The following is a 57671-nucleotide window of genomic DNA, read 5'->3' as shown; positions in this document are numbered from 1 at the left end:
ATTAGCGCACGCACAAGCCCAGCTACAAGCCGCCGAAGCCGCGCTTTCCGCATCACACGGGCAACTTTCACGCAGCCGCGCTTTGATCGATGCCACCACCGTGGCCAGCCAGCCGCAGGTGCAAGCCGCTGCTGCGCAGCTACGTCAGGCCTATTTGAACCTGCAGCGCGCTGCCGTGGTGGCCCCTATCGACGGCTACGTAGCCAAACGCAGTGTGCAATTAGGCGAACGCATTCAACCGGGTGCTCCGTTGATGGCCGTGGTGCCGCTGCATAGCGTGTGGGTGGACGCTAATTTCAAAGAAACCCAGTTGCACAATATGCGCCTCGGCCAGCCTGTGACACTCACCGCTGACGTGTACGGCGATGACGTGGAATACACCGGCAAACTTGCAAGCTTGGGCCTTGGCACGGGCAGTGCGTTTGCGCTGCTGCCTGCACAAAACGCCAGCGGCAACTGGATCAAGATCGTGCAGCGCGTGCCGGTGCGCATCGAGCTAGACCGCAAGCAGCTGATTGAACACCCGCTACGGCTTGGCATGAGTATGGCGGTGGTGGTCAATGTGCGTGACCAAAGTGGCCGCGTGCTTCCAGAAGCCCCCAACAATAAGCCCGTACTCAGCACCGAGGCCTATGCCAAGCAGTTGCACGATGCCGACGTACTGATCGAATCCATCGTTGAAAAAAACCTCCCCGGCCTGAAGGCTTCCTAACGGCTTCGCCCGCATGACCACGATTGCACAAGAAGAAGGCGCGGCCGGGCTGCCGCCGGGGCCAGAGGCGGGGACACCTACACTGGCTGATTTCCGCCCGCCCAGTGTTGCGCTCACAACGCTTGGGTTGGCGCTGGCTAGCTTCATGCAGGTGCTCGATACCACCATCGCCAATGTGTCGCTTGCCACCATTTCCGGCAACTTAGGCGGCAGTGCCAATCAAGCCACCTGGGTGATTACCTCGTTCGCCGTGAGTACCGCCATTGCGCTACCACTCACCGGATGGCTGGCGCGCCGCTTCGGCGAACGCAAGCTGTTTATGTGGTCAACGCTGGGGTTCGTGTTTGCCTCGTTCCTATGCGGGCTTGCGCACAGCATGGGCTTATTGGTGATGGCGCGCGCCCTGCAGGGCTTGCTTGCTGGCCCTATGTACCCCGTTACGCAGGCGCTGCTGCTATCCATCTACCCACCTGCTAAACGCGGGCACGCACTCGCGCTGCTGGCGATGGTGACTGTGGTTGCACCCATTGCAGGCCCGATCTTGGGCGGCTGGATTACCGATAACTACAGCTGGGAATGGATTTTCTTCATCAATATTCCCATCGGTATTTTTGCCAGTACCGTGGTGGGCGCGCAGCTCAAAGGGCGTCCAGAAAAAACCGATACACCGAAGATGGACTATGTGGGCCTGCTCACCCTTGTACTGGGTGTGGGCGCACTGCAAATCTTGCTGGACCTTGGCAATGATGAAGACTGGTTTTCTTCCACCAAGATCGTGATCTTGGCCATCCTGGCGGTGATTGGCTTGGCTGTATTCATCATTTGGGAACTAACCGACGACGACCCAATTGTTGATTTGCGCCTATTTCGCCACCGCAATTTTGCCGCGGGTACGCTCGCCATGGTGCTGGCCTACGGCGCGTTTTTCAGCGTGGGTATTTTGGTGCCGCTATGGTTGCAGTACGACCTTGGCTACACCGCTATCTGGGCAGGCTTTGCTACGGCGCCCATTGGCATCTTGCCGATTTTACTCACGCCTTTTGTGGGCAAATACGCCAATCGTTTTGATTTGCGCATGCTCGCCAGCTTCGCGTTTATTGCGATGTCCTTCACCAGCTTTATGCGCGCGGGGTTCAACCTCGACGTAGATTTCACCCATGTCGCAATGGTGCAGTTGTTCCAAGGCTTGGGCGTTGCACTGTTCTTCATGCCGGTACTGCAGATTCTGCTTTCCGACCTTGCCCAGCACGAAATCGCTGCAGGTTCGGGGCTAATGACCTTTCTGCGTACGCTGGGCGGCAGCTTCTCGGCCTCGCTCACCACCTACGCGTGGAGCGCACGCGGTGCCACGCATCATGCCCAGCTCACCGAGCACGTTTCAACGCTTGATCCCAACACCATGCAGCAAGTGGCGCAATATGGCGGGGGCGATATACAGCGCGGCGCGGCTGTTGTAGAGCGCATGATTTCCAACCAAGCCTCGCAGATCAGCTTCAACGAAATTTTCTATTTGCTCGGCATCATCTTTATTTGTGTCATCGCGTTTATTTGGGTGGCCAAACCGCCATTTGGCGCGAAAGCCGGGCCACCGGGAGGCGGTGGGCACTAATTTCACGCCCCCTCTTGACATTTCCTTTGCTGCACCACAGCATCGACAGGATGAAGTCTCTTACCGCTCACACCCTCCTTATTCAGCTGGTACTTATTAGTCCCTGCCAGTGCGGAGCGGTGCGTCGAGCCAGATGAACTAAACATCCCGACCTCCGAAACCCCGCACCGGGCCTCCCGTGCGGGGTTTTCTTTTGCCCCTTCCTTAGCCACTTCAGACACTCACGGAGTACATGCCACGATGAAAAGCGATGCCATCAAATCCGGCCCCGTTCACGCCCCGGCCCGCGCCATGCTGCGCGCCACCGGCCTTGATGATGCCGCGATTGCCAAGCCCATGATCGCTATCGTGCATACATGGACGGATGTATCTCCGTGCAACCTTAACCTGCGCGAGCTAGCGCAGCATGTGCGCGCCGGGGTTCAGGCCAATGGCGGCACCGCTTTTGAATTCAATACCATCGCCGTAACCGACGGCATCGCGATGGGTAGCCCTGGCATGTGCGCCTCGCTGCCCTCGCGCGATTTGATCGCCGATTCGATCGAGCTTGCGGTGAAAGGCCATTGCCTCGACGGCGTGGTGGTGCTGTGCGGATGCGATAAAACCATCCCTGCCGCCGCCATGGCTCTGGCCCGCCTCGACCTACCGGGGCTGATGCTCTACGGCGGCAGCATCTTGCCGGGCCAGCACAAGGGCAAAGACATCACCATTCAAGACGTATTTGAAGCCGTGGGCGCACACGCGGCGGGCTTGATCGACGCCGAAGAACTTAAGCAGGTGGAAACCGAAGCCTGTAAGTGCGAAGGCGCTTGTGGCGGCCAATTCACCGCCAATACGATGGCGCTCGCCACCACGTTTTTAGGCCTCGCCCCGGTGGGCATGAACGATATTCCCGCGCCCGACCCGAAGAAGCGCGAAGCCGCCCATGCGTGCGGCGTGCGCGTGATGGAGTTAGTACGCGACAATATTTCCGCGCGCTCTTTCCTCACTTCTGACGCCATTCGCAACGCCGCTGTAGCCGCCACCTCCACCGCTGGCTCTACCAATACCGTGCTGCATTTAGTGGCGATTGCGCGTGAGGCGGGTGTTGAATTTTCGCTGGACGAGTTCGACGCGATCAGCCGCCGCACGCCGGTGATTGCCGACATGAAACCCGGCGGCCGCTTCATGGCTCCAGATATGTACACCGCCGGTGGCTCGCGCCTGCTCGGGCAGCGTTTGCAACAGGCGGGGTTGATTGTGGATCAGCCCACAGTAAGCGGCAAAACCCTGTTTGAAGAATTTGCTAAGGCTGAAGAAACCAACGGCCAGCAGGTTATTTTGAATGTTGATACTCCGGTAAAGGCACGTGGCGGCTACGGCATCATCTACGGCAACATTGCACCTGAAGGCTGCGTGGTGAAACTTGCTGGGCATAGCGCGCTGCAATTTTCTGGCACCGCGCGCGTGTTTGATGGCGAAGACGCGGCATTTGCCGCCGTGCAGCGCCGCGAAATCGTGGCGGGTGACGTGGTGGTGATCCGTGGTGAAGGGCCAGTGGGTGGGCCAGGGATGCGCGAAATGCTCGCGGTTACCGCTGCGCTTATTGGCCAAGGGCTGGGCGGCGACGTGGCGCTGATTACCGACGGCCGTTTCTCCGGCGCCACTTACGGCTTCATGATTGGCCATATCTGCCCGGAAGCCGCGCTGGATGGCCCCATTGGCCGCCTGCGCACAGGCGATGCGATCACCATCGACGTGGAAGCACGCACCATTTCCACCACGGCAGATCTCGCCAGCCGCAGCAACGAGTGGCGCCCGGTCAACCCACCGCCCACCTCAGGCGCACTGGCAAAGTTTGCCGCATCGGTGAGTTCGGCCTCTACCGGTGCGTGCACCGGCTTTCCACCACCGCCGGCCTACCTGCGCTAAGAAAGTGGCACCGCTAGGGCAGGCTCACGCCTGCTCTAGCGCATCGGCTAGGCGTTCTACCCCCACAACCTCCATGCCTTTGTAGCTGCCACTTTTCGGCGCATTGGCCTTTGCCACGATGGCACGCTTAAAACCGTGTGTTGCGGCCTCTTTCAGACGTTCTTCGCCATTGGGTACCGGGCGAATTTCGCCCGATAGCCCCACTTCACCAAAGGCGATGGTTTTCTCGGGCAGCGGCGTATCGCGCAGCGACGACAACACCGCCAACAACACCGGCAAATCAGCGGCGGTTTCCTGCACGCGAATACCACCCACCACATTCACGAACACATCTTGATCGCCCACCATCACCCCACCGTGACGGTGCAGCACCGCCAGCAGCATAGCCAAGCGATTACCTTCTAGCCCCACCACCACGCGTCGAGGGTTGGACAGCGGCGAGGCGTCCACCAAGGCTTGCACCTCCACCAGCAGAGGGCGCGTGCCTTCCCGCGTCACCATTACGCAGCTCCCCGGCTGCGGGCGGCCGCTACCGGAAAGAAAAATGGCCGAAGGGTTCGACACCTCGCGCAAGCCGCCATCGGACATCGCAAACACGCCCAGTTCATTAGCCGCACCGAAGCGATTTTTGAACGCGCGCAGCACGCGAAAACGGCTGCCCGAATCGCCTTCAAAATACAGCACAGCGTCCACCATATGCTCCAGCACGCGCGGCCCGGCAATGCCGCCCTCCTTGGTGACATGACCGATCAAAAACACCGCAGTGCCAGTTTCTTTGGCATAACGCACCAGCCTCGCGGCGCTCTCACGCACTTGCGACACCGAACCTGGCGCTGCGGTTAGGGTTTCTGTCCAAAGCGTTTGAATGGAGTCTGCAATCAGTAGCCTCGGCCGCGCAGAAATCGCATGCTCCAAAATGCGTTCTACACAGGTTTCGGCCAACGCCTGCAACCCCTCCAGCGGTAGCCCCAAGCGCTGTGCACGCCCTGCAACCTGCGCCAAAGATTCTTCACCCGTGACATACAGCCCCGGCAAGCTGTGCGCCATTTTCGCCAAAGCCTGCAGCAGTAATGTGGACTTGCCGATGCCCGGATCACCGCCCACCAGCACCACCGCGCCTTCCGCCAAGCCGCCGCCCAGCACGCGATCAAATTCGCCAATGCCGGTGCTGGCGCGCGCGCGCTCGTCCACCTGCACATCGGCCAAGGCAGTGATCTTCGGCGCGTCCACCTTACCCGCCCAGCCGCTGCGGCGTGCAGCGGGCGAAGCTGTGGCCGTGACGGGCTCTAACACGATCTGCGATAGCGTATTCCACGCCCCGCAGGCCTCGCACTGCCCCTGCCATTTGGCGTAATCCGCGCCACACTCGCTGCAGACAAAAGCCGTGCGTGGTTTATTCGTTGTTTTAGCCATGCGTCAAAAAGAGAAGCCTTTAGGGGAACCCCATCTTAGACAGTGCGCGTCGCAAAGACTGCGACAGGCCGCTAAAGTTTTCTGCAGCGCAGCCGCTAACGACTCTGAGGTCGTCTTTAGTGCGGTGCCCCCATGATTATTTCCGGCTCGAATCTCCAGCTTTCCAGCAGCCACGCCTATTTGGAATACCAGCGCCGTGAAGAGTCGCTGACCGCGTGGAAAGACACCAAGGATGGCCGTCAACAGCTAAAACTAACATCCTCCAGCGAGCAGCTGCGCATGGGGGCCAGCAGCGACTGGCTCACCCTCAGCCAAGAAGCCAGCGAATCATTACCAGAACTGTTTTCAGGCCTGACATCCACCTCCAATACCCCCTCCCCAGGGGTGGATGCCACGGCCGCCGCTAAACCCGCCGACGCCACTGTGGAAAACGTGGGCGAGCTTAGAATGACGATGCTGCGCCTGCTTGTTGAACAGTTTACCGGCCGCAGCATTCAAGTATTTAGCGCCGACGAGCTGACCTCCCCAGACACCACCACCCCCCCACCGGAACTGGCCACCGCAGCGGAAGAACAGCAGGCCAGCCGCAGCCAAGGCAATGGCCGCGTGGGCTGGGGCGTGCGCTATCACGCCGAAGAAGTACACCAAGAAAGCGAAACCACGCAATTTACCGCCAAAGGCATCGTGCGCACGGCAGATGGAAAAGAGATCGAGCTCAACCTCGAACTCAATATGAGCCGCGCATACGCAAGCCGCAGTAGTCTTACCGTAGAGGCGGGTGACGCCAAGCTGAGAGACCCCTTGGTGATCAACTTCAACGGCAATGCGGCGCAGCTCACCCAGACCACGTTCAAATTTGACCTCGACGCCGACGGCCAGAGCGACGACATGCGCTTTGTTGCCCCAGGCAGCGGCTTTTTGGCGCTGGATCACAATGGCGACGGCAAGATCAACAACGGCCGCGAACTGTTTGGCGCGCAAAGCGGCAACGGCTTTGCCGACCTAGCGCAGCATGATGAAGACGGTAACGGCTGGATTGACGAAAAAGACGCCATTTTTAGCCATCTACGCGTTTGGACGCGCGACGAATCGGGTAAAGAGCAGTTAATTGGGCTGCTCAAGCTTGGTGTGGGCGCCCTGTATCTGGGCAATACCGACACCCCATTTGCGCTAAAAGACAACCACAACGCGCTGCAAGGGGCGATCCGCAGCTCTGGCATCTACCTGCGCGAAGACGGCGGAATGGGCACCCTACAACAGATTGATATTGCGGTTTGACGCACAAAATTCGTTGAAATTGCATTTCAACCGGGCTACCCCCTTGCTGTAACGCCTGCATCCCTCTAAAATGCACGGCTCAGTCGGGGTGTAGCTCAGTCTGGTAGAGCGCTACGTTCGGGACGTAGAGGTCGCAGGTTCGAATCCTGTCTCCCCGACCAATCAAATCGTACGATTTGCGATTAAACCGCCAATAGGCGGTTTTTTTGTGCCTGCGCGCGGTATGTTGCAAGTTTCGCCCAAGTCATCGCAGAGTTGACGTATGCGGCCCAATCCAACACCCACCACCCAGCTTCAAAAAGACAGCCCCCTCTTCCGGCGCTGGCTGCTGAAGGTTGTTGCCCCTATCGCCAGCGCGGTTGTGCTCGCCTACGGGCTGCTCATTGCAGTGACGTGGTGGTTTGCCAATACCGAGCACTTAGATACCGCTTTATGGGGCGCAAGTCTTGTGATGCTGATTGCACTGGGCTTTGCCATTAAAAGCAGTTGGGAAATTGCAGTGCAAGTAGTACGGCCACTGGCCGATATCACCCGCGCCGTGGAACAGCTTGGCCAAGGGGCCGCGGTCGAACTTCAGGCAGGCCATGAAGACCGTGCCATCGACCGCCTGCAGCGTGGCATCAATCAGGCTTCAGAACAGCTCACCGCAACGCGCAACCGAATGCAAAGCGAACTGGGCCGCACCACCATCGAGCTGGCCGATAAAAACGCCAAGCTTGAGGCCGCAAACCTTGCGCGTTCGCGGTTATTGGCTGCCGCCAGCCACGACCTTCGCCAGCCGCTCTACGCACTCACACTGTTTTCTTCCACACTGCGCGCCGGTGAAACCGACCCCGACAAAGTGGCGCGCATTCTACACATTGAAGAGTGCGTGGCTTCGCTCGATCAACTTTTTTCCGAATTATTAGACCTCTCGCGCCTTGAATCCGGCAGCATGCACGCCACGCCCGCGCGCGTCGTGCTCGACCACGTATTTGAAGAAGTGAGCCGCAATTTCCGTATGCTGGCCGAAGCACGTGGGCTGCGCCTGATCTTGCGCAAAACGGATGTCTGCGTGCATTGCGACAGAACCATGCTGGCACGCATTCTCAATAATCTTGTCAGTAATGCCCTGCGCTATACCGACGAAGGCGGCGTTCTAATTGGCGCACGCTATCAAAAGGACGGGCGTGTACGGATTGACGTTTGGGATACAGGCTGCGGCATCGCGCCCGAACACCAACAGCGTGTTTTCGAAGAATTTTTCCAGGTCAAACCGCCCCAGCAGCGCGCGGGTGAACACAAACGCGGTCTAGGTCTTGGGCTTGCCACGGTGCACAAGCTTGCCGCGCTCACCGGCAGCAGTATTAGCCTGGCCTCACGCGTGGGGCGTGGCACACGAATTTCTGTCACCCTGCCGCGCTGTCAAAATACTGCAGCCGAAGCCAGCGAAAATAACGACACGCCGCTTGATATCAGCGGCTTGCGTGTACTTGCCATAGACGATGATCCGGTGATCCGCGAAGGCCTGCGCACCTTATTAAAAGAATGGGGCTGCGACGTGCAAACCGCATCTGATCAAGCTCAAGCCCTAGAGCGCCTGCCACGCTGGGCCTCGCCTCCCGACCTTGTGCTCAGTGATCTGCAGCTAGAAAACAATGTCCGTGGCCCGGACGTACTGCGCGCCATCGCGCAGCATTACGGCGAGCCGCCAGAAGCCCCTAGCTTTGCGCGTTTGCTTGTCACAGGAGAAACTCGCCAAGATCAAATCAACGAGCTGGCTCACCTGCATATTCCGATACTGTTCAAACCCGTCGCACCGCAGCGCTTGCGTGAAGCCATGCTGGCCGCTGTGCTCAACAGCCGCGCCAAACAGGGCGGTTAACCGGCAGGTTAGCGCACCATATAAGTCTGCGTATTGAGCTGTAGCACTGCGTCGAACTGCACTTTTTCGTTATCGTCACCAAGATCCATCAGTGCATCCACGCGAAAGCGCAGCGCACGGTCCAGCTCATTCTGCGGCTCTAGCGTGACCCGCACGCGTGTGAGCCGTGGCTCATGAAGCCCAATTGCCTGCTCTAGTGAGCGCCGAATGCGGTCGCGATCATGCGGGCTCAGTAGGCTATAGGCAGAAAAATCAAGAATGCCAAACGTCAACGACGACGCCCTGCATTCTTTATAGGTCTCTGGAATGGTGCGCGCCCCTTCTGAGCGCGTATTGAGCAGGTTCTCAAGGTCGCGTGACACACTGTTACGCAGATCAACGATCGACATCCGTCGCCCCGTATCCTCCGGTAGCGGCGTATTGACCAGTCGATCCATCAACCCACGCATATCAACCTCGCCTGCGGCTAATCACCAAGAAGCCATCAAAAACAGAAACGGCCCGCCGTAGCCAGTACGACGGGCCGCGCAGTGCGCACACAGATCAGGTGGCCTTGTTCAGCGCGCGGTCGTACTGGGCCACGATGGCGCCTTCCAGGCTGCCGTCGGCCTTCTGTGGCATGTATTCGTATTTCATCTTGGTGTAGTTCAAGCTGAAATTATCCACAGGAATAGATGAGCTACCCGCATTGCCACCCGTGGTGAACGAGCTCACCATCACATCTTCCAAGGTGATTTTGAAGTATTCCACCTGCCCAGCCTTACCTCCGGCCTTGCGTGCGGTGAGAACCGCTTTTTTGATGTGATCGCCCGTCGCGGCCGCCTTGACCAACAAAGCGCTGGACTTATCGGTTTGCTTCACGAATTGAATGTCGTGAAAGTCCGCCTTGCCCGTCCCGCCGCCACCGCCGCGCCCCATATTGCCGGCATTAGAGACACCCCACGAGAACGAATCAATTTCGATCTTGTCCTTGTGTTTTTCGTCCAGCGACTCGCCCTTGATACCGTCGAGTTCAAGCAAATAATCGGAAGCCATTTGAGTATCTCCTCAAGGTTTGGATAGGAAAGAAAATTAGCGTGCGGACTTGGGCAGCTCTGCGACGAGGCGCAGTGAGACGCTCAATTCATCCAATTGGTAATGCGGGCGCAAGAACGCAACTGATTTATAAGCCCCCGGCTTACCTGGCACTTCGGCCACTTCAATGCGCGCTTCGCGGAGCGGGTACTGTGCTTTGGCTTCTTGCGAAGCGTTGTCGTCCAGCAGCACGTATTGCGAAATCCAGTTATTAAGGAACAGCTCAACACTGGACTTAGAAGCAAAGCTGCCGATCTTGTCGCGCATCATCGACTTCAAATAGTGCGCAATCCGGCTAACCGCAAAGATGTATTGCAACTGCGAAGACAGGCGCGCATTGGCGTTGGCCGCATCGGTGTTGTACTCCTTGGCCTTCTGCGTGGACTGTGTGGAGAAGAACGCGGCGTAGTCGGTGCCTTTGCAATGCACCAGCGGGATCAACCCAAGATCCGCCAATTCTTTTTCACGGCGGTCGGTAATCGCGATTTCAGTGGGGCACTTCAGTGCCACCTCGCCATCGTCGGTGGCAAAGGTATGGGTAGGCAGACCTTCCACCAAACCACCGCCTTCCACCCCGCGAATCGCCGCGCACCAGCCGTACTTAGCAAACGCATCGGTTACTTTGGTACCCAATGCGTAGGCGGCATTCATCCATAGGTATTTGCCATGGTCCCCGCTATCGGTTCGCTCAACAAAATTGAACGCCTCCACCGGCTCCGTATCCGGCCCATACGGAAGGCGCCCTAATACGTGCGGCATGGTGAGGCCAACGTAACGCGCATCTTCTGAGGCGCGGAAGCTCTTCCACTTGGCGTATTCAACGGTATCGAAAATTTTGGCGAGATCGCGCGGACCAGAGAGCTCGGTAAAGTCATCAAAACCAAGCAGCTCCGGCGATGCCGCGCTTAAAAATGGCGCGTGGGCCGCTGCGCACACATGGGAAATCTCTTCCAGAAGGTACATATCTTCCGGGTGGCGACCAAACTCGAAATCGCCGATGAGCGTTGCAAACGGAGCGCCACCAAAAGTGCCGTATTCTTCTTCGTATAGTTTCTTAAACAGGCTGCTTTGATCAAAATCAGAAGCACTCTTGAAGTCTTTTACCAGCTCTTTCTTGGTGGTGTTAAAGACTTTGATCTTAAGATTGGTGCTGGTCTCGGAGTTATCCACCAGATACTTCAAGCCACGCCAGCTGCCCTCAAGCTGCTGAAATTCTTGCGAGTGCATCACTTCGGAAAGCTGCTCAGACAGCACGCGATCGATCTCGGCAATACGCGCATCCAGCGCGCCAATTGCGTCGGCAGAGACCGTCATGGCACCGTCACTCACCTGCGCAACCAGTTCTGCAATGAGATCGCGCGCGCGGCTGCGCTCACTATCAGACCGTGCAATTTTGCTTTGGCTAAGGATCTGATCAAGCAAGCCGCCTTCTGCGGCTTCTGCAGTTGCGGCGACGGCCGCTTGGGTTTCTGTATTGGACATGATGTTCCTTGCTCGCTTTCGAGTCGAATGGTGTAAAGGGTTTAATCAGCGCGTTATTCGTCTGACTTCTGCCCAACTTCCTTGCCCAGCTGCGCAATCTTGTCGGTGTTTTGCAGCACCTCGTTGAGCAGGTCTTCAAACTTATCGTTACCTGCCGCTTTATTCCGGAGATCCGCCAGCTTCTGCCGTGCCTCTAGCAATTTGCGGAGTGGGTCGATCTGGTTGGCCACGCGCTCTGGTGAAAAGTCTTCCAAACTTCTGAAGGTGAGCTCGACACCTAACTTTGAACCGTCTTCCGCCAGCTTGTTATCCACCTGCATCTGCACGCGGGGCTTCATGCCCTTTAGAACGTCGTCGTAATTATCTTTATCGACATTCACAAACTTACGATCTTTCAGCTTGCCAAGTGGTTCGGCTGGCTGGCCGCTAAAGTTGCCCACGACGCCCGCAACAAACGGAAGTTCTTTCTTCTCAATGGCGTCACCTACTTCAACATCGTAGGTAAGCTGCACGCGTGGGGCGCGTACGCGATCAAGCTTGTGCTGAGTGCTTTCTTTCTTGGCCATGGATATCCCCAAACGCGTGGATGGTGCAATTCTTAAAACCGGAGCCAATGACGCAGTGGGCTCTGGGACGTGGCATTGAGTCTAGAAAGGTGGCGAATGAAGCAACATCCAACGGACGGCCAAACTTGGGCATATGCCGTTCGATATGTTTCTTGCCGTTACTCGCTCGGTGGCAGGCCAACACGGTCGCGAATGGACGACAGTGTGCTTTCATCGCGCACCACTTCTGCCAGCCACTGTTCAAGCGGCATATTGGCCCACGTCACCGCACGGTCTAGTAGGTAGGCAACAGGGCTATGCGGTTCGGTGCGCCGGAAAAACCCAGCAATTTCCCCTAGCGCGCGAAGTGCTGCTTCTTTAGACGCCAAGCTATTACTGCTCAAATTGATCGCCACCCCTGCCCCTCCAGCTGCGGCAATCGATCCACCGCCTGATAATGGAGCATCTACGGCGGCCTCTTCCACTGCCGCAGCACCACCTACACCCGTCAAGCCTTTGGCAGAAGCCACACGCGAATAGATGGTTTGGATTTTCTTAAGCGCGTCATCAATCGCATTAAGGCTAGGGGCCTCGCGTCCTAATTTGGTGTCTGACACGCTGCTAAATTTCGTAAAAGCATCGCGCGCAGCCTGCACTTGCTCGCAGCGCTCGCGGACAAGTGCCTCCGATACGGTCTGCATTTTTCCGTCGAAGGTTTCGCCATTGATGCGCCCTTCGCCTAGTGCTTCTTCGTAGAGATCGCTGCTTTGCCTTGCGATATTGTCCACTTCGCGCGAATCGACCCAACCGGAAAGCGTCAGCGCTGCTTGTGGATCGTCATTGAGCATAATCATTTGCAGGGCACGCGCACCATAAGTCGCAAACCAAGCCAGCTTGCTGGCGCGCTCTTCTACATCGCCATCTTCTGCGCGCGGATAAAGCCCTTCCCAATACGTTTCAAGCAAACCGGTTAACAGATCGAAGCTATCCTTTGCCCCTTCCAACCCATGCCGAGAAATCACCGCCTCTGCCAGCCAGACCGCCGCTTGCAAGTCTTTGCTCGTTCTCAGCAAAATATCTTCAGAAAGGCTTTGTGCTTCTCGCCAATCGGCCACCTTTAATTCTGTCTGCCAGTCACCTTGACCAAGGCTTGGATCATCGGATCTCCGCGCCTCACGGATGCGATCGAACTGATCAGAAAAGCTTGCATCACTGCCGGCCGGATCATCACCTGGAATTGGCGCAAGCAGTTCATTCAAATCAATGGCCATAAGCCCTCCATGTTCGTTATTCCAAAATTACATTCGGCACTTCCGCACGCGCCGTACTTGCGCCGAGGTAGCGCTTCATCTCGTCCGAAAGGTCTATTTTCAAAAACACTTGGGCAGCCCTAAAGCCGCCCTCTGCTGCCTTTTGTCGCTGCTGTGCCCACTGCGCCGGGCTATAGCTATCGCGAAAATCATCTAATCCAAAGGTGTGCGATCCGTTTGCAAAGTCCGCAAGCAGCTGGGTGAAGCCGTCTGTGCCGACATAGGTTTTAATCAGTGCAAACTCATTTTCCTGCGGTGCTGCGGGCCGCATTTCGCTTGTTTCTGGATCAAATGCCTGTTCGGCTGTAGCTGCAGACATGGGCATGGCGATGGCGATGCGCAGCCGCGCTTGCAAGCAGCTTGATGGCGACCAAAACACCTGCGCTGTGGCCTCTGCGAGCGACTCACCTGCTGATGTTGCGCGATAGGTGCGCTCACGGCACTCAATCTCTAGCGTTGTTCCGGATGGCCCTTCATCGAGTGCTCCCATCCGGCTTGGCTGAATTAGCGTAAAGCTCCCTGCCAGAAACGGTGCCACATCGCCCAGAACTGGCTGAAATTTACGCTCGGCCGCCACCATCGCTTGATAGGCAGGTGAAAGTGGCATCGACACGCCATCTACTTTGACAGGAAGCCGCTCTTTTTCTGTGATAAACGGTTTCAGCCAATCATTTACGAACGCCGACAACTTTCCTTGTTGCCCATAAAGAGCTTCGATTTGTTGTTCTTGCGGAAGTGCGGCCAAGGGTTTAACCACACTTTCTTGCCAACGCGCCTGCACGTATTCGCCTGCGCGATGCACTGTAAGTGACAGCAGTAGTTTTGCTGGCCCTTGGACAATGGACCACGCTGCTAGGTCATCACCTTTGAAGGCTGTAGAGAATTTTTCGGCGGGTTTATCGGCTGCATCGATAAGCGTGGTGTAATCGCTTGCTGGCGGCTTATCGGCCTTACCTTTGCTGGTAAATAAATCGGAAGCCAGCTGATAGACATCCTCACCGGAACCTTCTGCCGTGAGGCGTAAATACGCACGTGCATAAAGCGCGTCTTGCCGACTGAGTACGGACATTTGCGTTTCACGCATCGCCAGCAGCCATACGGGAGGCTGAATTTTCTCACCTCCAAAACGCAAACTTCCCGCTAAAAATGTTCCGAAAGGCCGCCACGACGACAGCCACTTCGCCCGCATGTTTGACCATGTCAGCGCCCAGCGCGACGCAAGCGGCCACTCGATCGGCAGCTCGTACAGGTTGCGCTGGGCTGAGTCAAAAAAAAGCGTGTAGGGGTTATCGGTATCACTTGCGCGCTTTAACAGTTCACCATAGCGCCCGCGCCATAAGGCAATACCGCTGCTAAATTGGGCCTGATACTTGGCCCATTGCGAAAAATAATCGTGGAAATAAGCATCGCGCAGATCATCCATCCGCGCTGCACGTTCTGGTGTTTGCTTCCGCAGCGTTTGCAGCATCGGGCGCACCACGCCTTCCCACGTGTCGCGGGTATAGGCCCGTGACACACCTACCGCAAGGCCACCCTCCACACCAACAACGGCGCCTTGTGGAAGCCAAAACGTACTGAGTGAAATGGCCGCGCCACGTTCATCGGCCCATTTTTGTAAATCAGCTGCACGCGGCGTGTAATTGCTCAGCAGCCTGCCCAAAAGGCCTTCAAGCCGGTCATGCTCTGCATCGAGAACATTTTTTTTTTGCCACCTCAGATACCCAAGATAGGTTGCAAATAACGCCTCCGCATTGCTTTTATCGCGCCGCGTATCGTTTTCTGCACTAACAAATGGGGCGAATAGGCGCGACCTTGCGTCGAAGCTGACGTTATTGGCCATTTCCTGCTTGCGGCACGCATCTCCACCTGACCGACACTGATCTAGCAGCCGTAGCCGCTGCGTAATCGCAAGTACATGATCGAGGCCAGCGCGATGCTGGTCGATATCGGTGGCCAGCATCTGATCTTCAGGCGCCAAAATTAGGTTTGAGAAGTCGTTGATGACGCGCTGTTTGAGCTTCTCGATATCGGTATCTGCTCGGCGAATACCAAAGCTGAGTGAGGTTTCGCCTTGCGCTGCTTCTAACGCTTCAATCGTGCGGCCACAGCTTGCGACCCACTCAATTCGCCCCGTTGAAGTACGGTTGGCCACCTCGGCACAAGCACTATGAGTTTGCGCGAGAAGTGCTGCATCATCGCGATGCGCCGCCTTCAGCCCGTAGGCAAAAGAGGCAGACAGGCCCAGCATGGCAAGCACGCCAGCTCCCGCGATGGCGAGCTGCCCTGCATTGCCGCGAAAGCTCGTGCTTGCAAGCGGCTGATCGCTTGGAAGAAAGCGCGTGACCAAATCGGCAACGAATGCACCGCCCCGGTTTGCGGTATCTGCAGCCCCAGCAAAATACAGACCGCGCCAGCGCGGGGTACGCTGGAATGGATTATCTTCCAGCATCAGACCCACAAACTGCGTCAGCCCTGTGCGCGCTAGGCGGATGGATTCAATGAAGTCGAATATCGCACGGCGCTGCTGCGGAGTGTGCTGCGCGCGTAATGCCGTCATGCGTAGTGCAAGCAGGCGGTCTTCGATGGGTTGCATAATTTCCTCAACCCGTCCGCTTGCCGCTGCGCTCACCACTTCGTTCTCGGCAAACCGATGCCCCAGCGCCTGCGCGAACGCTTCGACTGGAAGCGTTGCTCGCATCTGCGTATAGCCGTGCAAGGATTCAAGCCCGCTGATCACGAAATACACCGGCATCTGCACCTGCAAATGCTCCATGGCTTCATCGACCAAGCGGCGTAGGCGCGTGGCCGTTTCTTTCAACGCATCGGCGGGGCCAAGCAATGTTTGAATTGCCACAGTCACCACAATTCCATTGAGCGGAAGTTTTTCACGCTCGTCGGCAAGCTTCATGAGTGCTTGATACCAAAGCCCTCGATCCAAACGCGCACCGGTATCGCACACGACGCGTGGGTGCATCTCGATGGCGATCATGGATTTATGAAACCACCAGCGCCAAACTTCATCGGGATCCATCGGCGGTTTATCGGACGCGGGGAAAGGAGACACCTCGCTTGCGCCGCGCAAGAGCCCATCGACATTGGCGACACGATCACCAATAAATAGCACCCAAGGGATGCGATACAGCGGCGTGCGCCCTTGTGCAATTTCAGGTGCGCGCGCAATGGTGCGTTTCGCTTCCGCGATGGCAGCGGCCATCTTCGCAACGGGCTCGCGCTCTTCTTCCGCATTCCCAGGCCCCAAGTCGCCAATACGCTTGCGCGTGCGTCCTTTAAGCGAAGCCTTGCGTTGGCCGGCCATAAACCACCACAGCACCACCAGCGCCACAACGCACAAACCAAGCACCTGCCAAAACCGCATCGGCAACTGCGGGACAATCGCCATCGCCAAAAACACCAGCCCCGCAAGCACTACCAAGAGCACCAACGTAACTACGATGCGGCGCAGCCACGGCGTTTTCGCCGCATCTGCCCCTTTTGAGTAAAGCGAAAGAATGCGCGAGAACACGTTGCCCACGCTGTTAAACAGATTTTCAATTAAGCTCAGCGGGCTCATCGTGCGGGCTCCGTCTGCATAAACAGGAAGGTGGCGGCAAGCTTCGGGTTATTCCGATTGGCCTCTAGCATTTGTCGCAGGCGCGGTAGGTAGTCCGCGGCTTTATCTACCGTAGGAAGTGACCCTTCATAAAGCGGCACAGGTGAGCTGATCACGGTGATGAGTTCCTGCCCAAACGGCGCCCCCACCACCCAACCCTCTGGTGTATTGCCAATCACCAAAGTTTCACCCGCACGCAGCAGACGGCCGCTATCAGGCTCATTGGGATGCGGGAAGATGTGCGCCATATTGCCATCGACGAAGTAGTAATCCACGTAGATGTAGCCTTCGTAATTGGGCTGGGTAACTTTGATCGTGACTTTTTCGCCTTCAATGAAACGGTCAGAGTGGCCGGTGCTTGGTGTCACCGTGAGTCCATAGCCGTTGTCATCATTGCGCGCCTTATAGGGCTCTAGCACTTTCACAACTTCACAATGCGGCCAGATCCGCAGCTGTAGCTGCGCATCCACCGATTTCACCCCTTCAATACCAGACAGTTGCTGCTTCACCGCGGTCATATCATCGGCCCGCGAAACATAGCCACTGACCTTCACCGTACCGCTATCTTCATCTACACTGGGCTTCAAGTCGGAGCATTCAAACTTTGCAAGCGCCTGCTGCACCGGCACCGTAATGGAGGGCTTCGGCGCTGCCAACAGGATGTAAGCCAAATACACGATTGGGATTAGAAGCGCCACGAGCGCCCCGACCGCAAGCAACATTCGATCCCATTTGCGCGGCAGCTTGGGCCCAGAGGGATCGGCCACACCATACGGCTGCTGGGTAATTTTTTCTTCGCGCAGCGTGTGGATGGGGGCGGGGGCAATAGGCAGTTGCCGCCCGTGCAGCTCTTTGAGCTTACCTAACTCACCGGTGTCGCCGTTTTCGTAATAGTACTGCCCAACAAAACCGCACAGCAGCGCGTGGTAGTACACCTCGCGCACCTCGTCTTCATCTTGTTTCAAGACGGAGAGGTGGGTGAAAAATTCATTCCCGGCATTATTGGTGGTGAACATGCTGACTTGCAGCGGAGACACGCCACTGGTGAGCCACGCCGGATTGCGCGCCATGATCTCATCGATCCAACCAACAACGGCAAACGCGGCGTTATCCACTTGTTCGGGGCGCTTACCATCGGCCAAAGACGCCGACTTGGCGCGTTCGATCAGCTCACGCGCCTTGGCAACCACCGCATCAGCCGCATCGGTTGCTTGATTGGACGACACGCGCTCATCTAGCCCAAGACCAAATGTAAACACCGGTGAAAAGTGGTGAAGAAGTCTGGCCATCGCTTACTCCTGACCTGCGACGGGGAACAGTTTGATCACGGTTGAATCGGGTGGAAGATCCGAGAAGACCGCGATATTCCGGCCATTCTTGATCATCTGCCAGAACGGGTGCGTGGTATCCACCAAGAAATAGGTGGTGTTCGGGCTTTTTTGCGGAAGCTCTTCGGGTGGCACCGGCAGTAGATCGATCTTCAAGCCAAACAGCGCGGCCGAAAGCAGACGCGGCATTTCGTCCATCGACGCGATCTTTCCGGTACGCGAAAGCCGCGCAAATAGATCAGCGCCCTTCTGTTCCGATTCAAACGCCAGATAGAAGCGGGTCTTATCACTTTCAAATAGATTCGCGGGTAGATCGGCACGATAGAAGCGGCCGTCGTATGTCAGGGTAATCCCCACCTCGGCGCCTACAGTGAGCGCTTTGATGAGCGCTTCGGCTCGATCAAACCCCACGCGGAAACAGCGCCTCAGATCTTCGTGGTCGTACTCTGGAAGCCCAGTTTCATTGGGGTTTGAGGCCAGTTCACCAAAATAACCAATGTCTTCAGAGAAGACCGAGAACTCGGCCACAAGTCGCCGTAGGTCTTGGTACATTGCATAAGCCGACACGGTGTCTAGCCGCGCATGCTCTTGGAACTGCGCGATGTATCTGGCAAAGGTTTGCATCATCAGCACGCGCATCACTTCTTGCGCACTTGTGGACGCTGCACGAATTCCGCGCTGCCGTTTAATTGCGGCGAAATCTTGGCCGCGTGATACCAGCAAATCACGCAGTGCGCGCGTCCAGCGTGTGAGATTGGTCGAAGCACGAATAGCCGTGGCCGCCGGGATAAAATCGCTGGATAGTTTGAATTTCCCCGGCCCTGCCTGCAGTAATTCTGCAAACTTATAACTATCAGATGAGCGCACAATGGCTTCGGCGTTATCGTCTAGGCCCGTGACGATATTGGCCTGATACAAGAGGAAATCAACATCTGCTTCAGGTGCTTGCGTATCGTAGGGGTCTGCGAGACTTTCCGAAGCGAGCATATGCCTAGCCAACAAGCGTTCGCTGTCTTTTGCAGCAAGTCCCTGCAGTGTCTTCTCATTATTGAACACCAGCCATAGCGGAATGGGGTCGTTATTGCTCACACGCAAGTCGGCCACATTGCGCTGAGCCACGCGCGTATTGCCGCCAGCCGTATCCACCGAGCCACCGCGCAGCCGCTCACCTGATTTTGACTCAAGTACAAAATGCTCAATATCTACGACACCGCTGGCGAGTGCGTCTTCGCGAATGCGCAGCGCTTCAAACCCCCACGGGAACGGCGTCACGCGCAGATGCAGCGCGAGCCGATTTGCCTGCCCCCACGCGTCTTGTGCTTGTAGGTGCTGCGGGCTCAAAAAGGCCCCCTGCCCCCAGTGCACTTGCCGATCACCGTTCATACCAAATGCCATGCGCCCTGCTCCCTCATTTCAATTCAGCTCAAAGACGCAGCGCCATTCAAAACGGCACTACTTCCACCGTAAATCCGTCGTTGCGTAAACGCGCAATCAACCCATCTGCCCCAACCAAATGCACAGCCCCCACCGCCACAAACCCACCGCCATCGCGGAACAGCGTCTCCAGTGGCCCGATCCAACGTGCATTGCGGTCTTCTAAAAGACAGATCCGCGACCGCTGCTCAATTGCTTTTGCAGCATCGGAAAGCCCATCCATGCGATCAATGGAGGCGAGCCAAGCATCTAAATTTCTGCTGCGGTAAAACGCCATGGCTTCAGCCGATTCAATGCGCAAAATCCACGATTTTTGTAAGCGCTCATCAAGCACAACTGCCTGCTCTTGAGACGGCACGCAATCGAGCGCCTGCAGCTGTTGCTCCAATGTTTCCAAATGCACAATCGTCTTATTGCTCGCCTTGGCCAGCTGCTGCAAACGCGCATCCATCATGGTGCCGTCTGCCGATTCACCACGCGCCTCGAGCAGTGCCAATACCGCCCACGGCTTCATGCGTTGCAGATCTTTTGGTTGCACGGCAGGCAATAGCGCCTGCGCCAGCGTAAAGTGCTCTTTCCCGATCATGCCAGACAGCGGCGTCTCCACCGGAAGCCAACGGTAATGGTCGTATTCTGGAAGCCACGCAGAGCCCACGTCTGCCTCGTTTACAAATGTTGCAGACGCGTTGAGCAGCCCCTCCAAGACCGCGTAGTCCACACCCTGTTCCTGCGGGCTACCAAAGTGGATCGTCCCTAGCAAATAACTCGGCGGCGCAGGTGGCACCGGCGCGGGCATCGCGCCTTCTTGCTCAATCTGTGCGGGAAGTTCAGTCGCCAGTGGTGGCGTAATTTTGAATAATACACCGCGCTCGGGCGCCGTCTGCGCTAGCGCGGGCAGGCTGCAGAACACCAATGCAAGGCTAAGCGCTTGACTCATTTGCACAAGCCAAGCCCTCAAAACCTGCGTTGGGAACCTTCTTTTTGGCATGCCCTATATCGCCCCAGCGGCGCCGTTAGCATTGGCGCGTAGCCCCTGCATTCTTCGGCCAGCGCCTTCTTGCAACCATATGCCGTAGGGTCTATGCCGTTGGAACGGTCGGTTTTTCTTGATCTTCGGGGGCTCTGCCCTCTATGGTGAGCGGGGGTTAGGGGCGATATTTATGAAGACAACGGATGTCCATACAAGACGCAGGCTGCAGGTAGCACCGTGAAAGTACTTCTCGCAGACGATCACCGGCTGATTATTGAAGGCGTCAAGCTCAAACTGACGGAATTGGATCCGGCGGTTGAAACCGTGGTGGCCATGAGTCTTGAAGAGTTGGAGCAGGCAGTTGCTGAGCACCATGCCACGCTTGACCTCGCGCTGCTTGATATTGCCATGCCAGGAACGGTGGGCTATCAACACATCGCCAAGCTGCGTAGCTATGCCCCAAACCTTCCGATCATTGTGCTGTCCGGTTCAGAGGATGTTGAGCTGATGCGCAGCCTAATGGATCTTGGCGTGCTTGGGTTTATTCCCAAAGCCTATTCACCCGACGTCATGCTGTCCGCTATTCGTCTAGTGCTTGCTGGAGGGGTTTACATCCCCCCGTTGCTACTGGCCAATGCACAGGCACAAGGCTGGCAACCCGGCACACCGGCCTTTTCTGTGGCGGCAGGATCGCTTTCACCCTCAATGCGCCAGGCTGCGCATCCGATGGAGAGCTTGCGCAAATTGCTCACCGAGCGCCAGATCGACGTTATGCGTCTGCTCTCGCAAGGTAAACCTAATAAGCTCATTGCACGTGAGCTGGGGATCAGTGAAGGTACGGTCAAAATTCACCTCGCAGCCATCTTTAGAGCGCTCAATGTCCGTAATCGCGTGGAGGCGGTTGTGGCCTCACGTAAACTACAAGAGACCTAAGCCCTTCCACGGGCCATAGTGCATCTGCCGTATTGTTCAAGCCTCCACAACAGCGCAGCCTTCGTGCTAACGCATGGCCATGCAGGCCGTGGAGAGTTAGCCATGAAGTTGTTCCGCCCTGCCCCTTCGCAAAAACGATTACCCCGCACATGGCGCGCCGTATTTTTAATATTGGGCGTTGCCGCCAGCACCCTCGTGGTTGCACAAAGTGCGCAAGACATTGCACAGCAGCCACCCACCAACCCGAATCTTGGCCCAGCATTCGCCACTAAAAATGCGGCTTACGTCCCAGTGATGTTCGATGAAATTCCCGGCTGGGATTCAGAAGACTTCAATGCGCTCTATACCAACTTTAGTACCAACTGCCGCGCCATGCGGCGGCGCAGTGCTTGGGCCCCGCTCTGTGCAAGGCTCGCCAAGCTCCCGCGTAGCGACGAAGCCCTCAAGCAGTTTATGGACGATGAGTTCTATGCATATCAAATGCTGACGCCCACCCGCAGCGAAGCGGGCAAGCTCACCGGCTATTTCGAACCTTTGATTTCAGGCTCACTTACCCGGCAGGGTGCCTATCGCTATCCCGTGTACGGGACACCTTCTGATATGTACCAAATTGATTCACGCACCGTCGTAGGGCAGCCCACACGCTGGCTAAAGCGCAGCGATGACGGGCGTTTAGTAGGCGCAGAGACTGGCGAGGCAGGCGCTGTACAATACCGCATCGCGCTGGAGGGTGGTGCGCCAAACCCACGCGACAAGCGTTACCGCGTGAGGATTGATGGCGGCACGATTCGCCCCTATTACGCTCGCCAAGAGATTGATGCCAAGGGCATCAATGCCCCTGTGCTGGCGTGGGTGGCCGACCCATACAAACTCTATTCGATGCAGATTCAAGGCTCAGGCAAGATCCAGCTGAAAGATGGAGGGCTGATTCGACTGGCCTACGCGGAACAAAACGGTCATCCATTTATGCCGCAGGCCACCCGCGGCGATTCCGATGCAATGCTGCTAGCGATCAAAGCCCGTGGTCTCGACGAACCGCTTGAGGTTGAAATTCCCGGCGGTACACGCGGGGTGAAAAAACCCGGCAGCAATGCTGGGGTTGATGCCGAGGTTGCGCGCATCATTGCAGCGCTTCAAGGCGGCGGTACGGCCAGCACCACTTCCATCGCCAGTACTTCATCAGCAAAACCTAAAAACAAACGGCCCGCAGCGACAACACAGCGCCCTCGTGCACGCGTCAATGAAACGGATGTTGAAGCGATGATCCAACTGCTTCTCACGGCTCCCGTCGCCGACGAAACCTATACAGCACCTCAAGATACCGACGTTGCCAGCATCATTGACTCTACCGTACCTGCAAGCACAACCAGCAAACCTGCCAGTACTGAAAAAACCGCGAGACTGGATGTCTCAGCATTTCAAGGTAGTGGCAATAGCAAGCCCGCGGGCACCGCGAGTGGCGCGGGCGTTCCGGTTCCAAGTACGGGCATCCCCGACCCCAGCTTCGTCTTTTTCCGCCGTATTGGCGACGGCCCGGAAGGCCCCATCGGCGCATTAGGTGTTCCGCTAAGCGCCGGACGCTCCATGGCCGTTGATCCACGCGCCACCCCACTCGGCGCCCCGGTGTTCATTGAAGGTCTCCAGCCGGGAACGGATACCCCCATGCGGCGGCTGATGTTTGCGCAAGACACGGGCGGCGCAATTCGCGGCAGCGTACGCGGTGACTTTTTCTGGGGCTTTGGCGATAAGGCTGGAAAAATGGCACTCGCTACCAATCAAACGGTGCGCATGTGGTTGATGCTGCCCAAAGCCGTTGCCGGAAGCGCCGCCGCAAGTGGCATCAAAACCCGCGGCAGTGCGTCGTTACGCGACTGCGCCGTTCCCGATGATGAGCTTTGCGTAGAAGACTAATCAAGGCTGCGCCACAGGGCATAGACCATCCGACTAATGGCCGAGCAACCGCCTGCCTACTAGCCTGACGCCTTATCCAGCAGAGATCGGTCTGCGGGGCCTGCGCGCGGTGGTCACATGCTCGAAGAGCTTCTTCCTTACTACGAAAACGAACTCACCTATCTTCGCCGTCTATCGAAGGAGTTTGGTGCGCGTTATCCAAAAATTGCCTCCCGCCTGCAGATGGAAGGCGAAGTCTGCGAAGACCCGCACGTCGAGCGGATGATCGAGTCCTTCTCATTTCTCACCGCGCGCATACACAAAAAACTCGACGACGAATTCCCACAAATTACCGAAGCAATGCTCTCGGTGTTGTACCCGCACTTCCTGCGTCCTGTTCCGTCGATGTCCATCGCCCAACTGCAGTTGGCTGTAGGTGCTGATATCAATGAAGCGCAGATCATGCCGCAGCACAGCGAGCTACTGACACGCCCGGTGCAAGGCCTGCCTATCCGTTACCGCACAGCCTACCCTGTCTCTGTATGGCCAATCAGCGTTCGCGAGGCCAAACTAGAAGCCGCAGAACGCTCGGCGTTTGCCATTACCCGCAGCGACACTGTGGCTACGTTGCGCATTCGTCTCGATGCCACCGGGCAACAACCACTTTCCAAACTTCCCGTTCAATCACTCCGGTTTTATTTGGAAGGTGAAAGCCCGCTGGTGCACGCGCTGCACGAAATTTTGCTCAACTCGGCGGCCAGCATTACCCTGCGCGCACCGGACGATATGCCCAAGATCGATCCGCTACGCCTATCACCCGCCTGTATACAGCCCGTCGGCTTTGCTGATGATGACGCGCTGATTGACTACGACCCGCGTTCATTCCTCGGCTATCGGCTGCTTCAAGAGTATTTCGTTCTTCCTGAAAAATTTTTGTTCATTGACTTCACCCAGCTAGACCTCTCCCGCTTTGATCGCAGTGTCGAAATAACCGTTGAGTTCAACCCATTTGGCCGCCAAGAGCGGCTTGCGCGATTAGAGCAAGCCGTCAGCGCAGACACCTTTCGATTGTTCTGCACCCCCGTTGTCAACCTATTCAAGCAGCAAGGCGAACCAATCCGCCTCTCTCAAGAGCGCTATGAATACGCCATCACCCCTGACGTGCGGCGACCAATGGGAATGGAGGTGTATTCAGTCGATTGGGTCAGAAAATTTAGCCGCAACCAAGACGGCACCGACTCGCAAGCGTTTTATCCCGCCTATTCTGTTCAACACGGTCTGCACGATGATGGCAACGGCCATTACTGGTATCTGCAGCGCAAGCCGTCCATGTTGCCGAACGACGACGGTTCCGACGTGATGCTAAGCCTCGTCGATCGTGATATGAACCCAAGCGCCCCCGGCGTTGATACGCTTTCCCTCAGTCTTACCTGCACCAACCGCGACCTACCCTCCCAGCTTCCTTATGGTGGCGAAGATAGCTTTCTTGAACCTGAGCAAAGCGGCGTCATTGCCAGTGCAAAGCTGCTCAAAAAACCAAGCGCAACGTGGCGTGCGCCCATGCGCCAAGCTAATCAATGGCGGCTTATTTCGCACCTTTCACTCAATCACCTATCGATTGTTGAAGGCGGCCGTGAAGCCCTTCTAGAAATTCTAAATCTTTACAACTTCTCAAACTCCAGCACGCTGCGCAAACAAATTGCCGGCATTACTCAAGTGTCCGGCAAGCCATCGGTTACCCGAATTGGCCGTGCGCCACGCCAAGCCTTCGTGCGTGGCACAGACATTGAGTTGCAGTTTGATGAAGACCAGTACGTCGGCTCTGGGGTCTATCTAATGGCGCGCGTACTCGATCATTTTTTTGGCCTGTACTGTACTGCCAACTCATACACACGCCTCAATGTGCGCAGCCAGCAGCGCGAAGAATGGCTGGCGCGGTTTCCACCGCGTAGCGGGAGCCTGCCACTAGTATGAGCGACACCATTGCCCCTCCCAGCACCGTTTCAGCGCATGGCGACATCGACCCCATGCGCCCCGCAATGGAGCGCCTCATCGCGCAACCCGGGCGGTTTAGTTTTTTCCAAGCGGTACGCCTGCTTTACGGCAGCAATGGCTTTGATGGCCGCGGCAACGGCGCACGCCCCGGCCCCGTGCGCTTTATTACTCCCGCATCGCTCGCCTTCCCGCCGTCTGAGCTTGACTCCATCAGTGTGAGCGATGGCCATACGCGCGTTTGTGTGAACTTTATGGGCCTCACCGGCCCCTCTGGGATTCTGCCGCGCAGTTATACCGAGACCCTTATTGCACGCAAACTTGATCGCGATCGCAGCGCGCAAGATTTTCTCGACATCTTCAACCACCGCCTTGTTGCGCTTTTCTGGCTGGCCTGGGCCAAGCATCGTCCAGAAATCGGGCGCCAGTTTGGGTTTCATAACTCCGTACTTCGTTATTTGGAATACGTCGTTGGCCTTGGCACACCGGCGCTGCAGGCCCGCCTACACCCTAGCAAGCGCAGCAGCGAGCCTGCACAGCCGCTGCCCAGTGCCGCGATGGTGTATTTTTCCGGGCTTATCGCGCAACGCCCGCACGGCGAACGCGCCATCGCGCAGCTTGTTTCCGCCGTGGTCAATGCTCCGGTACAGGCCAGCGGCTGCCTCGGCACTTGGCAACCTATTGCTGACGACGCTCAAACACGAATGGGGCGCAGCAACCATCAGCTTGGTGCAGGCTGCGTTCTTGGTACACGCTACTGGGACAGGCAAACAACCTTACAGCTCAGCATCGGCCCGCTACAGCGCAGCAAATTCAATACCCTACTGCCGCGCGGCCCAAGTTTGAAAGATGTGATTGAGCTTGCACGTTTTATGACCGGCCTCGCCCTTGATTTGCGCGTGCAACTCTCACTTTCGGCCGAACAAGTGCCGCCGCTGCGGCTCGGCCTGCGCAACGAAGACCGCCCTCAACTGGGTTGGAATACATGGCTACGCGGTCGCCGCAGCCAAGCTCCTACCACTGAAACCCAATTCCACTTTTCCGCAATGGGAGGCCAATCATGGCACTGAACTTACGCGCACTCATCGCCCGTCTGAACACCACCGTGCGCGGTGCTATGGAAGGAGCCGCCGGCCTGTGCATGTCACGCGGCCATTACGAAGTTGAAGTTGAGCACGTACTGTCCAAGTTATTGGAAGTGGAGAACACCGACATCCGCAGATTGCTGCGCCACTTTGAAATTGCGCCTGAAGCACTGGAGCGCGAGCTTGGAAAATCACTCGATGGCTTCAAAAGCGGTAACCAGCGCACGCCCGCACTTTCCGCCATGTTGCCAAAACTATTTGAAGCCGCATGGGGCTGGGCTTCAATTGAATATGGCGAAGCTAAAATTCGCAGCGGGCACGTTCTAATCGCCCTGCTTGCCGATTCCGAACTGCGCCGTCTTGTCTCCGTCAGCGCGCGCTCATTAGAAAAAATCAACCTTGAGACACTGACAAAAAATTTTCATGCCCTCACCGAAGGCTCACTCGAAGCACGTGATGCTCGCGCACTGGGCGACACGGGCGCCGCACAAGGCGCAGATACCAGCGCACCGGGCGCATCGGCTGGCGGCGGTCGCCCCAGCAAAACGCCCAACCTCGATCAGTACTGCATCAACCTTACCCAGCGGGCCAGGGATGGCCAGCTGGATCCTGTACTCGGGCGCGATAGCGAAATTCGCCTCATGATCGACGTCCTCACAAGACGCCGCCAGAACAACCCCATCCTCACCGGCGAAGCAGGTGTGGGTAAAACGGCCGTTGTGGAAGGCCTAGCGCAGCGCATTGTAAAAAATGATGTTCCTCCGCAACTTCAAAATGTGGAACTGCTGTCTCTTGACCTTGGCCTATTGCAAGCCGGAGCCAGCGTAAAAGGTGAGTTTGAGAACCGCCTCAAAGGTGTGATTGAAGAAGTGAAGTCCAGTGCAACGCCCATCATTATGTTTATTGATGAAGCCCACACACTGATTGGTGCTGGCGGCGCGGCCGGACAGAACGATGCCGCCAACCTGCTCAAACCCGCTCTCGCGCGCGGCGAAATGCGCACAATTGCTGCTACTACGTGGAGCGAATACAAAAAATATTTCGAGAAAGACCCGGCACTCACGCGCCGCTTCCAAGTGGTTAAAGTGGATGAACCCGACGACGCCAAAGCCGTGGCCATGCTGCGCGGGGTGGGGCAAGCGATGGCCGCGCACCACAAGGTGCGCATTCTTGACGAAGCCATCGTTGACGCCGTCAAACTCAGCTCTCGCTTTATTCCTGGCCGTCAGCTTCCCGATAAAGCTGTTAGCGTGTTGGATACCGCCTGCGCCAAAATTGCGATTGGCCAACACGCTACACCTGCGCGTATTGAAGATGCGCGCAAGCACCTTGAAGTACTCGCCGCCGAGCGCGCCCAGCTTGAAAAAGAAACCGCGGGTGGAACCGACCATAGCAAACGCCTAGACGAGATCGCCGACGAGGCCGCTCAACTCAGCGACGCTTTAGCCAACGACGAAGCGCGCTTTGCGCAGGAAAATGAACTTGTTGAAAAAATCAATGCAGAGCTCGACAAAATCGAAGCACTTCCTGCAGACGCCCCGGAGCGTGCAGAAGTCTTAGCTGCACTGACCCAGCAGCGTGATGCGCTCAAAGCCTTGCAAGGCTTCGAGCCGATGGTATTGCCGGTAGTCGATGCCAGTGCCATCGCACAGATCATTGCAGGCTGGACCGGCATCCCCGTGGGGCGCATGGTGGCCGATGAGATCCAAACCGTTTTGAAGCTCAAAGAATCCCTAGAAGAACGTGTCATTGGCCAAAGCCATGCACTTGCTGCGATTGCTCAGCGCGTACGCACCTCGCGCGCCAACCTTGAAGACCCCGACAAACCCAAAGGTGTATTCCTGCTGGTGGGCACCTCTGGCGTGGGCAAAACCGAAACCGCGATCGCACTTGCCGATGCGCTCTATGGTGGTGAGCGCAGCATGATCACCATCAACATGAGCGAATACCAAGAAGCACATACCGTTTCCAGCCTCAAAGGCAGCCCTCCCGGATATGTGGGCTATGGTGAGGGCGGCGTGTTGACGGAAGCTGTGCGCCGTCGCCCCTATTCCGTGGTGTTGCTTGATGAAATTGAAAAAGCCCACCCCGATGTCTTGGAACTATTCTTCCAAGTATTCGATAAAGGCCGTATGGAAGATGGCGAAGGGCGCGAAATCGACTTCCGCAATACACTCATCATCCTCACCTCCAATGTCGGCACGGATCTTGTGATGCAAGCCTGCAGCGCCTCTGAGGAGCTACCCGACGTGGCCTACCTCAACGACCTACTCAAACCCGAACTTAACCGTGCGTTCAAGCCTGCTTTCCTTGGCCGCACCACTGTTATTCCGTATTACCCATTGCGCGATGACAATATGCGCAAAATCGTTCGATTGAAATTGAACAAGATCGGCAAACGCATTCGTGCCAACCACGGCGCTGCATTCAATTACGACGATAGCGTGGTGGATGTCATCGCACAACGCTGCACGGAAGTGGACTCCGGCGCACGCAATATCGACAACATTCTCACCGGCACCCTACTTCCTGATATTTCAGGCTACGTCTTGGAAAAAATGGCCGAAGGCGGAGAGATTGCCAATATTCACATCGGCACGGATGCCACTAGCCAGTTTACCTATCGCGTGACCTAAGCAGCTGGACTTAGGCCACTACACCCTTTGCCCTATTCCTAGCACCTCAAGGCGATAGGGCAGTAGCACTTCGGACAAATGTTGCATCGCCTTAAAAACGGCGAGGATAAACCGCAGACGGACATCACAACCACCATGGCCAGCACCCTATCTACCAGCAACAGGATGCTCTTCCTCACCCTCGACGACTACGGGGAGGATGACCTCTTGATTGCAGAATTAAGTGGCCATGAGGCGGTGTCCGAACTCTTTGAGTTTCGCCTCAAGCTGCTGTCCTATAGCGATGATATTTCCCCCGAAAAGATCATTGGGAAGGGCGCTATTTTGCGCATTGAAACATGGGACACCGATCAATCAGGCGGTGAACGCCACTGGAACGGTTATGTCTCACGCTTTGCCTGCACCGGGCGCGTGATGTCCAGCAAAGGCGAGCGGCTTGATATCTACAGCTACGAATGCGACATCGTGCCGTGGTTTTGGTTTATGACCCAGAACGAAGACTGCCGCATTTTTCAAAAGCTGTCGGTTCCAGACATCATTGAAACAATCTTCTCTGAGTTCAACTACAGCGACTATGCACTTGAGCTAAGCGAAGCGCATCCGCAGCTCGAATTTTGCGCGCAATACAACGAGACCACATTTCAATTCATTTCGCGGCTCATCGAACGCGCGGGTATTCACTTCTATTTCCGCCATGATGGCCACGGCGAATCGCGCCACATTTTGGTGTTCACCGACAACAAGAACGATAACCAGAAGCTAGACCCTTCCAAAATCCCGTTCCACGACGCTGGGCACGCCGAAAAGACCGACGCCATTTTAAGCCTGTCTTCCGACCAACAAATGCGCACCCGCAAAGCAACGATTGCCGACTGGGATTATCGAAAAAAAGGGATTCTCAGCGAGAACACCCCCACCGTGCTGGATATCGGCAGCGATGTTGATACCGAACGCTTCCGCTATCCCGGCAACTTCGTCACCCAAGACGGCAGCGGCGACAACGCCACTGGGAAGTACTATTCCACCGTCATGATGGAGGCCGAAGAGGCCAGCCACTTACGCTACAGCGGCACCAGCCAAGCGCGCAGCCTCACTCCGGGTTACGTCTTCAGCATTGAAGACAACCCGCTGCAAGCGGATAGCACCGAGTATTTGGTGTTGTCTGTCGATCATCGTGCCAACAACAACCTGATGGCAGGCACCGGCGCAGCGTTTTATGGCAACACGTTCAGCCTGCAGCCGCATGAGCATGTTTTTCGTTCTCCACTAAAAACTCCGCGCAGCCGCGTTTATGGCCCACAAACGGCCATTGTTGTGGGGCCGCCTGGAAATGAGATTCATACCGACAACTTAGGTCGCATCAAAATCCGCTTTCACTGGGACCGCAAAGTCACGGATCGGCGTACCAATACGCAAGACGAAAAAGCCTCTTGCTGGGTGCGCGTCGCCCAGATCTGGGCCGGTAACGGTTACGGCACGATGTTCATTCCGCGCGTAGGAATGGAAGTGGTCGTTGATTTTTTAGAAGGCGATCCCGATCGCCCCATTGTTGTCGGCTGCGTTTACAACGGCCCCAATGTTCCGCCTCTGGACCTACCAAACGAGTCCACACGCACCACCATCAAGACGCTTTCCTCAAAAGGTGGCGGCGGGTTCAATGAACTGCGTTTCGAAGACAAAAAAGACAGTGAAGAAATTTTTGTTCACGCGCAAAAAGACCTGCAGCTACGCACTGGCAACAACCGTACTGAAGCCATCGCATGCGACTCCAATTTAACCATTGGGAAGAACTTAATCGAACATATTGGCGAAAATGCCGACCTTAAAGTCGGCAAAAATTACACCGCCTCAATTGAAAGCAACCGCGCGCATACGGTGGGCCAAGAAGACTACCTCACCGTGGGCACCCATCAGCATACCGACGTCGGCATGGATGCCGCCCTCACCACCGGGCAGAACTTCGCCCTAAAAGCCGGGCTCAATGCAGCGCTCACCGCCGCCGCCAATATCGACATCAAAGCAGGCGTTAATCTGGTGGCTGAGGCGGGCGCCATCATTAGCCTGAAAGCCGGCAGCAACTCCATTGTGATGAATCCAGGAGGGATTTTTATCACCGGCAATCTGGTGATGATCAATTCTGGCGGCAGCCCACTATCGGCCCAATCCGCCAACAAGGCAGAAAAGGCCGACAAGCCCAAAGACGCAAAAGAAGCCATTAAAGGTAAAGCCGGTTCTGTCACCAAATCCGGTCAACAAATTCAAGCCCAAGCACTTAGAAACGCGGCGCGTGCTGGCACGCCTTTCTGCGCTGAATGCGAGGCCGCGCGTAAAGCACTCGCGGCACTACGTAATGGATAAGCACACCTATTCAGAAATATGTTCGATACCTCTTGCCTACCTTTCAGTGAATTTTATTTGCCATGTCCGCTTCCTTGCTCGTTCAACGTAATACATCTAATGACAGGGGCGTCATGGCTGCTGCAGCGTTCGCCAACGATGCGGCAAGCTTCAATCGCAATTCTTTGCAAGGTGGGGCACTTTTCGTGATTGGCCAAGGACAGTACGAACAGCTGCAGCGGCTTATTTTTCGCCGTGGGGAGCAGCCTGTATTCGCCGTTTTGGACGGCGCGATCATTGACGATCTCCCCACACGTCTTGCCCAAACTGCTGCAGACGCCATGTGCCTCTTTTCCGGAGACCTCGACCCCATGCTCGCAGCGGCGGCGCCCTACCTTGTCGCACTGCACGCCAATACGCCCATTGCAAAATTGGCACTGATGGATGGCTGGGATGAGCACTGGGGCATCGCGCTCACCGCTGACCCCGGCACCGACATCCACACGCTACGCTCGCATCTACGCCGCATCTTGCGAGTCAAGGCCCCCGACGGCGGCTCCATGCTCTTTCGCTTTTATGACCCGCGCGCATTCCGAAGCGTGGTACCCACGTTTGACGATGCACAGCGAAAAGCCTTCTTCGGCCCGATCCAGTCCTGCCACGTCGAGGGCCGCATCCTCGGTAGCGTGCTGCACTTTACGCGCGACGACGCCATCGCTCCGCGGCTGCAGCCATTGGCCGCTGCGGCCTAAAGGAAGCGGCCATGCTCGAACTGGACCGCAAACAGATGTCCACCATCGGCGAGACGCAGCTGCGCAACAATCTCGCGGACTTTCTCAACCGTCACCTCGGCGGTAAAGCCCCGCTCCAGCTTGACCAGCTTGATGCTGAGCTCGACGCTGTCATCAACCACTGCCGCAAGGCCGGCTTACGCAGTCAGCGTGCCGTTGCCGCCTATGCGCTGGCCTGTTCCCTTTTTGGGAATGATCGCGTCGGTAATGACCCATCCATTGCTGGCATTCTTGCCGACCGCAACAGTTCACAAATGGATCGTGCGCTACTGATCGAAATGTGGACAGCCTCCGCCTACAGTGACTTCCGCCGAGGGCAGGGGGCCAGCTATGTTTGAATCCTTGAGCGAAGGCCTCTCTAATATTAGCGCAGCAGCAGGCCAAGCCGTGCAGCAAGCGCAACAGGCCGCATCAGAAGCCTCTCAGCAGGCGGCAAACGCAGCACAAGGTGCGGTTGCTGAAGCGCAAAACGCCGTCGCCAATGCAAGTAATGCGGCCTCGGCGGCCGCCAATGGCGCAATTACCCAAGCCCAACAGGCCGCGCGGCAAGCTGCCGCGCAAGCCGGGAGCGCCGCACAGGCCGCACTGGGCCAAGCCAATCAGGCGCTCGATACGGCACGCGCGGCCGCAAATGATATGGCGCAAAACGCACTCAACCAGGCCAATAGTGCCCTAACGCAGGCGCGCAACCAGGCGGGGCAAGCCGCACAAAACGCGCTTGATCAAGCCCATTCGGCCGTTGATGCGGCGCAGCAGCAGGCTAAGAATGTCGTGCAAAATGCGCTCGATACCGCCAGCGGCGCACTTGATGACGCCATGCAAACCGCGGAGCAAGCCGCGCAAGAAAAGATCGACCAAGCAATGGCGATGGTGGATAACGCTACGACGCTTGTCGAAGACGGGGTCAACAATGCACTCGACGCGGCCAATCAGGCCATCGACCAAGCGCAGGACATGCTCCGTAATGCGGCCACCGACGCCCTGCAGCAAGCACGTTCCGCCGTTATGGATCGAGCACGCGACGCGCTTGGTATTGTGGGCGGCGTACTCGATGCGCTTCCTTCGTCGTTTCCTGACGTGTCGATGGACTTCCCCGCGTCCGACTGCCCCTACGTGCGTGCATTACAGGAAGAACTTGCGCGCCGCGCAGCCCAGGCCAATAACGCACTAGGAAACGCAAATAATGCACTGCAGAACATCGCAGGCCCTTTGCTCGATCAAGCCGATGCGTTATTAGACCAGGCCGACGGCCTTGCCGATCAAGCGCTCTCCGCCATGGATGATGCAATGGCGGCGATTGATGACGCGCAGGCCATGGCCAATAGCGCCGCACAACAGGCATTAGGAACAGCAAAAGGTGCTGTTCAACAAGCCCAACAGGTGGTTAGAGATCAGGCGCAATCGGCCATCAGCCAAGCCAAGACGGCGGTAGACTCAGCCAAAAATCAAGCGCAGCAAGCTGTGAATGGAGCCGTTGACCAAGCAATGGCTGCGGTTGATTCCGCCCAGCAACAGGCGGGTGATGCGGCGCAGCAGGCGCTGGATCAGGCGCAGCAAACAGCTGCACAGGCGCAAGCGCAAGCCAACCAGGTGGCACAACAAACCTTGACGCAAGCCAACCAAGCGGCGCAACAGGCGCAGCAAGCATTAAATGGCGCTGCCCAAGGCGCCCTCAATAGCGCGCAGTCGGCGGTTCAAGACGCAGCCGCTAGCGCCGGGGAGGCCGCACAAGGCGCAATTGCGAGTGCTTCAAGCGCCATTGGCCAAGCCTCAAACGCAGCCGCTCAGGCTGCAAACAGCGCCGTTTCAGTAGCGCAATCGGCAACAGCAAGCGCCGCCCAAGCGGCGAGCAGTGCGGCGAATTCTTTAGGCAACCTATTCGGATAAGCCATTAAACATAGCTAACCGCTAGGGAATCATATGGGTCATCTGGCCCGGATTCACCACCGTCACGATCCCTGCCCACGCACATTGGCTGGTATGCGTATTGTCGAGTGCGGGAATTCCACCGATAAGCACCGTTGGCGCACCCGGCTTCCAAGGCGTCGTAACAGGAATACACGGCTGCGGAGTAAACACACCACTGGCAGCCGCCGTGGCCGCGATCACCTGTGGGTTAGATGGCGAAAGACACATACCAAACGTCATAATGTTTTTCATCGGCACAAAATCCATGATTGTGGCCGCTGGCTGTCCACTGGAAAGCGTGCGCTTTTCAGGTAGCACCACTAACGTGGAAGGCGCCACCCCGAATGAACACATCAGGGTGGCACCATTAACAACTTGAATCGGCATGAGCGTACTTCGGTCTTTGACGAAAACTCAGCCGCCCGTTGCCAACACCTCAACACGGCGATTTTCGGCGGCGAAAGGATCGCTTGGGTTCAAAAGTTCACTCTTACCCTTGCCAATTGCACGCAAGCGTGACGCTGAAACGCCATTATCAATTAAATAGCGGCGCACCGACGCCGCGCGACGATCTGAAAGAGCCTTGTTGTAGGCCGCTGAGCCCTTACCGTCGGTATGACCAATCACCGTAAAGCTGCGGTTCTCTAGCTGCGGTGATGCAAGCGCCTTGGCCAGCGTGGCCATCGTATGCTCAGATGTCCCTGAGATACGATCTGAATTGAAATCAAAATTGATCTGCATATTGATCGATGCCGCCTTGGCCGCTGGCTTGGTCACTGTGGGAGCCGGCGCTGAAGTCGCCATCGAGGCGGCACCAGGGCGAAGCGCGCGCGTCTGGCCTTGCGCCGTATCCGTGGCGTCTGCCTTTAAGCTGTCAATGATCGAATCAACCGACGGCTCTTGTGGCGTCGTCGGTGCTTGCTGAGCCTGCACGGCAAACCCACTCGCCAGCAGCGCTGCGCCTAGAACGTATCGAAACAAGTTCGTCTTTTGCATGATCGCATCCTCAAGATAAGGGCCAGAAGGCCAGAACAGATCGCATTTACCCAGCCACTGACCGGTGCATGCACACGTTGAAAGTCTGCTCTGCACCACTCAAATTTTCGATACGCCGTTCGGCCTAGTACCTAATGCACAGCTGCTTGACCGGTTAGAAATCTCCACACGCGTTGCGGCGCTCACTATCAAAACAGTTGCTCAAATTAGGCCGTGACCTCACCTTCGACCACTCGTTTGCCAGCATGTCACCCGACGCATCCGTCGCCGGGCCCGCTTGCGCCACATTTACCGCACAGATCGGCGCAGAACCGAAGTTTCGATCGTAGACATAAGTCACCACCGAATCCCCAACAAAATCGATGGGAATGTCTGACATTTGCGGCTGCGGCATGACCTGCAATGCCGTTGCGTTTCTAGGCGCCTGCACAACTACATAATTTTGAGCACTACCGCTCCAAGTGACCGGATAATACCCAACGGTCGACGCCCCCCCGGCCGATGTCGTCCAAAGATTCGACGAACCAAAGACACTACTCAATGTATCGCCATTCCTGAACCCAGTAACTGTCCCAGTCAACAGTGGGTTAGGTGCACCAAAATATTTAATAAGAGTGTCAGCCGTAAACACAAGCGGAGCCGGAATTACCGTTAGTGTCCCAGGTACAAAATTGATCTGATACCCCGATGGGGATGTGTAACTACCGGTAATTGCATAAGTACCCACATCACTACCTATCGCCGCCGTTGTACTCGCTGCACCTGCAGCAACACTTGTGGCGGCATCACCCAAAATTGCTCCAGTAACGCTAAAAGTAAAAGCTGGGTTATTCAGCCCATACTCACGGATAATGTCATCCATTGTTACAGTTGCGACTGGCTGAGTGACATAAATGAAATGACTATCCGTACTCGTCACGGTTACACCACACGCCCCGAGATAAGCGCAGCCATACAGATTGGGGGTTGCGCCTGAACCAACAAGGCCGCCACGCACCTCACCCACCCAAGTATTTGACCATACCCGCCACCCCCCACTTGCACTCAAAGTAGCAGCACCAGAATTTTGAAAACTACCCGCAGTAACCAGGTCAATGCCAGCGCCACTGATACCCGATTGCAGAATAAGATTCCCGGCCAAATTCTGGATACTGACATTTCCACCTGCAGTAATTCCGTTTCCGGAAGCCGCAGACAATGCACCTGTCGATGCATTCATACCTTGCGCAGACACAGTACCAACGGCCACAGCACCAGCGTTCAGGAAGTCAAAATCCCCTACTGACGTTCCAGACAGCGTATTTTCAGAAATCTGATTATTGGCAGTTCCAAGTAAGACGGCACCACCTGCCTGAGCAAGCAGACTACGCGCTGTTAGCACGCCTAGTGCTGACTGAGTAATATCCCCGCCGCTCATCAGCGCCAATGTGTAATCACCCACGGTAAAGCTAGATTGAATATCAATCCCAACATTCCCACCAGAATTCTGTAACGTCAAATTCCCTGGCCGGTTGATTTCACTCAGTACCGAAATAGCCGCTGCATGTGCATCACTACCTATCACCAATTCTGGTGCAGTAATCATTCCAAGCTCAGTACTAGACAGGTCAAAACCGGTACTTCCGCCAAGCGTAATCGCGTCATTCACACGCTCATACCGATTGCCAGCAGCATCCACGCCGCCCGGCCGCAGGTTTACACCCAGATTACTGCGCACAGCCCCTGCAATGGCTAAAGCATCGCTACTACCATCATTTGCTGCACGTATCACCAGCATGCCATCCCCGGCATCCACGGTTGAGCCACTATCAAACTGCACACCTGCGCCGCTACCGCCCTCGCCGGTGATATCGAGGCCGCCGCTTGTCGCAGTCAGTGAGCCACCCGTCCCCATCACGAGCCCCTGTCCGGCTGCGGACATTCCACGCCCACGCAGATCCATATGGCCGCTTGTCGTTGTAACTTCAGCCCCGGCTAAATCAAGGCCCACTGCGCCGCCCACACCGGTCAAATGAATATCACCTGTCGTCGTGCTTACACCAGAAGCACCGTAAAACTGAATACCATAACCAATACTATCGATACCAACCGCATAGACATCCCCCGCCTCTGCAATCAAATTTGAATCGATAAGCTCGATACCAAAGCCACCCGCTCCTTTGGAATTACCATCAACATTGATATCACCGCCACGGCTTTCGACATCCAGTTGCTGTAACGACACAGCGCGCGATTGCCCGGCCGTTGAATTACCTCGCAGCGCAATATCACCACCACCTGTGGACACACTGCCATATTCGATATGCAGCCCACCCATTTGCCCCGTACCATACAAATCAATCGATCCGGTTGCCGTGTAGATATCGCTTGCATTACTATTTAGCCCATTATAGTAAGAGCTTGCGACTGCATCACCACTAATTGAAATATTACCGCTCACACTGGTGATGGTTGCCCCATAAAGATCTACGCCCGAGCTATTCCCGTCCGATGTCCCGTCAATTGTGACATCACCCGACGTCGTCAAAATTTGCACCCCATCCAGCGCCACACGCGCCGCAGACTTACCTGTTGCAACTATGCTACCCGTGCCACTTGATAGTGACCCGCCATTAACCTCAACGCCACGACCATCCGCAGCAAGCAAAATATTCCCACCATTCGTATCAATTATCGGATCATCACCGAGCGACACGATCCCACCATCCGGGTTACTTCCTTTGTAGCTCAGGAAATTGACATCCAGCGGGCCGCCTGTGGATGTAATTGAGAACGACGACCCGTACACACCCGCGCTACCTGCGAAGGTCAAACTTGCCGCCTCAGCTGCCGTATGCGTGATCGATACACCGCTACCAATGGACACAGACGAATCTGCGTCGAGGCTAACGACACCCCCATGCGCCAAGCTTGCAGTCAGTGCAGCGTCAGAAATTTTGCTGCCTGAAATACTGGGAAAGTATGCATCACTCACTACCATCAAACCCGGCGCTGATATCGTCAGCTTCGACGTATCGATATCTGCAGTTCCGCTAACAGCAATATAGTAATCCGCGGACAGATTAACGCTACCCCCTGAAACATCGCCACGTGAAATAATTTGCCCATTAAAATCAATATTAAATCCACTAAGATTTACTTGACCACCTACTGTCGTTCCGGAAGCATCGGCAAAAACGGCATCACCCACATAAAAACTGTCTCCTGTTGCAGAAACCGTTCCTCCCACTCCGCCCTTCCCTTGCACATTGATAAATGCAACTTGGTCAGGGCCATACGGCGCGACATCACCCAAATCCATGACACTGATGCTATTTGCGTTGATGCTCACCGTTCCACCATCGGTTGAGCCAAACGCAGTCAGGCTTGCCTGCGAATAAAGAGTTCCTGGGCCACCGAGCCATGGGCGCTGCCCTCGATGCAATTGCACATCCGTGCCGGTAATTGAAATATCACCGCCGTGACCACCGTGGCCCTCGGCGATGATCCAATTATGAATCTCTGCTTGATCGGCATTGATCGTAATTTTGCCGCCATTCCCCGCAACTGCAGCCGCTTGCAGTACACCTGCATGATAGAGCCGATTCACATCCACTTGAATCTGGCCACCATTCCCACCTGTTCCATAAGCGGTAGCATCTACCGCCCCTAACGAATCAGACGTACTACAAGCACCACCCGACCATATGCATACATGCGTGAAAAATTGATTCCCTTTTATTTCAACAGAACCACCATTTTCACCGGCTCCAGCTCCATTTGCGTAAATACGGCCAAGCTGGCCGGAAATACCGCCAATATCTACATTGCCTTGCCCGGCATCTAGTATCACAGAACCTGTTCGCGTTCCTTGCGTATTGGCAGTAATACGTCCACCAATCCAAATCCGTCCGCCGTTGGCCGGATCAACAAATAAAGAACTGCTCGTTGGCTGACCATCCATCGTGGTCGTGCGCATCTCCACATGCCCGCCCGCGGCCGTAATTACTCCCGGGTTATAAATGCCGCCCGTACAACCGACCGAGCATGCTGAAACTCCAAGCCCAGTCCCGGTAATCGTGACTTGTGTAAGCCCGTCATTGAAAAAATCCAGCGTGACGTCCGATGCCGCACCAAAAACAACACTTCCTAAATTTGCAGTAATCGTTCCGTTATTGGTCAATCGCGAGCCAATAAGCGCAATGGTTCCGCTCTGCGCAGCCGTTAGCTGGCCATTATTGACAATCGCCCCCGCGACCGGAGCAAGCGGGCTTGGCGGAAGAAACACATAGCTTCCGCTATTGACCCCATTCTGAAAATCCGTGTCATCAATATCCAACGTCGAAGCCACAAGACTCCCAACATTGACTTGCGCACTCGACCCGAATGCAACCCCCATGGGGTTGATGATAAAAACGCTACCGTTTGCAGTGATTGAACCATTGATGACGGAACCCGTCGTTGCGCCAAACACGCGATTCAACGTGACACTGCTATTACCAAACTGCTGATCAAAGGTCACCCCTGACCCCGCCGCAACGTCAAATGTCCCCCAATTGATAATCGCCCCTTTCGTTGTTTGGGTGATCGTCATTTGATTACCCACTTGACCGATCGTCGCGCCACCGCTCACTACACTTCCATATTGCGGTAGGTTTTGAGCAACCGCGGGCATCGCCGGGAGCACCATCACCCCCGCCAACGCCAATACAAGCCGGTGACGGCGGAGCAACTGTACTTGCTTGCGTGTGGTCTGTTTGATTGCCATGTCCGTGCTCCTCAAAATGCCTTCTGAATCGACCAAAACACGCGTGGATTACGATCACCACCATCACTCAAGCCGGGGCCGGTCCCACGCCAGGCCACACTTAAGTTCATACTGACGTTACCCGGCTTACTCCAGTTAAAGCCCACCCCATAGCCGCGCAAACTGCGCGACAAATCTGGATCAAACGGCCGCGGCTGGTGGAACATGTCGCCATGCGATGCGTCGTAAAACACGAACACTGTTGATTCACTACTCAACGCGCGCCGAAGCTCGACTGTGGCGATCCAACCGTCGTCCACCAATACCTCACCTGTTGCATAGGCACGCACAGCCTTGGGGCCGCCTAATGACAATTTTTCGTAGGCATCCAAATTTTTATTGGCATGCTGCGCTCCCGCGCTAGCGAACAGACTCCACTTAGGCGCGAGATATTGCAGACGCGATACTTGCAAGGTGTATTTACTAAAATCTCCTTGCGTTCCATAGCCGAACGGCGGTGTGTCAAACAGTCGCCCCATGGCGTCACGAATATTCAGTGACCCCAAATACACTTGGGCACTCAGGCTGTTATAGCCGCCACCGCCAGCGTGATCACGCCGCTCCAAGGCAACGCCCAAACTCACCCCATGAATCCGCTTACGTGTTTCATAGCCAACGGCTTCAAAACGATCGGTCAGCGATTTATTGTCGATCCCACCCCGTAAAAACAAATTCGTGCTGCGCTGCCGAATGAGCGGGTAGGTAAATGACAGATCTGACACAGTGCCAACACCGGTTGGCTCCAATGCAGCAAACGGCCCACCCAATTCATATTGAACGCGCCCAAGCCCAGCACCGATACGCAGCCCGCTATAGCCCACCGGGGCTTCATAAGAGATGCGCCCAAATGCCGTGTGCATTCCCTCAGCCGCCATGATCCTTAGATCAAGGTTATCGCCGCGCTCAAACGGACTCGCCCAACGTAGGCTCCCCGTCAGCCGAATGCGCCCCGAATCACGCGTTCCGTAGTCATCAAGCTCAAGCCCATACTGCACGCGGTTACGCGCCCCCACCTGCACCTTCAGATCGCTGGCCCCAGATGCGGCACCAAGGGTAATGGCAGACTGCGGTTTGATCCCCGGAAGGTCTGAAAGCAACAGCATGACGCGCTCGTATTGCCGGTTATTCAGCGGCTTACCTGGCTGCAACACCGCCAGTGTTTTAGCCACGCGCTCCTGATGGATGGGTGCCTTTGGATCAATTTCAACGCTGACATTGCCAAGCGAACCTTCCGCCACGCTGAATTTGACCCGGCCATCCACCACTTCCTGCACCGGCACAAAGACTTGCACCAAAGCAAAACCATGTTTGCGATACACCTGCACAACGTTCGTGGCGAGTGCCTCCAGATCAGCAAACGTCACGCTTGTTCCTATCTTTCCCGCAGCAGCCTCCTGCAATTCGGATTCAGGAACCCCACTCACACCATCGAACGTGACACCGTTCAATACAAAGCTTGCTTGCGTCTGCCCGGCCATTTGTGGCTCGGCAAGTGCTGGTGCTTGTTGCGGCTGTGTTTGTTGTGGCACCGCCTGCTGTGGATCTGCTTCGTGCGCGCTTGTTGCCATCACTACAGGTGAGCAAGCTATCAAGGCGAGCGTCAGTACATTTTTTCGCAGCTCCATGCCGTGCGAATGGCGATCAAATGCGTGAAGATTCATCATCATTGCTCCGTGATCGTGTTCGCACAGTTAGCGTGTGACTTGCAGGCGCCAGTTACCGATCAAATTGAACGGTGCCCAAAAATAAGGGTGTGCTGTTTTAGGGTCTGCCAACACGGCGCGCTGTGCATCACGCATGGCGTCCTGCACCTCGACGCCTTTGGCAAGATCGGCATAGAGTGTGGTCATCAGCTTCTCAGTCGCCGCATCCGAAACCGGCCAAAGTGAAGCAAGCAGCGTGGAGGTACCTGCGGATAAGAATGAACGCGTGAACCCTAAAACCTCATCCCCGTTTTCCACGCGCCCAAGACCTGATTCACAGGCAGACAGAGCCACCATTGCTACATTGCTAAGGTTCAGCCCCAACACGTCTTTCGCTTCAAGATAATTGGGCCGGCCATTTTCATCGGCAAGCAGCACTTTAGAATGCAGCGGGTCTAACGTATCGGCCATTGCGTGGGCCGCGATATGCACCAAGCGTGCGTGCGGCGCGTTCTGTTCAAAATTGTCTTTGTTCGCCTGATCTTTGAAGAACAGTTTGGCGCCTGGGAATTGCTGCGAAAGCTCACGCACCTCTTGTTCGGCACCGGGCAACGGGTCTGCCACTTCTGGATTGATCGTGGGGTTACCAAACGCCAATAGCTGCGGCTGCGTCGTTGGCGTTTTTTCCGCCAAGCGTGCTGCAATGCTGATAGAAGGCGCAATCGACATGGGATTACGCTCGATCAGGTACTTCCCATCTAAACGTAGCGCTTGGAACGGCAGGTAATGCAACGGGCCATGCGGCACGATAATCAAACGCTTATCCGCTGGAATTTGCAGTGGCGCCAGCAGCAGCTGGCCAATCTTGTCACTTACTGCAGGGGCATTGGGGCTTACGCGAATCAGCGCATTTCGGTAAGCATCCACAAGCCGCACTAAATCCGCGCGCGGCAGCGCAACGGGGAATTTGACCTCGCGTATGCCATCGTGTGACAGCACCCAAGCAGTTAAATGATCTGCCAGTGAGTGATAAGCCACTACGATCTCATCCGGCTTTAGCATCGCCTGCAGCGCTTTTGCATCCAGCGCCGAGGTCTCCCCCGTATTGACTGGCGCGCGCTCAGCAACCGCATCGAGTAATGCACGGGCGCGGCTACGCTCACTGATATCAAACGCTTGATCCGCTTGCCCTAACTTGCTGTGTAAGGCGATTGCACGCTCAAATACTGACTGTAGATCGGAGAACAGGCCCATTTTGAAGTTATCACTGCGAAAACGAGCGCGCGCCTGATCAAATTCACCAATGGCTTGATCTAGCGCCTGCGCCGCTTCTGTATCACGCCCAAGTGCCTGTTCGCTGCGGGACACACCATCCAGTGCCCACGCCCGATAAAAGCCCGCATCACCGTTCACCGTCGAAGCTGCTAGCTGTTGATACAGCGTCAAAGCCTCACTCGGCTTACCTTCTGCCAGAAGTAACTTACCGCGTGTCCGCTGCAACTGCGCACGCTGGGCTGCGTCCGTGGGAGGCGGCAATGCATTCAGTGTCGTTTGCGCGCGTGCAAGATCACCCGACTGAATCAACGCATTGGCAAGCGATGCCTGCACCAGCGGCCTGAATTTAGCCGAACTTTCCGTGTTGGCTTGGTCGTATTCGGCAATCGCTTCATCGAAGCGCCCCTGCCGCGAACGAATATCCCCTAACACCTTATGCGCAGGGCCGTTGACCTGTGTGGAGTCCACGCCCGGATACTTCAATGCCAACGTCGCAAACTGCTCGGCACGCTCCAGCTGGCCGGCATAGCTGAAGGCAATCGCCAAATCTCGGTACGCCTTCCCCAGCAAATCGGTATTGCCGGACTGCAAAGCCACATATAACGCCTTACTCGCTGCCCGCGCACTTTCACGAAACTCGCCCTGCTCGGCCAGCTCAACCGCTTGGCTGCAATAGGCGTAACCGTCTTGTTTGACCTTTTCTTGGCCGTACAGTGCAGCCCCCTCGGCGGCCATTGAAAGCGCCGTATCGGCATCTTCTAACCGCCCCACCGCCGCCAATACTTTCTGTGCCTCGGCCATGGCCTGCGGTGTATCTGCTAGTGCAACAGCCGCAGTGAGTGGCGCTATGGTAGCCCCGGCCGTAGTGGCCATGGCTCGGGAGGCAATTGAATGCTCGCCCGTTTCAGGCGCACACGACGCTGCGGTAAGGGGGCTTAACAGCATCCCCCCCATGAAAAGAACAGCAGCCCCCACGGAGGAAAGCGCGATGCGGTGCATGCGGATAGCTCCCGAACGGTGGGCAAACGCCACCTGAATGATTCGGGCAGTCTAGGAAGCCCAGCGGCCCTAGCCTATTTGCGATAAGGCATAGGGCAAACAGCCTATCCATCCACATAAAGCTTGCCAAAGCAAATAGTTTTCAAATTAAACTGTGACAGGTGCACGTTTTAGCATTCAAAGGCTAGAATCACCCTGCATATTCCAAAAGACATTGCCCATGCTCCTGATCGTCGGATACATCATCGTTATTGTGAGTGTGATGGGCGGCTATGTCGCCTCGCACGGAAAACTAGCCGCACTCATGCAGCCTTTCGAACTGGTGATCATCGGCGGCGCTGCGTTGGGTGCGTTTTTGGCCAGCAACTCCATGAAGGTCGTCAAGCAGACCATCGCGGCGTGTATTGGCGTACTCAAAGGCCCGCAATACAAGGCGCAGGACTACCTCGACGTGCTCAGCTTGATGTACGAGTTACTCAACCGTGCACGTAAAGAGGGGTTTATGGCGCTCGAAAGCCATATCGAAAACCCCGCAGAAAGCGCGATGTTCGCAAACTATCCGCGCATTCAAGCCGACCACCACCTTCTCGACTTCATGACCGACTGCTTGCGCCTGATGATTGGTTCCAATATCGAGCCGCATGAATTAGAGCCGCTGCTAGAGTTTGAACTAGAGAAGCATCACCATGAAGCACTGGCACCCGCACATGCCCTGACCAAAGTCTCCGACGGCCTACCGGGGTTCGGTATCGTGGCAGCCGTATTAGGTATCGTGATCACCATGGCCTCTATCGGTGGCGACATCGCCGAAGTCGGTGCACACGTGGGTGCAGCTCTGGTTGGTACCTTCCTCGGCATTCTTTTGGCCTACGGTTTCGTAGCACCTTTGGCCTCTGCAGTGGAAACCCGCGCAGATCAAGATTCTTTGATTTTTGAAGCGGTCAAAACGGCCCTGCTTGCCAGCTTGCGCGGCTATCCGCCGAAGATCGCGCTGGAATTCGCGCGCAAGACTGTGCCTTCAGAACTACGCCCCAGCTTTTTAGATTTCGAACAACACATCAAAGCGCTGAAATAAGCTATGGCAGGCAAGGACGAAAAGCCGAGCATCATTATTCGGCGGGTCAAGAAAGTTCAGGGCGGCGGCCACCACGGCGGCTCGTGGAAAGTGGCTTACGCCGACTTCGTCACCGCGATGATGGCGTTCTTCATGGTGATGTGGCTTGTCGGTGCACTGACCACTAAACAGCGCGAAGCGGTTTCTGATTATTTCAAAAACCCAAGCCCGGTTAAGGGTAATAGCACGGTGAAGGCACAGGGGCAGAACGGCCCGGGGGGCGCCAGTAATTCAATGATCAAGCTGGGCGGGACGATGGAGCTTCCCAAGGGCCCTGGAGAGAAATTTACTCGTGACCCCAAGGATCAAAAATCGGATGCTGAAAAAAAATTAGAGGACAAACAGCGCCTCGAATCGCTTATGAACGAACTCCAAGAAGCGATCGGCAAGAGCCAAGCACTTGAGCCCTTCAAGGATCAGCTGTTTTTAGACATTACCCCGGAAGGGCTGCGTATTCAGATCGTGGACAAAAAGAACCGGGCGATGTTTGATCTGGGCAGCGCCAAGCTCATGCCCTATACCGAAGAGATTCTGAACGAGATCGCCAAATTCATTAACAAAGTACCGAACCGAGTCAGTATTGCGGGCCATACCGACACCACGCGGTACGCTACAGTTGCGGGCTACAGCAATTGGGAACTCAGCGCCGATCGTGCCAATGCTGCCCGTCGCAGCTTAATGAATGGCGGCATGGACGACCACAAAACAGCGCGTGTCGTTGGCTTTGGCGATGCCGTCTTATTCGACAAGACAGACACCACCAACCCTATCAACCGACGCATCAGTATCGTGGTGATGACCAAGGAAGCAGAAGAAGCGGCGCTGGGCATTAGTGAAAGCAAGCCCATCTCCGTACCTACTGCGCCCGCTTCACCAGCCGCAGCTGTGGCCCCTACTAAGCCAACACCGGCCGCTGCAGTTGCGGCGGCGCTCAAGGAAGTCGACGGGCGCTGAGGCTTAGCCTAGCAGCAGTTCGGGGTGTCGAACCTGCCCCTGTCCACGCACCACAAACCGTTCAATGGTGAGTGCTTCCGCGCCCATAGGGCCGTAGGCGTGCAGGCGTGTGGTGGAGATACCGATTTCCGCACCAAGGCCCAGCTGCCCGCCATCGTTAAAGCGCGAAGACGCGTTTACCATCACCGCCGAACTGCGAATAGCATGCACGAAGGCGTCCGCTGCCGCTGCATCTTCGGTGACGATCACCTCGGTGTGGTCAGAAGTGTAGCGGTGGATATGCGCGATGGCGTCGTCCAAGGTATCAACCACTTTTGCCGCGATCATTAAATCAAGATATTCGGCGTCGAAATCTGCCTCGCTCGCCTCGGCAAGACTCGTATCGAATGCGCGCACAGCGGCGTCACCGCGCACTTGCACGTCGCGTGCCTTCAAGGCAGCCAGTGCACGCGGAAGAAAGGCAGGTGCCACATCACGATGTACCAAGAGCGTCTCTAGCGCATTGCATACGCCTGGGCGTGAGACTTTTCCATCGATCAACAAGGCTAAGGCTTTATCCAAATCGGCCGCACGATCCACATACAAATGGCAAACGCCTTTGTAATGTTTGATCACCGGCACCCGCGCGTGTTCGGCAACAAAGCGGATCAGGCTTTCGCCGCCGCGCGGAATGGCCAGATCCACCAAATCGGATAGTTGCAAAAGCTCCAGTACATGCTCACGTGCGGTATCAGCAACAAGCGACACAGCCGCTTCGGGCAGACCATGCTCGCGTAGCGCTGCGTGCAGACAAGCCGCCACAGCGGCATTGCTGCGCGCCGCTTCCGATCCACCACGCAGCAATACGGTGTTACCCGCCTTCAGACACAGCGCTGCTGCCTCGGCGGTGACATTGGGGCGCGCTTCAAAAATCATTGCGACGAGTCCAAGCGGAATACGCTGGCGTTCGATCTGCACCCCATTTTGACGCGTTTCGCGCCGCGTAACTTCACCGAGTGGATCGGCTTGCGCGGCCACTTCGTGCAGTGCTTGCGCCATTCCCTGCACGCGCTCTGGGGTTAATAAAAGGCGGTCGAGACTTGCCGCGTTTGCACCATTGGCCTGCGCCTGCTGCATGTCCTGTGCGTTGGCGGCAAGGATATCGGCCTGCCCTGCCAAAAGCTGTGTAGCCATACTCTCTAGCAAGGCGCGCCGCTGCGCGCTGCTGCCGGCGGCAATTACCCGCTGCGCGCTACGTGCCGCCAGCGCTAGGCTCCGCACATAGCCGCTCATGAGCACTCCGTTTGTAACAGCACTAAATCATCGCGATGCATCATTGCCTCGTCATAATGAAAGCCCAAAATTGCTTCGATCTCGCGGCTATGGCGCCCCGCAATACGTGCGCTATCGACTGCGTTATATTGCGCAATGCCGCGCGCCAACACAGCGGCATCTTCCGCCACCACTTCCAACACGTCGCCACGCCGAAACTCACCAAGCACGCGGCGCACACCGCCCGGCAGCAAAGATGCACCGTGTCCGAGTGCGCGCGCAGCACCTGTATCGATCTGCAGCTGCCCAGCCGCTGGCGCATGGCGCAACCATTGTTTGCGCGATGACAATCGCTGCGGCTGCGCCAGCACGAGGGTTCCCTGCAGCGTCTGCTGGGCGAGCTGTGCGAGTGTTTCCGCATTACGCCCGCTAAATAACGCGGTGGGAATACTGGCATCAGCCGCTTTCGCGGCGGCTTCTAACTTCGTCCGCATACCGCCCGTCCCCAGCGCACCAGCTTCACCGGCCATGGCTAAAACATCGGGTGTAATCGCCTCAATACGCAGCATCGGCCGTGCCTGCGGATCGCGCTGTGGATGCGCGCTATAAAGCCCGTCAATATCGGTGGCAATCAGCAGCAGGTCTGCATCCACCAAGGAGGCCACCGCCGCTGCGAGGTTATCGTTATCGCCTAATTTCAGTTCATCCACTGCAACGGTGTCGTTTTCATTCACCACCGGAAGTGCCCCTATTCGCAGCAGTTCCAGCAGGGCAGCACGTGCATTGAGATAGCGGCGGCGGTTGCGTAGGTCATCGTGGGTCAGCAGCACCTGCGCCACCGGCGCTTCAAAAAATCGCTGCCAAAGCGCAATGAGCTGCGCTTGCCCGAGTGCGGCCAATGCCTGTTTCGCAGCGATGGCGCTGCCAGTCCGCTGCGTTTTGGGCAGCACGGCACGGCCTGCGGCCACCGCGCCAGACGACACGATCACCACCTCGCGCCCGGCCTGTTGGCTTGCTGCAACAAACTGCGCCAGCCCAAGCACAAAGCGCGGGGTGAGACCGCCGCCTTCCGCGGCGAGCAGGCTACTACCTACCTTCAGCACCGAGCGTTTCCATTGGGGAAGAGGTTGCGGTGCGAAGGCGTTCATCCGCTCAGCCTTCCTCGCTGTCGTTGAGGGCATCCCAGCGTGCGCAAAGCTCATCTAAGCGTAAATCCGCAGCAGCACCGGGTGATGTGCGTGCGGCGAGGCTGCTCTCGGGGCTACGCCCTTGTCCGGCGTTATCGGCGGCCGCAGCAGCGGCTTTGTAAGCCTCACGGAACGGCACCCCTGCAATCGCAGCTTCCACCGCCACATCGGTGGCGTACATTCCAGAATCAATCCCAGCGCGCAAACGATCTTCGCGCCAATCGAGATTAGCGAGCAGCGCAGGCAGCAGCTCCAACGCGGCGAGGCCACGACCAAAGCCGTGGAAGATCGCCCCTTTGCTGCTCTGCAGGTCACGGTGGTAGCCAGACGGCAGCGACAGTAATTGTTCGATCTCGGTACGCGCAGCCGCCACGCTGGCGTGGGTCGCGCGCATCAGCTCGATCACATCGGGGTTGCGCTTGTTTGGCATGATCGAGCTGCCGGTGGTGTACTGCGCAGGCAGTGCCACGAAACCAAATTCCGCACTGGTAAATAGCGAGAGATCCCACGCAATGCGGCGCAGGTCTAGCGTCGCGCTACCCAATGCTTCCAGCGCCGCCAATTCAAATTTACCGCGCGAGAGCTGGGCATAGATGGGGCTGATTTGCATACGCGCGAAACCCAGCGCACGCGTGGTGTGTTCGCGGTCAAGCTTCAGATTGACTCCATAACCCGCCGCCGTACCCAGTGGATTGCAGTCCACTAGCGCAAGCGTATCGTGGGCGCGAATGGCGTTATCGATAAACGCCTCGGCCCAACCGGCCCACCACATCCCCGCCGATGACACCACCGCGCGTTGGATATGGGTGTACCCCGGAAGCGGCAGCGCTTGTTCGGAGGCCGCGCGATCCAGTGCCACCTTGGCGATTTCGCGCGATAGCCCTGCCACGCGTGCCAGCTTGTCTTTCAGCCACAAACGCGTTGCCACTAGAATTTGATCGTTACGGCTGCGCCCCGTGTGAATTTTGCGCCCAGCATCACCTAAACGCTCGGTCAAACGCGCTTCAATTGCAGAATGGCAGTCTTCAAAACGTTCATCCAGAACAAAACTTCCGCTGCGGAAATCATCCGCCAAAATGGCTAATTCCGCTTTGAGCCCCGCCAACTCATCGGCAGTCAAAATGCCGATGTGCTGCAGGCCTTCCGCATGCGCGCTTGAGGCTTGGATGTCATAGAGAAAAAATTCGCGATCCAAGATCACGTCATCGCCTGCAAGGAAGGCCTGAATTTTTGCATCCACGGCCACACCGGTTTTTTGCCAAAGTAAGTTGCTCATAGTGGAATCCCGGTGAGTTCATCTAGTCCAAAGGCTGTGTTGAGGTTTTGCAGCGCCTGCGTTGCCGCGCCTTTCAGCAGATTGTCTTCAGTGGCGATCACCACCAGCCGCTTACCATCGGCACTTAATGTGAAACCGCCAATTTCCACATAGTGTTTGCCCGCGATCTGGCTTACCCACGGCGCTGCGTCCTGCACATGCACCAGCGGCTCGTTGGCGTATTTGCCGTGATACCGCGCTTTGATTTCATCAATATCAAAGGCAATGGAAAGGTGCAGATTCGTGGTCATGGTGATGCCACGAAAATGCGGTGCAACACTGGGCATAAATTCAACCGGGTGCCCCAGCTGATGCGGCACTTCGCGCTCGTGCAGATGGCCAGTTAGTGCGTAGGGCATCAAATTATCGCGCAGCAGCGCGACGTTATTTTTATCCGACGGCGTGGTTCCTGCACCCGAATAACCGCTCACACCAAAGCACTGCACCGCCCATTCCAATACACCCAACATCGGTGCAATCGAAAGCTGCATCGCGGTGGCATAGCAGCCGGGATTACTGATCCGGCGCTGGCCGCTGTACTTAGTGCGCGTTAGCTCAGGCAAGCCGTAGTACCAACTTGGATCAAAGCGATAGTCTGCCGAAAGATCCACAAACACAGGGTCAACACCCTGCGCATCGAACGCCTGCACGATGGCCGCAGCTTTGCCATTGGGCAGCGCCAAAATCACCGCGTCCGCACCCATCTGCGTAAGTTGCTCGTGCGATGGGTTGCTGAAGCAAAGATCACCCTTAAATGCGGCGTTATGCTCCGCCACACGCTGCCCATCGAGTTCACGCGAGGTGACATAGGCCAACTCAAACTGTGGGTGCGTGCTCAGCAGCGTGATGAGCTCTGCACCGGTGTAGCCGCGCGCGCCCACCAACCCAACTCGGATCTTGCTCACTTCGGCTCCTCCAAAGTAGCGCGGCGCTGCGCGCAGAGCTGCACATAGCGTTCGATCAATGCAAAGTCGGCGGCACCGTACCAAAACACCTTCCACTTAGCCTGTTTGATGCAACCATCGGATTCGGCGTAATAAAACGGGTTCACCTGATTGCCGTGGCGCGAGCGCCAGAACACCGCCGGGTTTTGCTCACGCATCACCAGCCATACCGCACGCCCCAATCCTTCCCCTTGCGCTTCATCCAGCACAGCAAATTTATCGAGGTACACACCCGCCTCTTCTTGTGTGAGGATCACCGCCGCGCGGTAGTTCTCACTCACATAGGCGCGGTGCAGCCGGGTGGTTTCAAAATAATCCGGCATCAGCTTGCGACCGAAGGCCGATTCGATCAGGCCGCGCAGCCGCGGCAAGTCAAACGCGCTCCAATCATCGCCTTGCAGCACGCGCTCACCGCGCCGCACCAAGGTGCCAGAGCCTTTATGGGTGAAGAGTTCCTTGGCCAATTCATCGGGCCGCGTGATCGACACCGACGACGCCTGCGGCAAACCATCAAGCAGGTCTTTGATCTGCTCAACCTTCACCCGCATACCGCCTTCGATCCACGGCTGCTGCATTAAGTGCTCGTATTCGGTAGAGAGGTTGATCGAATCGATCACCTTACCATCGGCATCCAGCAAACCGCCGGTACCGGTGAGGAATACGATCTTGTATGGCTGCAGCATGCGCACCAGCGCATTGGCAGCGAAATCGGCGTTGACGTTGAGGATCTGCCCGCCTGCGGTTTCACCCAGTGAAGCGATTACCGGGATTGAGCCAGAGCGCAAGCTGATCTCGATCGGTGCAAGATCCACATGCTTCACTTCGCCGACAAGACCAAAGCGTTCGCTGTCCAAATAATCGGCTTCAAAAACACCCGAGACAATACTAGTAGCGCGCGCATCTGCGGCCTGCAGGGCTTCCACCAGTTTCAGGTTTTGCGCATGAAATACGCGACGCACGATGGCCAGCGCCTCGGGCGAGGTGACGCGTAAACCGTCGATCGTTTTCTTTTCGATACCTGCAGCAGACAGTTCAACGTCAAGCTGCGGGCCAGCGCCGTGAATAACGATTGGCGTCAGGCCAACGTCCTGCAAAAAGGCCAGCGAAGACACCAGCGCGTCAAGGTCATCACGCAGCACCGCACCACCCACTTTGACCACGGCAAAGCGAGCGGCATCGAGCTGTGAAAAACGCTTGAGATATTGCGAGATTTCTTTTGCACTGCCCATGCTGGACAGCAGCCGCACGATGGTCTGGCGGGTCTGCGGGTCGTGTACGGCCTGCGGATCAAGGAGAGGAGTCACGGCGAATCAATTCCCAAGAATGCGTGTTACAGAATCGGTATAGCGCTGCAGTTGATCCAGCAGCACAAACTCATCGGCGGTATGCGCCTGCGCGATATCGCCCGACCCATAAACGAAGGCGGTTAAACCCGCCTGTGAGAACAGCGAGGCTTCGGTCCAAAAGTCCACCGCAGGCCCCACCGGCAGGCCAAGCTGCTGCGCCAACATCTGCGCTTCTTGGCGACGGGTTTCTGCATGCTCAGCATCACCGCCCGGCAAAGATGGGCCACGGAATGTTTCCTCAAACCGCTCCAGCACACCGTCTTCCGCGCAAGCAGCGAAGCGTTGATGCAGCGTATCAATTCCCTGCGAAGGCAACGGACGAAAGTTGAAACGCACCTCAGCACTCGGTGCAATCACATTCGCCTTGATCCCACCTTCAACCTTACCAATATTGAAGCGCAGCCCTTGCAGGCCACCAAATTGTTGGCCGGCCTCGGCTTCCACAAGATCCAGTGCACGGCTGCCCCAGCGCATCGCCTGGTGCAGCGCGCTGGCCTTGAGTGCGTGCGCGCTTGAGGCATGCCCGGCTTCGCCCTTGAACTTCAACAGTACCGAGCTGATCCCGCGGTGCGCGAGCACTGCTTCGCAGCGGGTCGGCTCGGCAATGATCGCCTCGTTGAAGCCGTGATCTTCCGCCAAGAACGCCGCGATACAACGCGGATCATTCGCTTCTTCATCCGTAGAAAATAAGAACGCCGCATCGCCCGTTGTGGCATTGGCCGCCGCAATCAAGCCAGCAGCGGCGCCTTTGATATCGCATGCACCGAGACCAATCGCGCGATCTTTCGTCACTCTTAGCGTGTGCGGGTCAGCGCTCCACGCTTCTGAAGACGGCACGGTATCCAAGTGCACGTTGAAAATGCGACGCGGATTGCCGCGCACAGCCAGCAAAGACACGGCGCCTGCACCGTTGTCCGTGACGGTAATGCGAAACCCCGGCAACTGCGCGCGGATGTAATCGAAGATCCCACCTGTGCCAATAAGGCGCGGCGGATTGCGGGTGTCAAATGCCACCAGCGCTTCAAGGTGTTTGAGAACGGTATTGAGCATGGCCGTGCTTACTTATTCACTTCTGCCCACAGCGTGCTGCTCATCCCGAATAGCTTGATAAAGCCTTCGGCCTCTTCCACGCCCCAGTCGGCCGATTGCGCATAGGTGGCGCCCTTGGCATGCAGCAGATGCGGCGAACGCACGGCTACCGCATCCACGCGGCCACCGTTGGTGCGCAGCGTCACTTCGCCATTCACCTTCGCCTGCGAAGCGGCAAGGAAGGCTTCCAGATCCGCCTTCAGCGGGTCATGGTAGAAGCCTTCATAGACCAGCTCCACCCACTTACGCGCCACTTCCGGTTTGAAGCGGTTTTGCAGCTTTGACAGCACCGCTTCTTCCAGCGCGCGATGCCCTGCCAGCAAAGCAGTCAGGCCCGGCGCTTCAAACACGATCCGCCCCTTCAGGCCAATGGTGGTGTCGCCTGTGTACATGCCGCGGCCCACGCCGTACTGAGCAAACATGGTGTTGAGCTTGGCGAGGATTTTTTCACCCGGCAACTCGTGCCCGTCCAGCGCCACCGCTTCGCCATTGACGAAACGCAGGCTTACCTCCATGGCCTCATTCGGCCACTGCTCACGACGCGCACACCAACCGCGCGCACCTTCACCTGGGGCTTCCCACGCATCGATCTCACCACCGGACATCGTTACGCCAAGCAGGTTTTCATTGATGGTGTACGCCTTCTGCTTGGCGCGCACACCAAAACCACGTTCTTCTAAGTAAGCCTGCTCGTAGGCACGGGTTTGGGTGTGTTCTTTCTGAATTTCACGAATTGGCGCAACGATGCGGTAATGGCCCTGCGACTTCACCGCAAGGTCAAACCGCACTTGGTCATTACCCATGCCGGTGCAGCCGTGGGCAATGGCATTCGTCCCTAATTCCTTGGCACGCGCAAGCGAGGCGTCCACGATCAAATAACGGTCAGACACCAGCAACGGATACTGCCCCTGATAGCCCTCACCGGCCCAGACGAACGGCTTGACGAACTCACTCCATAGCGCAGCGCCACCATCAATAGTGACGTGCGAGGCCACGCCCAGCTCGGCTGCACGCGCTTCAATCGTGGCGCGCTCTTCGGCGCTAACACCACCGGTATCGGCGAACACGGTATGCACATTCCAACCCTGTTCTTTCAGGTAGGGCACGCAGAAGCTGGTATCGAGGCCGCCGGAGAAGGCCAGAACGATGTCGCGGGAATCATTGGGGGAGGTCATATAAAGTTCCGTAGAAAATCTATCGAGAGATTATTGGTGAGCCAGCGCAGACATGATCGCCTTCTGCACATGCAGGCGATTTTCGGCTTCGTTGATGGCAATGCAATTCGGTGAATCCATCACCGCATCGGTGGCTTTTACATTGCGGCGCAGCGGTAGGCAGTGCGAGAACACGCCGTTATTGGTCAGCGCCATTTTTGCTTCGTCCACGATGAAGTGCTTGAACTGCTCGCGGATCGGCTGCTCCGGGCCCCAGTTGCCGAAGAACGGCAGCGCGCCCCAGCTCTTGGCATACACCACATCTGCACCGGCATAAGCGCTTTCAATATCGTGGCTGACCGTCAGCGAACCACCGCTTTCGGCCACGTTGTCGCGCGCCCAGCCCATATAGCGCTCATCGAGGATGTACTGCTCGGTGGGACATAGCAGGGTGACATCCATGCCCATGCGCGTGGCGATGGTCAGCGCTGAATTAGCCACCGCGGTATTGAGCGGCTTGGGGTGGTAGGTCCAGGTCAGCACATATTTTTTTCCGCGCAGATCGGTCGTACCGAAATGCTCCTGCAATGCCAGCGCATGTGCGAGCTCTTGGCAGGGATGGGTGATCGTTTCCATATTGATCACCGGCACCGTGGAGTACTTAGCGAACGCCTTCAGCACCACGTCTTGGCGGTCGTACTGCCAGTCGATGAACTTCGGAAACGCGCGCACGCCGATCAGATCCACATAGCGCGCCAACACCCGTGCCACTTCCGCAATATGCTCTTCGGTATCGCCGTCCATCACCGTACCGAGATTGAACTCGATCGGCCACGCGTCCTTGCCCGGTTGCAGCACGATGGCATGCCCGCCGAGCTGGAACGCCCCCAACTCGAAGCTGGTGCGAGTGCGCATCGAAGGATTGAAGAACACCAGTGCGATCGACTTGCCCTTCAGCGAAATACCCAGCTTTTCATGCTTGTAGGCGGTTGCTTGGCGCAACAGTGCGTCAAGGTCGGGGCGGCTCCAGTCTTGCGTATTGAGAAAATGCTTCATGGGCGAATGGTCAACGATGGAAGTGAAGGGGCTAAAACGCAAAAACCCAGCCGGGCGGCTGGGTTTTCGGAAGATAAAGATACTAGAACGCGTCCCGGGTTACCCAGCTGGCTGTGTCATTTCCGGTCGGCGCGCGCGCGAAGTCATACCGGAGGCCATCCGGGCAGAGTTAGCGTAGCGCGTGGCGATATGGGCGTTCATGAAGGCGCATCCTTACATGCTGCAGTGCAAAACGCAAGCACTGCAGCGTGTCTCGTTAAAAAGAAACTTATACTTGCGCCGCTGGCCCGCCAATAGGCGCCGCAGGGGGGGCAGCGTCACCATCTGGCTTGCTGTTGGCCGCCTTATTCCACCCCATGGGTGGCGGCACGTCACGGCCTTCCATGATCGCGTCGATCTGCGGCACATCAATGGTTTCGTACTCCAGTAGCGCCTTGGCCATGATGTGCAGTTTATCGAGATTGTCGTTCAACAGCCCTGTGGTCTTCGCGTAGGCGCGGTCTAAGATGCCGCGCACCACATCGTCGATCTTGCGTGCAGTGTCATCCGAGACATGCTTGGTCTGCGACACGCTGCGGCCAAGGAACACCTCGCCCTCGTCTTCGGCATAAGCAATCGGGCCAAGCTCGTCGGACAGACCCCATTTGGTGACCATATTGCGCGCCATCTTGGTGGCCCGCTCAATGTCATTGGACGCGCCAGTGGTGACCTTATCGGCACCAAAAATCAATTCCTCGGCCACACGCCCGCCGTACAGTGAGCACAGCTGCGATTCAATCGCCACCTTGTTCATCGAATACTTATCACCTTCCGGCAGATACATGGTGACGCCCAATGCGCGGCCACGCGGAATGATCGTTACCTTGTACACCGGGTCGTGCTCGGGCACGAGGCGACCAACGATGGCGTGCCCAGCCTCGTGGTAAGCGGTGAGGGTTTTTTCCGACTCACTCATCGCCATTGAACGACGTTCTGCGCCCATCAAAATCTTGTCGCGGGCTTTATCGAAATGATCCATGCGCACGTTTTTGCCGTTCTCGCGCGCCGCAAATAACGCAGCTTCATTGCACAGGTTGGCAAGGTCGGCACCGGAGAAGCCGGGGGTACCACGCGCGATGGTCATGGGCTCTACGTCGTCGGCCAGCGGCAGCTTGCGCATATGTACTTTTAGGATCTGCTCGCGGCCCTTCACATCGGGCAAGCCCACCACCACTTGGCGGTCGAAACGACCGGGGCGCAGTAGCGCCGGGTCGAGCACGTCGGGGCGGTTGGTGGCAGCAATCACAATCACGCCTTCGCCGCCTTCAAACCCGTCCATTTCGACCAGCAGCTGGTTCAGAGTCTGCTCGCGCTCATCGTGCCCGCCGCCGAGACCTGCGCCACGGTGACGGCCCACAGCGTCAATTTCATCGATAAAGATGATGCAAGGCGCGTGCTTTTTTGCTTGCTCGAACATATCGCGCACACGGCTGGCACCAACACCGACGAACATTTCGACGAAGTCGGAGCCGGAAATTGAGAAGAACGGCACCTTGGCTTCACCGGCAATTGCTTTTGCCAGCAAGGTTTTACCGGTACCGGGCGGGCCCACCATCAGCACGCCGCGCGGAATTTTGCCGCCCAGTTTTTGGAAGCGCGACGGGTCACGCAGGAACTCCACCAACTCGGCCACATCTTCCTTGGCCTCGTCGCAACCGGCGACATCGGCGAAGGTGACTTTTACTTGATCGTCATTGAGCAGCTTGGCGCGCGAACGGCCGAAGCTCATCGCCCCCTTGCCACCGCCACCGCCCTGCATCTGGCGCATCATGAACAGCCAGAAGCCAATAATCAGCAGCACCGGCAGGAAGTTCAGCACCAGCGACCAGAACGAAACGCCCGATTCCGGTGGCGCTTGCTGGATTTCCACCTTGTGCTCGATCAAATCATTGATCAGGTCTTTATCGCGCACCGGAGCGGTGGTGGTGCCACTGCTGCCATCGCTGCGTTCGAAGGTGATCGTACGCTCGTTGCTGGAAATATCGACCTTCTTAATCCGATCGTTTTCCACGTCTTGCACGAACTGCGAATAAATCACGTCCTTACTGGCCGCAAGCTTGGGTGAAAAGCTTTGGAACACCACCATCAAGACGGCAGCGACCACAACCCAAAGCAGCAGATTTTTCGCAAGATCGTTCATGTTGTTCCTTGAGTTCCTCGCCGTCTCAACTTGCCTTCATTTGCGCCAGCTTACCGGTAGCCAGCGCATACACTTCTGGTGACCGGTTGCGCGACGCCGCCGGCTTGCGAATCACCACCTTGGCATAACGCCGCCGCAGTTCCCGCACGTAATCATCAAAACCCACGCCCTGAAACAGCTTGATCAGAAACGTGCCGCCAACGCGGAGCTGGCCATCGGCGAAATCCATGGCAAGTTCTGCCAAGTGCATCGCGCGCGGTTGATCCACGGC

40 protein-coding genes, 1 tRNA gene and 1 pseudogene (2 of these 42 running past the window's edge) are annotated in these 57671 nt (G+C 56.7%); 17 read left to right on the top strand and 25 right to left on the bottom strand.

What is annotated here, in order from left to right:
• The 3 genes from KUL77_RS11490 to KUL77_RS11480 form a co-directional block, all read left to right on the top strand.
• On the top strand, positions 1-712 hold the 3' portion of the coding sequence (locus tag KUL77_RS11490) for an efflux RND transporter periplasmic adaptor subunit (protein WP_297147269.1). 506 nt of this gene lie to the left of the window's left edge; 712 of the gene's 1218 nt are visible here — the last part of the coding sequence; its start codon lies off the left edge, out of view; it ends in the stop codon at positions 710-712.
• Positions 713-725: 13 nt separating this feature from the next.
• The gene (locus KUL77_RS11485; protein WP_297147266.1) at positions 726-2321 is read left to right on the top strand and encodes a DHA2 family efflux MFS transporter permease subunit; all 1596 of its coding nucleotides are present in this window, start codon (positions 726-728) and stop codon (positions 2319-2321) included.
• 240 nt (positions 2322-2561) lie between these two features.
• Complete coding sequence (locus KUL77_RS11480; protein ID WP_297147264.1) at positions 2562-4232, top strand: dihydroxy-acid dehydratase; 1671 nt, start codon at positions 2562-2564, stop codon at positions 4230-4232.
• Between the two features lie 24 nt (positions 4233-4256).
• Here the strand turns inward: KUL77_RS11480 and radA are convergent, their stop codons facing one another.
• A complete protein-coding gene (gene radA / locus KUL77_RS11475) occupies positions 4257-5645 on the bottom strand; it encodes a DNA repair protein RadA (protein WP_297147261.1) in 1389 nt (462 codons plus the stop codon).
• 132 nt (positions 5646-5777) lie between these two features.
• Between radA and KUL77_RS11470 the strand changes: the two genes are divergently transcribed.
• From KUL77_RS11470 to KUL77_RS11460, 3 genes are all read left to right on the top strand, one after another.
• The gene (locus KUL77_RS11470; RefSeq protein ID WP_297147259.1) at positions 5778-6923 is read left to right on the top strand and encodes a hypothetical protein; all 1146 of its coding nucleotides are present in this window, start codon (positions 5778-5780) and stop codon (positions 6921-6923) included.
• A gap of 84 nt (positions 6924-7007) precedes the next feature.
• A tRNA-Pro gene (locus tag KUL77_RS11465) sits at positions 7008-7084 on the top strand.
• A 101-nt stretch (positions 7085-7185) separates the two neighbouring features.
• The gene (locus tag KUL77_RS11460) at positions 7186-8787 is read left to right on the top strand and encodes a hybrid sensor histidine kinase/response regulator (RefSeq protein ID WP_297147256.1); all 1602 of its coding nucleotides are present in this window, start codon (positions 7186-7188) and stop codon (positions 8785-8787) included.
• A gap of 8 nt (positions 8788-8795) precedes the next feature.
• Here KUL77_RS11460 and tssE read toward each other — a convergent pair whose 3' ends face one another.
• The 9 genes from tssE to KUL77_RS11415 form a co-directional block, all read right to left on the bottom strand.
• Complete coding sequence (gene tssE / locus KUL77_RS11455; protein ID WP_297147254.1) at positions 8796-9236, bottom strand: type VI secretion system baseplate subunit TssE; 441 nt, start codon at positions 9234-9236, stop codon at positions 8796-8798.
• Between the two features lie 94 nt (positions 9237-9330).
• The gene (locus KUL77_RS11450; protein WP_297147251.1) at positions 9331-9822 is read right to left on the bottom strand and encodes a type VI secretion system tube protein Hcp; all 492 of its coding nucleotides are present in this window, start codon (positions 9820-9822) and stop codon (positions 9331-9333) included.
• 36 nt (positions 9823-9858) lie between these two features.
• The gene (tssC, locus tag KUL77_RS11445) at positions 9859-11343 is read right to left on the bottom strand and encodes a type VI secretion system contractile sheath large subunit (protein WP_297147248.1); all 1485 of its coding nucleotides are present in this window, start codon (positions 11341-11343) and stop codon (positions 9859-9861) included.
• 53 nt (positions 11344-11396) lie between these two features.
• Positions 11397-11909 (bottom strand): type VI secretion system contractile sheath small subunit, encoded by a 513-nt coding sequence (tssB, locus tag KUL77_RS11440; protein ID WP_297147246.1) that lies wholly within the window; start codon positions 11907-11909, stop codon positions 11397-11399.
• Between the two features lie 158 nt (positions 11910-12067).
• Entirely contained in the window at positions 12068-13159 is a 1092-nt protein-coding gene (gene tssA / locus KUL77_RS11435) for a type VI secretion system protein TssA (protein WP_297147244.1), read from the bottom strand.
• Positions 13160-13175: 16 nt separating this feature from the next.
• The gene (locus tag KUL77_RS11430; protein WP_297147242.1) at positions 13176-16769 is read right to left on the bottom strand and encodes a type VI secretion system protein; all 3594 of its coding nucleotides are present in this window, start codon (positions 16767-16769) and stop codon (positions 13176-13178) included.
• Complete coding sequence (locus KUL77_RS11425) at positions 16766-18097, bottom strand: DotU family type IV/VI secretion system protein (protein ID WP_297147240.1); 1332 nt, start codon at positions 18095-18097, stop codon at positions 16766-16768. Before KUL77_RS11425 ends, KUL77_RS11430 begins: the two co-directional genes overlap by 4 nt.
• A 3-nt stretch (positions 18098-18100) precedes the next feature.
• Entirely contained in the window at positions 18101-19531 is a 1431-nt protein-coding gene (gene tssK, locus KUL77_RS11420) for a type VI secretion system baseplate subunit TssK (protein WP_297147238.1), read from the bottom strand.
• 46 nt (positions 19532-19577) lie between these two features.
• A complete protein-coding gene (locus KUL77_RS11415; RefSeq protein WP_297147237.1) occupies positions 19578-20507 on the bottom strand; it encodes a TraB/GumN family protein in 930 nt (309 codons plus the stop codon).
• A 270-nt stretch (positions 20508-20777) separates the two neighbouring features.
• On the opposite strand from KUL77_RS11415, the gene KUL77_RS11410 reads away from it, so the two are divergent.
• The 9 genes from KUL77_RS11410 to KUL77_RS11370 all read left to right on the top strand — a co-directional run bounded on the left by KUL77_RS11410 (position 20778) and on the right by KUL77_RS11370 (position 34091).
• A complete protein-coding gene (locus KUL77_RS11410) occupies positions 20778-21473 on the top strand; it encodes a response regulator transcription factor (protein ID WP_297147236.1) in 696 nt (231 codons plus the stop codon).
• 102 nt (positions 21474-21575) lie between these two features.
• Positions 21576-23384: an MltA domain-containing protein gene (locus KUL77_RS11405; protein ID WP_297147234.1), complete on the top strand. Its 1809-nt coding sequence runs from the start codon at positions 21576-21578 to the stop codon at positions 23382-23384.
• A gap of 117 nt (positions 23385-23501) precedes the next feature.
• Positions 23502-25337 carry a type VI secretion system baseplate subunit TssF gene (gene tssF / locus KUL77_RS11400; protein ID WP_297147232.1) on the top strand — a complete coding sequence of 612 codons (1836 nt, stop codon included), beginning with the start codon at positions 23502-23504 and terminating at the stop codon, positions 25335-25337.
• Positions 25334-26425 carry a type VI secretion system baseplate subunit TssG gene (gene tssG / locus KUL77_RS11395; protein ID WP_297147231.1) on the top strand — a complete coding sequence of 364 codons (1092 nt, stop codon included), beginning with the start codon at positions 25334-25336 and terminating at the stop codon, positions 26423-26425. Before tssF ends, tssG begins: the two co-directional genes overlap by 4 nt.
• A complete protein-coding gene (gene tssH, locus KUL77_RS11390) occupies positions 26416-29076 on the top strand; it encodes a type VI secretion system ATPase TssH (RefSeq protein ID WP_297147229.1) in 2661 nt (886 codons plus the stop codon). Before tssG ends, tssH begins: the two co-directional genes overlap by 10 nt.
• Before the next feature lie 78 nt (positions 29077-29154).
• Positions 29155-31434 carry a type VI secretion system tip protein TssI/VgrG gene (gene tssI / locus KUL77_RS11385; protein ID WP_297147227.1) on the top strand — a complete coding sequence of 760 codons (2280 nt, stop codon included), beginning with the start codon at positions 29155-29157 and terminating at the stop codon, positions 31432-31434.
• 113 nt (positions 31435-31547) lie between these two features.
• Positions 31548-32165, top strand: coding sequence for a DUF4123 domain-containing protein (locus KUL77_RS11380; protein ID WP_297147224.1), 618 nt, complete (start codon positions 31548-31550; stop codon positions 32163-32165).
• 11 nt (positions 32166-32176) lie between these two features.
• Complete coding sequence (locus KUL77_RS11375; RefSeq protein WP_297147221.1) at positions 32177-32542, top strand: hypothetical protein; 366 nt, start codon at positions 32177-32179, stop codon at positions 32540-32542.
• Positions 32535-34091 (top strand): hypothetical protein, encoded by a 1557-nt coding sequence (locus tag KUL77_RS11370; protein ID WP_297147218.1) that lies wholly within the window; start codon positions 32535-32537, stop codon positions 34089-34091. Before KUL77_RS11375 ends, KUL77_RS11370 begins: the two co-directional genes overlap by 8 nt.
• A gap of 21 nt (positions 34092-34112) precedes the next feature.
• Here the strand turns inward: KUL77_RS11370 and KUL77_RS11365 are convergent, their stop codons facing one another.
• From KUL77_RS11365 to KUL77_RS11345, 5 genes are all read right to left on the bottom strand, one after another.
• On the bottom strand, positions 34113-34499 hold the full coding sequence (locus tag KUL77_RS11365; protein ID WP_297147216.1) for a DUF4280 domain-containing protein: 387 nt from the start codon (positions 34497-34499) through the stop codon (positions 34113-34115).
• Between the two features lie 27 nt (positions 34500-34526).
• Complete coding sequence (locus KUL77_RS11360) at positions 34527-35108, bottom strand: OmpA family protein (protein WP_297147213.1); 582 nt, start codon at positions 35106-35108, stop codon at positions 34527-34529.
• A 154-nt stretch (positions 35109-35262) separates the two neighbouring features.
• Positions 35263-39855 (bottom strand): MBG domain-containing protein, encoded by a 4593-nt coding sequence (locus KUL77_RS11355; protein WP_297147210.1) that lies wholly within the window; start codon positions 39853-39855, stop codon positions 35263-35265.
• Positions 39856-39866: 11 nt separating this feature from the next.
• Positions 39867-41561: a ShlB/FhaC/HecB family hemolysin secretion/activation protein gene (locus KUL77_RS11350; RefSeq protein ID WP_297147207.1), complete on the bottom strand. Its 1695-nt coding sequence runs from the start codon at positions 41559-41561 to the stop codon at positions 39867-39869.
• Between the two features lie 24 nt (positions 41562-41585).
• Complete coding sequence (locus KUL77_RS11345; protein ID WP_297147204.1) at positions 41586-43685, bottom strand: CHAT domain-containing protein; 2100 nt, start codon at positions 43683-43685, stop codon at positions 41586-41588.
• 346 nt (positions 43686-44031) lie between these two features.
• Here KUL77_RS11345 and motA point away from each other — a divergent pair, with 346 nt between their 5' ends.
• Positions 44032-44886, top strand: a complete 855-nt coding sequence (gene motA, locus KUL77_RS11340) for a flagellar motor stator protein MotA (protein ID WP_297147201.1) — start codon at positions 44032-44034, stop codon at positions 44884-44886.
• Positions 44887-44889: 3 nt separating this feature from the next.
• Positions 44890-45750, top strand: a pseudogene (gene motB / locus KUL77_RS11335) (flagellar motor protein MotB); the annotation flags it as partial.
• A gap of 132 nt (positions 45751-45882) precedes the next feature.
• Here the strand turns inward: motB and KUL77_RS11330 are convergent.
• The 10 genes from KUL77_RS11330 to rlmE all read right to left on the bottom strand — a co-directional run.
• Positions 45883-47151, bottom strand: a complete 1269-nt coding sequence (locus tag KUL77_RS11330; RefSeq protein WP_297147198.1) for a glutamate-5-semialdehyde dehydrogenase — start codon at positions 47149-47151, stop codon at positions 45883-45885.
• The gene (gene proB, locus KUL77_RS11325; protein WP_297147195.1) at positions 47148-48278 is read right to left on the bottom strand and encodes a glutamate 5-kinase; all 1131 of its coding nucleotides are present in this window, start codon (positions 48276-48278) and stop codon (positions 47148-47150) included. Before proB ends, KUL77_RS11330 begins: the two co-directional genes overlap by 4 nt.
• Positions 48279-48282: 4 nt before the next feature.
• Positions 48283-49593 carry an argininosuccinate lyase gene (gene argH, locus KUL77_RS11320; protein ID WP_297147193.1) on the bottom strand — a complete coding sequence of 437 codons (1311 nt, stop codon included), beginning with the start codon at positions 49591-49593 and terminating at the stop codon, positions 48283-48285.
• The gene (argC, locus tag KUL77_RS11315) at positions 49590-50537 is read right to left on the bottom strand and encodes an N-acetyl-gamma-glutamyl-phosphate reductase (RefSeq protein ID WP_297147190.1); all 948 of its coding nucleotides are present in this window, start codon (positions 50535-50537) and stop codon (positions 49590-49592) included. The genes argH and argC overlap by 4 nt, the downstream gene beginning before the upstream one ends.
• Positions 50534-51880 carry an acetylglutamate kinase gene (locus KUL77_RS11310; RefSeq protein ID WP_297147188.1) on the bottom strand — a complete coding sequence of 449 codons (1347 nt, stop codon included), beginning with the start codon at positions 51878-51880 and terminating at the stop codon, positions 50534-50536. Before KUL77_RS11310 ends, argC begins: the two co-directional genes overlap by 4 nt.
• Positions 51881-51886: 6 nt before the next feature.
• On the bottom strand, positions 51887-52972 hold the full coding sequence (locus KUL77_RS11305; protein ID WP_297147185.1) for an acetylornithine deacetylase: 1086 nt from the start codon (positions 52970-52972) through the stop codon (positions 51887-51889).
• A gap of 8 nt (positions 52973-52980) precedes the next feature.
• Positions 52981-54186, bottom strand: a complete 1206-nt coding sequence (locus KUL77_RS11300) for an argininosuccinate synthase (protein WP_297147183.1) — start codon at positions 54184-54186, stop codon at positions 52981-52983.
• A 30-nt stretch (positions 54187-54216) separates the two neighbouring features.
• Positions 54217-55221 carry an N-acetylornithine carbamoyltransferase gene (locus tag KUL77_RS11295; RefSeq protein WP_297147180.1) on the bottom strand — a complete coding sequence of 335 codons (1005 nt, stop codon included), beginning with the start codon at positions 55219-55221 and terminating at the stop codon, positions 54217-54219.
• Between the two features lie 268 nt (positions 55222-55489).
• On the bottom strand, positions 55490-57400 hold the full coding sequence (gene ftsH, locus KUL77_RS11290; RefSeq protein WP_297147177.1) for an ATP-dependent zinc metalloprotease FtsH: 1911 nt from the start codon (positions 57398-57400) through the stop codon (positions 55490-55492).
• Positions 57401-57425: 25 nt separating this feature from the next.
• Positions 57426-57671, bottom strand: partial view of a 23S rRNA (uridine(2552)-2'-O)-methyltransferase RlmE gene (gene rlmE / locus KUL77_RS11285; RefSeq protein ID WP_297147175.1) — the 3' portion only. It continues 408 nt past the right edge of the window; the window shows 246 of its 654 coding nt (coding positions 409-654); its start codon lies beyond the right edge, outside the window; its stop codon occupies positions 57426-57428.

It is taken from the genome of Thermomonas sp. (genome assembly GCF_019104945.1).
In the GTDB taxonomy this organism is placed as follows: domain Bacteria; phylum Pseudomonadota; class Gammaproteobacteria; order Xanthomonadales; family Xanthomonadaceae; genus Thermomonas.
Note: the sequence above shows the minus strand (reverse complement) of the source record. Positions and strands in the feature narration are given on the sequence as shown.

What these genes read in the sequence shown, in the direction of transcription:
- KUL77_RS11485 (WP_297147266.1), top strand. Translation starts at nt 726, where the DNA reads ATGACCACGATTGCACAAGAAGAAGGCGCGGCCGGGCTGCCGCCGGGG.
- KUL77_RS11480 (WP_297147264.1), top strand. Translation starts at nt 2,562, where the DNA reads ATGAAAAGCGATGCCATCAAATCCGGCCCCGTTCACGCCCCGGCCCGC.
- radA (WP_297147261.1), bottom strand. Translation starts at nt 5,645, where the DNA reads ATGGCTAAAACAACGAATAAACCACGCACGGCTTTTGTCTGCAGCGAG.
- KUL77_RS11470 (WP_297147259.1), top strand. Translation starts at nt 5,778, where the DNA reads ATGATTATTTCCGGCTCGAATCTCCAGCTTTCCAGCAGCCACGCCTAT.
- KUL77_RS11460 (WP_297147256.1), top strand. Translation starts at nt 7,186, where the DNA reads ATGCGGCCCAATCCAACACCCACCACCCAGCTTCAAAAAGACAGCCCC.
- tssE (WP_297147254.1), bottom strand. Translation starts at nt 9,236, where the DNA reads ATGCGTGGGTTGATGGATCGACTGGTCAATACGCCGCTACCGGAGGAT.
- KUL77_RS11450 (WP_297147251.1), bottom strand. Translation starts at nt 9,822, where the DNA reads ATGGCTTCCGATTATTTGCTTGAACTCGACGGTATCAAGGGCGAGTCG.
- tssC (WP_297147248.1), bottom strand. Translation starts at nt 11,343, where the DNA reads ATGTCCAATACAGAAACCCAAGCGGCCGTCGCCGCAACTGCAGAAGCC.
- tssB (WP_297147246.1), bottom strand. Translation starts at nt 11,909, where the DNA reads ATGGCCAAGAAAGAAAGCACTCAGCACAAGCTTGATCGCGTACGCGCC.
- tssA (WP_297147244.1), bottom strand. Translation starts at nt 13,159, where the DNA reads ATGGCCATTGATTTGAATGAACTGCTTGCGCCAATTCCAGGTGATGAT.
- KUL77_RS11430 (WP_297147242.1), bottom strand. Translation starts at nt 16,769, where the DNA reads ATGAGCCCGCTGAGCTTAATTGAAAATCTGTTTAACAGCGTGGGCAAC.
- KUL77_RS11425 (WP_297147240.1), bottom strand. Translation starts at nt 18,097, where the DNA reads ATGGCCAGACTTCTTCACCACTTTTCACCGGTGTTTACATTTGGTCTT.
- tssK (WP_297147238.1), bottom strand. Translation starts at nt 19,531, where the DNA reads ATGGCATTTGGTATGAACGGTGATCGGCAAGTGCACTGGGGGCAGGGG.
- KUL77_RS11415 (WP_297147237.1), bottom strand. Translation starts at nt 20,507, where the DNA reads ATGAGTCAAGCGCTTAGCCTTGCATTGGTGTTCTGCAGCCTGCCCGCG.
- KUL77_RS11405 (WP_297147234.1), top strand. Translation starts at nt 21,576, where the DNA reads ATGAAGTTGTTCCGCCCTGCCCCTTCGCAAAAACGATTACCCCGCACA.
- tssF (WP_297147232.1), top strand. Translation starts at nt 23,502, where the DNA reads ATGCTCGAAGAGCTTCTTCCTTACTACGAAAACGAACTCACCTATCTT.
- tssG (WP_297147231.1), top strand. Translation starts at nt 25,334, where the DNA reads ATGAGCGACACCATTGCCCCTCCCAGCACCGTTTCAGCGCATGGCGAC.
- tssH (WP_297147229.1), top strand. Translation starts at nt 26,416, where the DNA reads ATGGCACTGAACTTACGCGCACTCATCGCCCGTCTGAACACCACCGTG.
- tssI (WP_297147227.1), top strand. Translation starts at nt 29,155, where the DNA reads ATGTTGCATCGCCTTAAAAACGGCGAGGATAAACCGCAGACGGACATC.
- KUL77_RS11380 (WP_297147224.1), top strand. Translation starts at nt 31,548, where the DNA reads ATGGCTGCTGCAGCGTTCGCCAACGATGCGGCAAGCTTCAATCGCAAT.
- KUL77_RS11375 (WP_297147221.1), top strand. Translation starts at nt 32,177, where the DNA reads ATGCTCGAACTGGACCGCAAACAGATGTCCACCATCGGCGAGACGCAG.
- KUL77_RS11370 (WP_297147218.1), top strand. Translation starts at nt 32,535, where the DNA reads ATGTTTGAATCCTTGAGCGAAGGCCTCTCTAATATTAGCGCAGCAGCA.
- KUL77_RS11365 (WP_297147216.1), bottom strand. Translation starts at nt 34,499, where the DNA reads ATGCCGATTCAAGTTGTTAATGGTGCCACCCTGATGTGTTCATTCGGG.
- KUL77_RS11360 (WP_297147213.1), bottom strand. Translation starts at nt 35,108, where the DNA reads ATGCAAAAGACGAACTTGTTTCGATACGTTCTAGGCGCAGCGCTGCTG.
- KUL77_RS11355 (WP_297147210.1), bottom strand. Translation starts at nt 39,855, where the DNA reads ATGGCAATCAAACAGACCACACGCAAGCAAGTACAGTTGCTCCGCCGT.
- KUL77_RS11350 (WP_297147207.1), bottom strand. Translation starts at nt 41,561, where the DNA reads ATGATGATGAATCTTCACGCATTTGATCGCCATTCGCACGGCATGGAG.
- KUL77_RS11345 (WP_297147204.1), bottom strand. Translation starts at nt 43,685, where the DNA reads ATGGCCACTACGGCCGGGGCTACCATAGCGCCACTCACTGCGGCTGTT.
- motA (WP_297147201.1), top strand. Translation starts at nt 44,032, where the DNA reads ATGCTCCTGATCGTCGGATACATCATCGTTATTGTGAGTGTGATGGGC.
- KUL77_RS11330 (WP_297147198.1), bottom strand. Translation starts at nt 47,151, where the DNA reads ATGAGCGGCTATGTGCGGAGCCTAGCGCTGGCGGCACGTAGCGCGCAG.
- proB (WP_297147195.1), bottom strand. Translation starts at nt 48,278, where the DNA reads ATGAACGCCTTCGCACCGCAACCTCTTCCCCAATGGAAACGCTCGGTG.
- argH (WP_297147193.1), bottom strand. Translation starts at nt 49,593, where the DNA reads ATGAGCAACTTACTTTGGCAAAAAACCGGTGTGGCCGTGGATGCAAAA.
- KUL77_RS11305 (WP_297147185.1), bottom strand. Translation starts at nt 52,972, where the DNA reads ATGCTCAATACCGTTCTCAAACACCTTGAAGCGCTGGTGGCATTTGAC.
- KUL77_RS11300 (WP_297147183.1), bottom strand. Translation starts at nt 54,186, where the DNA reads ATGACCTCCCCCAATGATTCCCGCGACATCGTTCTGGCCTTCTCCGGC.
- KUL77_RS11295 (WP_297147180.1), bottom strand. Translation starts at nt 55,221, where the DNA reads ATGAAGCATTTTCTCAATACGCAAGACTGGAGCCGCCCCGACCTTGAC.
- ftsH (WP_297147177.1), bottom strand. Translation starts at nt 57,400, where the DNA reads ATGAACGATCTTGCGAAAAATCTGCTGCTTTGGGTTGTGGTCGCTGCC.